The following is a 57671-nucleotide window of genomic DNA, read 5'->3' on the forward strand; positions in this document are numbered from 1 at the left end:
GGCCTTGTCTAATTCTTCCTTTGAGCACCCATCCATAAGCCCAAGCTTGTTATCCAAGGCAAATAATTTAAAAAAATAGCGATGTGTCCCTGACGGCGGGCATGGCCCGTGATATTCTTTTCTGCCAGCGCTATTTATCGCCTGTTTTCCGGGGACAGACGCCTCTCTAATATTGGCAATTACAGGCATGTCAAAAACCAGCCAATGCACCCAAGTCCCCATGGGCGCGTCCGGGTCATCCACGATTAAAACTAAACTTTTTGCTGCAGGCGGAACACCCGTTATAGCTAACGCGGGGCTTATGTTGTCCCCATCGCAGGTATATTTAACAGGAATAGAATCCTTATCCTTAAACGCTGGGCTTGATATTTCCATAGCGAAAATGTTGCTTAAAGAAAAACCTGAAACTAAAAATGCTAAAATAAATTTCTTAAGCATAATAGATATATTACCTCTATATGCGGGATCTGTCAACAAAGCCTAGCCCCCTTGATGCTTTACTACCTTTGCCTCTACCATGTAAATAACATCTTCAGCGATGTTTGTGGCATGGTCGCAAATGCGTTCCAAATGGCGGGCAATTAAAAGTAGCGGCACTGCCCTTGAAGCTGTGGAAGGATCGCGCGCCATATAATCATTAATAAGCTCATTTTCAACGCACTGCTTAAGCCGGTCTGCTTCCGGCTCCAATTCAACAGCTTTCTTAGCCTGCTGAACATCCCTGCTTACAAACGCATCAATGGAATATTTTACCATATTCTGGGCGATTACTGAAAGTTTCGGAATATCAATAAGCGGCTTTAATAAAGGCTTATCTACTAATTCCAAAACCCTTTCCGCGATATCTACAGCTAAATCTGCTATCCTTTCAAGTTCCGCGTTTATTTTCATACCCACAGTAATAAAGCGCAAATCCCCTGCCATGGGCTGATAACGCGCGATAAGGTCTATACAGCGCTCATCAATTAAAAGCTCCAACTGGTCAACTTTATTATCGCAAGAAATAACTTCCTGGGCCTCTTGCCTGCTTTTGTTCTTAAGCGCCTCTACAGACTTAAAGATCGCCTCTTGCGCGAATATGCCCATCTTAAGTATTTCCTGATGCAATTCTTTTAACTCATCATCAATATGCCTTTGCATAAAATACCTCCTTGCCCAGAAAGGGCACACCGGCGTAATTCAAGTAAACGCCGGGTGTTATCCATATCTACCGGTAATATATTCTTCAGTGCGCCTTTCTTTAGGTTTAGTAAAAATATTGTGCGTTGTATCAAACTCTACCAATTCCCCCAAAAGCATAAAACCTGTATCATCAGAAACACGCGCTGCCTGTTGCATGTTATGGGTAACAATTACTATTGTATACCTGGCTTTAAGCTCACGCATTAATTCTTCTATGCGGCTAGTTGCCTGAGGATCAAGGGTGGAACAGGGCTCATCCATCAACAATACATCTGGCTTTACCGCAATCAAACGCGCGATACACAAACGCTGTTTTTCCTCCAACGATAAAGATAAGGCGCTTTTCTTAAGCTTATCCTTTAGGTCATCCCACAATAAAACCGCTTCCAAGCTTTCCTGCACAATCTGGTCCAGTTTGTCCTTAGGCGCATCCATGTGCACTCTTTGGCCAAAAACAATATTTTCATATATGGAAAGTGGAAATGGATTTGGACGCTGAAAAACCATCCCTACTTTCTTGCGCAAAGAAACCAAGTCGGCTTTTGCGTCAAGAATGTTTTCTTGATCAACAACAATTCTTCCTTCTGTACGCACGCCTTCAATCAAATCATTCATACGGTTAAACACGCGCAGCATCGTAGATTTCCCGCATCCCGAAGGCCCGATAATCGCGGTAATCTTGCGCGCGCCAAAAGCGCAATTCACATTCTTTAGCGCCTGGAAATTTCCATACCACAAATTCAGATTATCTACTTCTATCTTCGGCGCATCTTTCTTATTCATAAATATCCCGTTCTCGAAGCTAAAAATTAAAAGCGAAAAAGGTAAAGCTATAATTCAAAATTTAAAATTTTTAATTTTACGCTATAGTTTTTCGCTTTACGCTTTACGCTCTCCTATCCAAACTTGCCGCTTATATAATCATTAGTCCTTTGATCATGCGGAGTAGTAAACATTTTCTCTGTTTTATCCAATTCAACCAATTCTCCATTTAAGAAAAACGCGGTCTTGTCTCCCACACGCGCGGCTTGTTTTACATTGTTAGTCACCAAAATTATGGTGTATTTTTCTTTTAGCTTTAACATCGCCTCTTCTACCTTAGCTGTAGAAATTGGGTCCAAGCCAGAACAAGGCTCATCAAAAAGAATGACTTCCGGAGAAACCGCCAATGTGCGCGCGATACATAAGCGCTGTTGTTGCCCGCCGGATAATTTAAATGCTGACTCATTCAAGCGATCCTTAACCTCATCCCAAATATAAGCTTTCTTCAAGGAATCCTGAACAATCCCCTCCAGGCTTTCATGTTTATTAATCCCGTTCATTCTTGCTCCATAGGCAACATTGTCAAAAATAGATAGCGGTAACGGCAAAGGCATGGCAAAAACCATCCCGATCTTTCTTCGTATTTCTTCCGCGGACAAGGAGGATAAATCCAAACTATTATATTGCACACTCCCAGTCATCTTAAAGCCCACCTGAAGATGATTAAGTTTATTTAGCATGCGCAAAAATGTAGTCTTCCCGCTATTAGCTGGCCCGATGATAGTTAATATCTCGCGCGCATTTACGTCAATAGTCAAATCACGTAAAACATGAGATTGGCCAAACCAAATATTAAGCTTCTTGACGGAAATACTTACCATTTCTTTCTCTTTCTGAATTTAGAGCGGATAATAATCGCAATCAAGTTCATAAAAAGCACCATTACCAAAAGTACCAACGCTGTTCCATAGCGGATCTTTTCATCAACATTGGGGACTTGAGTTGAAATAACATACAAATGATACGGCAAAGCCATGGCTTGGCTAAATAAAGAATCGGGTAATCTGGGAAGATAAAACGCAGCCACCGTAAAAAGAATGGGCGCTGTCTCACCAGCGGCTCTTCCTACACCCAAAATTGTCCCAGTAATAATTCCAGGGATGGCATTGGGTAAAACAATATTCCGGATCGTCTGCCACCTTGTTGCTCCTAATGACCAGCTTACCTCGCGAAAAGAATACGGAACACTCTCCAAGGCCTCGCGGCTGGTTGTAATAATAATCGGCAAAATCATAATTCCTAAGGTCAAAGACCCGGATAAAATAGAAACTCCGAATTTCAAGAAAACAACAAATAACGCCAATCCGAAAAGCCCATAAACTACCGACGGAACACCTGCTAGATTGACAATCGCAAGCCTTATAAAACGCGTTAACAAATTATCCTTTGAATACTCACTCAAATATATTGCCGCCAAAAGCCCGATAGGCAAAGCAAAAATAATCGCCCCTGATACTAAATACAATGTCCCGATTATCGCCGGGAATATTCCGCCAGCGCGCATACCCTGCCGAGGTATATCAGTTAAAAATTGCCAAGTAACCCCTGCGATACCCTTTTGGATAATAATAAACACGATCATCCCTACCGGCACAACAATTAATAACGTGGCCAAGAAAAGAAAAAAGAAGGCGATTTTTTGTGTTCTATGAACAGATTTTCTCATTTTTCTCTATGCAAAAATAGGTCAGCGGTTATATTAATAGCAAAACTTATAATAAATAAAACAATGCCGATGGCAAAAAGCGCAAAGTAATGGTCGCTTCCTACTACTGTCTCGCCCATTTCCGCGGCAACTGTAGCTGTAAGGGTGCGCACCGGCTGTAAAATCGTATGCGGAATAACCGCGGAATTTCCCGTAATCATCATTACCGCCATAGTTTCTCCGATTACTCTTCCTAACCCCAGCATCACCGCAGCTAAAATCCCGGGGCGCGCCGCAGGAAGGATCACCCTCCAAATCGTCTGCCAATGCGTAGCCCCTAAAGCAAAGGCGCCCTCTTTATAGCTCTTGGGCACAGAATAAAGCGCATCCTCAGCAATAGAAACTATTGTCGGGGTAGCCATAAAAGCTAACATGATTGACCCGGAAAGAGCAGTTAGGCCAGTAGGTATGTGAAAAATTTGTTTTACCCACGGCACTAAAGTTACCATCCCGATAAACCCTAAAACAACACTGGGTATTGCTGCCAAAAGTTCTATGCCGGATTTTAAAACTTCTTTAATCTTTGACGGCGCTACCTCTGCGATATACACTGCGCAGGCAACCCCAATGGGTATGGAAATAACCGCCGCGCCAAAAGTAACAAGAAGCGACCCCATGATAAGCGGCAATATCCCTAAACTGGGAGGCTCGGATATGGGATACCAGCTTTTTCCGAATAGAAAGGCAAACGGGGAGTAACCTTTAAAAAGAGCCAAGCCCTCTTTTAAAAGAAATAGAAAAATAAGTACTACAAAAACTATGGAAGCTAATCCGCAAATAAGGATTAGTTTCTCAATGACGAACTCTTTAATGGTACGGAACATAAAAAACCTTTCAGCTGTCAGCTATCAGCTATCAGCTTTCAGCTAAATACATAAAACTAGAAATCGCAACCCGACCCCCCTACCCTAAACCCGCAACTCACCCCCACCCCAGACCCATAACCCGCGCCCCACTACTCACCCTTTACTTTTTGATTGGCACAAAGTCTGTTTCTAAAACAATCTTCTGGCCTTCGGCAGACAAAATAAAATCAATAAACTTTTTTACCTCTTCTTTGGGCTGGCCATTGGTATATAAAAATAAGGGCCTAGAAATAGGATAGGCGCCTTTTACCACATTGTCTATTGTAGGCTCAACGTAAGCAGATTTCTCATCCTTTGCCACAGAAACAGCCTTTTGCTTGGAAGAAATATAGCCCATCCCATAATAACCGATACAGCCGGAGTTATTTGCTACCTCATCGGCAATAGCCTGCGAAGAAGAAAGCATCAGGGCTTCTGGAGCAAATTCTGATTTATCGTTAGGGTCATTGTTCCTTAAAACATGCTCCTTTAAATATACATGCGTGCCGGAATTTACCTCACGCGAAAGAATAACGATCTTGGAATCGCTTCCTCCTAATTCTTTCCAGTTCTTGACCCTGCCGGTGAAAATATCAGCCAGTTGTTTCATGGTTAACCGGCCTACCGGGTTAGAAGGATTTACCACTATTGCCAAGCCGTCAAGGGCGGCCTTTATCTGATTGGGCTCTACGCCTTTTTGCCGGGCAAGCTGAATTTCTTTTTGTTTGATTTCTCTGGAGCTGGCGGCAATATCACAGCTTGAATTAATTAAGCTTGCGATACCAGTCCCCGAACCGCCCCCCGTAACCGCGATAAATTCATTGGGATTAGTTTCCATGTATTTCTCCGCCCAACTTTGGGCAAGATTAACCATAGTGTCTGAACCTTTGATCTGGATAGATTGCTGTTTGCCAAAGACAAACGATAGAACAAAACAAGATAAAACTAAAAACACTCCCAAGCTCACCCTCACCCTATCCCCATAACTCATGCCTCACCTCTCATTCTTTAATTTATAATTCTACCTTTAACTAACGTGCCTTAATCGCTAATAATTTAATCAGATCTGCCGCATCTTCTATTTTATCAGTTACTCCTTCAAGGTATTCCGCCAACTGATAACAAAGCAATAAACTGACCGGATCCAAATCAACGCTTATGATGGATTCTATTAAAAGTTTCTTCTGGTCATCTGCTGCGTGTTCCAAGCGGTCCACTTCCTCACAATCCTGCAGGGCCTTCTTAAGGTCGTTCTTGGTCAGGCTGTCAATGCCGTCTTTAAACTTAGTAATAGAATCTAAAATAAGTTTTGTCCCGGCGGAAATATTGTCCAGGATATCTTTGGGAAGCTTTTTCTGGATAAAACCTAAAAGCCGCGCGGCGCCGTTTGTCCAGTCCGCGATTTTATCCAGCGTCTTGACAAAATGCATCAAGTCTTCTCTGTCTGGAGGCAATAAAAGCCCTTCGGAAAGCTCTTTGACCATCTTGGACCTTAGGATATCCGCCTGATGCTCGCTTTCCGCTACTTTTTCTATGGCCGACTTCTTCACTTCCGCGTCCTGGCGGATAAAGGCAGCAACGGCTTCGGAAAAATAGGTAACAGTTTTATAGGTTTCCTGGACGTGTTTCTGGGCGTCAATAAGGATAGACTGCTCTTCAGCCATGCCCAGCCACCCAAGGATATTTCTGGTTTCTTTCATTGTGAACCTCCTTCTAGATTTTGACAAAATTAATTATTATTTTCAAAATGATAAAACTCATTACCCCGGAAACAAAAGGTGTTGCCAGCCAGCAGAAAATTATATCTTTAATGATCCTAAAATTAAGCACCCTTATTCCTTTTACCAGGCCCACTCCAAAAATCGCCCCCACAATGGAGTGGCTGGTAGAAACAGGAATACCAAAAATTGTATAGATATGCACATTAATAGCGCTTGCTAACTGGGCGGAAAAAGCCATTAGCGGCAATAGCCGGGTAATTTCACTTCCAATAGTTTCAATGACCTTATAACCCCAGGTCACAATGCCTAAAATTATGGCGACACCCCCAATGACCACACTTACCCCGGGAGTTAAAATCCCGCTTCCGGCAATAACTCCGGTTGCGTTTGCCACATCATTAGCCCCCCAGGTAAAAGCCACATAACAGCCTCCCATAGTAACAAGGGCCGACATCACCGGCTTCACAAACCTTCTGGGGACTATCCGGTAGAAGATATTTTTAAACACGCTATAGAAAATATACCCCAATACTACAGCCCCCAAAGGGGTAAATACCCAACAAACAAAGATATCCTGCAATGCTTTCCATTTTATGGGAGCACCAACCGCTAATCCCGCCCCGGCAACCGCCCCGACGATAGAATGGCTTGTGGAAATAGGCATCTTCCAGTAAGTAGCAAGCGCCACCCAGCAACAGGCCGCAAAACAGGCCACAAGCGCTATGTATAAGGAAATATTCTTGGGCAATTGATCCAAAGGGACGATCCCTCGCCCAATGGTTTTCACAACCGCTGAACCCTGCAGAAGAGCGCCTAAAAAGCCGAATATACAAATTAAAATTATTGCCTGGCGAAGCGATAAAACACGAGAGCCGACTGCCACGCCTAAAGAATTGGCTGCGTCATTAGCCCCGATAGACCAGCCAACCGCTAGCCCCATAAGAATGGTAAAACCGATAAGAAGTATGTTCATGATTTATTTTGCTTCTTTTTCACCAGCGCATGACTTAACGCAGACTCCGCATATATATTGATCCACCAATCTTTGTTTCTGGAACTGTTTTAACTTCTCAAAACATTTCATATGGTCAAAATCTTCTTTTTTCTCTTTAATTGCCTGCGCGGGGCATATTTTCAGGCAAGAAAAGCATTTCCCGCAGGATTCACCAGAGGGCTTATCGGCCTTAAGCGGCATATCAGTAAGAATAGTAATAAGGCGCATTTGGCTGCCATATTTCTTATTCACCAAAAGATTATTTCTGCCTATCCAGCCTATCCCCGCAAGGGCCGCTATTTTCTTATGCGATAAATGCGCGGACTGCTTTTGCCAATCCACTATCTGGGAGGCGGGAATGCTTAAAGCGCGGAAACCTTTTTTCTGAATATGCCTGGCAACACGCAAAGATAGCTGATCCAAAAACATATTCACGCTTCGGTAATGATGAAAATAAAGCCGCGTGGGAGCATCCTCTATATCTTCAAGAACAGCGCTTGATAAACACACCCCCAAAGATATAGCAAACTTTAACTTTTCTTTGATTTTATTAGACAGAATTAACTCTTCTTTAAGATGGCCTATATCGCAAACCCCAAAAACATCCGCGCCTGAATCAAGAGAGAATTTCTTAAGCGAAAGGTAAGCTTTAGCCTTATCCATGATTTTTCTTCAGGTGAACCATTAAAATAGAGATTGCAACCGGAGTAACCCCGGAAATACGCGAGGCATGCCCTAAATTCAAAGGCTTCAAATTAATAAGCTTCTCTTTTATCTCACGCGAAAGCCCGTTAATTGCTTTATAATTTATTTCTTCCGGAATACGGATTTTTTCAAGGTGCTTGAAACGTTGCACCTGCGCAAGCTGCCGCTTAATAAAACCGCTATATTTTACCTCAATTTCCACTTCCCGCAAAGCAAAATCGGGAATTTCTGATATCTGCGGGGCAAAACTGCCCAAATCCTTAATCCCCACTTCCGGGCGCTTCAGGATATCTTCCAAAGACGTTGTTTTTTGCAAGCTTCTGGTGCCTAAACTTTCCAATATTTTGTTTATTTTATCTGCCGGCTTAACGCGATGACGATTCAATAAATTTATCCCGCTTATTACAGCCTTCTCTTTGGCTTGTGTTTTATTATACTCTTTTTTGCTAACCAAACCCAAATCAAACCCATGTTTCCTAAGGCGCAAGTCCGCGTTATCCTCGCGGATAATAAGGCGGTATTCCACGCGCGAGGTAAACATCCGGTATGGCTCCTGGGTGCCCTTGACCACCAAATCATCAATCAAAACCCCGATGTAACTGGTGCTTCTATCCAAAATAAACCTTTCTCTTTTTTGACAAGACAAACCGGCATTGATCCCGGCAATTAACCCAAGACTGGCAGCCTCTTCATAACCGGTAGTGCCGTTGATCTGCCCGGCTAAAAAAAGATTTTTAATGCGTTTGGTTTCAAGCGTAGGAAAAAGCTGTGTTGGAGAAACCACATCGTGCTCAATGCCATAGCCAAAACGCAATACCTTCGCCTCCTCTAAACCCTCTATCGCATGCAAAAACTTAAGCTGCACATCTTCAGGAAGGCTGGTAGATAAGCCATTAGGATAAATTTCATTGCCTGCTCTTGCTTGCGGCTCTAAAAATATCTGATGCCTGGCGCGCTCGGGAAAACGCACGATCTTATCCTCTATTGACGGGCAATAACGCACGCCGGTAGATTTAATAATGCCGGCGTAAAGAGGAGAACGGTTAAGATTATCGGCAATAATTTTATGCGCCTTTTGATTGGTATGGGTAATATGGCAGGCAAGCTGTTTTAGATTTATTTTAGAACTGGAAAATGAAAATGGGGCAGGCGGATTATCGCCTTCCTGGATGATGGTGCGGGAAAAATCTATTGTGTTTTTATCCAAACGCGGGCAAGTCCCGGTCTTAAAACGCAAAATATCAAATCCCAGGGCCTTAAGGTTGTTTGATAAATCTATTGCCGCCGGCTCATTGATCCTTCCGGCAGAATGATGCTCTAGGCCAATATGCACTATGCCATTTAAAAATGTGCCCGCAGCGATAACTACGCAGGATGAATATAATTCTTCCTTGTCAGTTGTTTTAACCCCGCAAACCTTATCCGCTTGAATAATAAGAGAGGAAACTTGCGCTTCTTTTATTGCCAGGTTCTTCTGCTCTGATAAAAGCTTGCGCATATATTCATTATACGCGTACATGTCTATCTGGGCGCGGGATGACTGCGCTGCCGGGCCCTTTGAAGAATTCAATATTCTAAATTGTATCGCGCAAAAATCAGCAGCCTTTCCCATCACCCCGCCAAGCGCGTCTATTTCTTTTACAAGCTGGCCCTTGCCTACTCCTCCGATAGCCGGGTTACAACTCATCAAGCCTATGTCCTTGGCGCTTAAAGTAATAATTAAAGTCTGGCATCCCATGCGCGCGCAGGCTATGCTCGCTTCAATGCCGGCGTGGCCGGCGCCGACGACAATCACATCAAAAAAACATGGGGACGGTTCTGTTTTCTTAAAAACAGAACCGTCCCCTTTATTTTTTTCCTTCATTTCAAAAACCTAACACTTAGAATAACCGCAATGGCACTTCACGCATCCTTCTTCATGCCGAAGCGTACCTCCGCAATCCGGACAAACCCCCACAATATCAGCGCCATTATCACTGACAGACGAAGGTTGATCATCATGCGAATGTTTCATGGCAATCTCAGCCATCTCTTGAACTAGTTTTTGAGTAGGGACATTTACCAGCCGCTTTTCAATAACCCGGGCAATAGCATCAGCGCAGGAAAAGATTCTTTGCCCCTTTTCCCACGAAGGGCTGGGGCAGCGGATATTGCGCAACTGCTCAATAATAGATTTTACCTCTACGCCGGCTCTGAAACTCAAAGAAACAAGCCTGCCAATGGCTTCTAATTGCGAACCTGCGCAGCCGCCGGCTTTGCCCATCTGGGTAAAAAGCTCAAAAGGCCTGGCCTCCTGATCCACGTTAATGGTCACATACAAATTGCCGCAGCCGGTAGCAACTTTAGTGGTAGTGCCACTTATAACTTCGGGGCGCGGACGAGGGCTTATTTTGCCTGACTCCACAATATTAACCACCATAGACTCTTGAACTTTTTCTTTATCTTTCCTGGCAATATTTAAAACCTGCTCCTGACGGCTGTTATCGCGGTAAATAGTCAACCCCTTGCAATTTAATTCATAGGCCATCAAATAGGCCTTTCTCACATCTTCAATAGTAGCATCATTTGGAAAGTTTATCGTCTTAGAAGTAGCATTATGAACGTATTTCTGAAAGGCAGCCTGCATACGCACGTGCCACTCAGGAGTTATGTCATGGGCAGTGACAAACACGCGCTTCACATCAGCAGGGACTTCTTCAATATCTTTTAAAGAAGCATGCTCCGCTATTTTCTCCATCAATTCCCGGCTGTAAAACCCTCTTTCCTTGGCAACTTCTTCAAATAAAGGCTCTACCTCCACAAGTTTATCATTATCCATAACATTTCTATAATAAGAAATCGCGAACAACGGTTCAATCCCAGAAGAACAGGGACCGGCAATAATGCTTATCGTCCCGGTGGGAGCGATAGTAGTCAAGGTGGCATTGCGCAAATAAGATCCGCCATCTTTTTTATCATAGATACTTCCCTTGAATGCCGGGAAAACGCCTCTGTCTTTGGCAAGCTCCTGGGATTTCTTGGTTGCTTCATCAAGAATAAACGCCATGAGTTTCTCAGCTAATTCCACCGCTTCTTCAGAATTATAAGGAATGCCTAAACGGATTAAAAGGCTGGCCCAGCCCATCACCCCTAAGCCGATTTTACGGGTGCGCTTAGTAGCTCTTTCTATATCGGGAAGCGGGAATTTATTTACATCTATAATATTATCCAAGAAATGCACTGCGGTTTGAGTAACCCTTCCTAATCTCTCCCAGTCTATTTCGATCTTCGCGCCATTTTTCTTATACATAAGGTCCAAATTAATGGAGCCCAAATCACAGCTTTCATAGGGCAAAAGAGGCTGTTCGCCGCAATCAAGTGAAATAAATCCATTTGAAATAAAGGTTAGGGTCTGCGGTTCTGTTAAATCGTATACTGTTTCTTCCCCGCATGAAGTTACGCTTTCAACCGTTTCCTCAAAACTATCTTTAAAATAATCCTTGCTATAAAACTTTGCTGTCTTTTGAGAATGCCTTTCGCACATAAAACCGACTATTTCTAAAAATTTCATAACGCTTTCTCTGGATATTTCTAATTCAAAACAAACACCGTCAGTCTTATAATTTTTTTCCTCGCCAGATTTTGTTAAGTAAGCGAAACAAGTTCTTTCCCCCCTATTTCTATCGTATATTCGTGATTTTATCCCCAAATTCAACAAGATAATTTGAACTCCTTTAAGAAGTTTATCGGATTTCGCAGTAAGCCGGACATATGAAGAATGCTCTTCTTTATAGTTAACCGTCCCGTCGGCAGTAAATAACCCCTGCAGAAAACCAATAATTGCTTCCTTAGGCGCCGTATAAATTGATTCCGGCACTTCTTTGCCTTGGGCCTTACAAACTTTTACTCCTAACTGCTTAAAGAAATCTACGAAATATTTACTATGATACGAAAGATGATACACATTATTTTCTCTTAATACCTCCTTGATATCCTGCCCATAGAAACCATTGAGAATAGGTTTCATATATTCGAGAACGGTTTTATCATCCTGGCTGAATGTGAAACCTGCGCGGCAATTTTTATCGCCATCCCTTAGCCAACCATCGCCGACAAGCAGCCCTAACACCTGCCCAAGCTGCTTGGACCATTTTTCGGGCAAATTTAATTTATAGCCTCTGCCATTTTCTCCTTTGAATTCATTACAAACTTCAAAAGGCAGGCTATTGTCGGAATTAAAAGGTATGCCCTGCGGCTGGATAATAACCTTATCTTTATGCAAAGTTAAATCTTGAACCTTTACCCAGCCATGCGTAGTCATAAGCTGATGATCCGCGGTGGCAACTAATTCAAACCCGGATTTTGTCGTAACTTTGAAAACTGGCTTAACGCCTGTTTTAAAAGCCGCGGAAATCACATTTTGCGAAAGAGCCAATTTTGCCTCTGTGGCTACAGCTGCGTGCTCTTTGCTTCCATAAAGAATTTCTCCTACCCTATCGTCGGTAAATATAGCTATGCCGCCGGAACTGTAATTCTTGGCCAAATCCCTCATCCTGACTAACCCTTTTTCAGTAGAAATAAAAGTATCCCCTGTGACGCATGGGTTGGTGCTTTGAATTTGGCCTAATTTCGGAGTGGGATTGCCTTCGTTCATGCGATCAATAAAAATTATGCCGGGTTCTCCATTTTTATGCGCCTGCTTAACAATCAGATCAAAGACCTCTCTTGCGGAAATCTTCTTTACCAGCTTATCATTATGCGGCTCGCGCACCTCATACTCCTGCCCGCTTTGAAGCTTATCCATAAACTCGTCGGTAATAGCCACCGAAATATTAAAATTGGTGATCTGGTGGTTATCTTCTTTGCAGGTAATAAATTCTAAGATATCCGGATGGTCAACCCTTAAAATACCCATGTTCGCGCCGCGGCGTGTGCCGCCCTGCTTGACTGCTTCGGTAGCTGAATCATAAACTTTCATAAAAGATACCGGACCCGATGCCACTCCTCCAGTAGTTTTAACCACAGCATTCTTAGCGCGCAATTTAGAGAAAGAAAATCCTGTGCCGCCGCCTGATTTATGGATCATCGCGGTTGCCTTAAGCGTTTCAAAAATAGATTCCATAGAATCTTCTATCGGCAAGGTAAAGCAGGCGCTTAATTGCCCCAGTTCCCTGCCAGCGTTCATAAGGCAGGGGGAATTGGGCATGAACTCCAATGAAGCCATCACCTGATAAAAGTTTTTTTGTGTTAAAGCGACGTCTTCATTGCTTGCGCCGTAAAACCTGTCCGCGGCGGCAATAGCAGAACAGACCCGCTCAAACATCTCTTGCGGGCTCTCAATAACTTTACCGTTTGCATCCTTCTTAAGGTACCTTCTTTCTAATACTTTCAGGGCATTATCGGAAAGCCGTGTGTTCATCTTGTACTCCGCGGTTAATGGGGTGGATAATATTTATTAAGAGGTTTTAATTATAGCACTTGCGCCAAAAGCTTGTCAAGCAAAATACTATATATGGGGTATTTTTTATTCTATTATACTATAAATTGTGTTTGTTCTCCGACGATAATTTACGAGCTGGACAAAGCCCTGCAGGATTCGCGAATAATTAATTCTGCCGGCAGGGCAATCCTTCTTACCTTGGAAGGTTTTTCCTGATTCATCACGCGGTGTAATTCTTCAACGCTCATCTGCGCCATTTTTACCAGTGGCTGCCTTACTGTAGTCAAAGAGACCGGCCCATATAACCCTGAAGGATTGTCATCAAAACCAACTATAGATATATCTCTGGGGATTTGTTTGCCCAGCTCCTTGGCGACTGCCATAACTTCCAAAGCCATGGAATCCGAAGCCACAAATATCGCTGTCGGAGGATCAGGCAGCTTCAACATTTTTTCCGCGGCCTGGCGCGCCTGGCCGCGGGAATAATCAGTTCTTATAATATAATCCGGCCGAAGCGCGATATTGTGTTTTTCCAATGCCTGCTTATAACCTTCTAAACGTTGCGCGGCAGCTTGCGTAATTAAGTCTCCTGTGATGTGGCCTATTTTCTTATGTTCCAAACTAATAAGATAATTTACCGCTTGTTCTGCCCCGCCCTGATTATCTATGACAATACAATTAACATCCAGGTCTGACACATAATTATTGATCACCACACATGGGATCTTATTGGCATAGGCATCTTCCAATTGATTACGGTTAGCAATGATATCCGCGAAGATAACTCCCCCTACCCCGTTTAATCCCAAAACAGAATTAGCGTCGGAAAGATGCAAAAGAAGGTCTAATTTTAAAACCTCGCAAAGCGTGCCAATGCCGCGGATAAGCTCTAAGGCGTAGAATGAATAAAACATGCCTTCATACCGGGGTATGACCAAGGCTACGGTATTACTTTTTCCAGTTGCTAAACGTTGGGCGATAATGGAGGGCTGATAATGCATTTGCTTTACCACCTCAAGCACCTTAAGACGGTTCTTGGCCTTTACTGATGGTAATTTATTGACAACGCGGGAAACTGTAGCCGGAGAAACGCCTGCGGCGCGCGCCACATCTTCAATGGAAACTGCCTTTAGGGCATTATCTTTTTTCTTACGGGTCATTTATCTTCTGATGATATCCCCGACTTGGGGCGTATAAGAGTCGTTTAACATGTCGCAAGCGGCTATCGTTTTACTTAAACGGATCACTTCCAAGACAGAAACTACCTGGTCGTTTTTATAAATATGCAGTTTATCCCCCACTGCCAAACCAGAATTATCTCCAACATCCACAAGGACAAAATTATTATCTTTGTTCACCGAGATTATTTTTCCTAAACCACCGGGGCTTATCAGGCCCTTGGAAAAAACGGGGTCTTGCTTGCCAACCGCTTCTGAAGGGCGCACAATAATGGGAGGCAGCTCTACATTCTCTTTATTCTCTTTTACTTTCTCCGTGCCGTCAACAGTAAAACCTGCGCCCGCAACATTAGTTGACTGAACTGACTTATCTTTTACTAAAATATCCATTTCTTTTACTTTCTTCTCAAGCTCTAAATTAATATCCTGAAGCTTCTTGATCTTCTTTTCAAGATCAATCTTGCGGGTGCTTAGCTGTTGAAGCTGACGGCGCAAGACTTCATTATCGGTCTTCAAAGACTTTGCCGAATCATTGATCTGCAGTTTATCATTCTTCTCGCCCACCAACTCCAGAGCGATATTATCAACCACCTTCTTATTATAGATAATCTGTTTTTGCGCGTATTCCAGCTGGCGCGCCAGATCCTGCTTTTCCTGGTTTAAACTGTTGATCTCCAGCTCGAGAGCGTTTTTCTCACGCTGTAATTGTTCATTGTTTATCTTTAAGTCACGGGAGTCGCTGCGTAAATTTTCCAGCTGCATGGAAATAGCATTCTTATCCCTTAAGACGCCTGCCCAATAATCATCATTTGGCGCCTGCGTCTGTTCTCGAGTAACAGGCGCGCTTGCGCTGCTTTCTTGCAATTCTTTGATCTTACTGGTAAGCTTCTCCCTGGCCTGCATTAAATCCTCATAGCGTTTTTTAAGCTCATCGCGCTCATCGGTTATCTTGCTTAATTTTGAATTAATGGAAGAATACTTTGATTCTAGAGTATCGTAATCCTTTTTAAGAGAATTCACCCTGTCGGTTAAGTCTTTATTTTTTACTGACAGGCCTTCTTTCTCTTGTTCCAGAAGCTGATTAGCGGTAAAGGTCTGGAAAAGCACAAAACCGCAAACAAGAAGAAGGGCCACCAAACTTAAGATTACTATCTTTACTTTTTGTTCCATTACGCCTCCTTATAATAATCTAGCAAAGACCCTGTGCATAACTAAGCTGGCCGCGCCTAAGGCGACAGCATTTTCTCTTAATTGCGAATATATTATTTCCAAATTCTCAGTCATTTCCCTGAATGCCCATTCACGAACGGTGCTGCTGACCTGATTCAAGAATTTATCCCCCGCCTCTTCTAAGCCGCCGCCTAAGATCACCGCCTGCGGATTAAGAAAATTAACCATGCAGGCTATTTTTACCCCCAGCCGATAAGCGGCTTTTTCTAAAGCCAGCGCTGCCATCGGATGGTTGGCGCGGTTTGCGATAAAAACACTCTTTAAGTCCACGTTATTGATGTTGCTGGAAGTAAGAGAGAAAAATTCATCTGCCTTTTTCTTGTCTTGCGCGAGCATTTCTCTTATGTCATCGATAATGCCCATATCTATTTCCCAGCGCTTGATAAAACAGCTTTTTCCCGCATCACAATTAAACTGGTCCTGCTTGGCGTAATTATAGATGGAAACTTCTCCGGCATACCCTTGGGAACCGGTGTATATTTCACCGTTGATCATGATCCCGCAGCCGACCCCGGAAAACATATAAATAATATTCTTAAAATCCCGGGTTAAATCCAGCCACTGCTCTCCAAAACAGGCGGCGGTAGCGTCATTTTCGATAAGCGTGGGAAAATTAAATTCCTTTTCAATTATATCGCGCAGCGGCAAATCCACAGAGGCATAGGTATAATAATGGTCCATCTTCTGCGGCCAATGGATAAGGCCGGTTTTCTTATTTACCAGCCCCGCAATGCCAATTCCTATACCTTTAATATTAGGGGTGTATTCTTTGGACCTTCTTAAGATCTCACGGATAAGCTGCACCACACATTCAGTTATTTCCTTGACCGATGGCTTAGGCCGAGCGATCTGGGTCTTGGTTACGATGTTGCCTTTTAAATCCAGCAACACCCCGACCATATTCATTAAATTCAAGCCGATACCTATTATATAACCGGCCTGTTGATTCAAATCAAGCAGGGTCGGCCTTCTGCCGCCTTCAGAAACATCAAGTTCCCGCTCGTAAACCAAGCGGCCCCTGATAAAATCATCAATATAATTGGAAATGGTCACCACATTAACGCCCATAAGCCTGGAGATATCAGGCCTGCTTATCGGGCCCTGGCGCCTTAAGATATCCAATATGGAAATATTACGCCTTTCCTTCTCGGAAAGTTCTTCTTTCTTAAAGTCTATTGGCAGCATAGTATTTGGGAGATATTTGGTTTGTTTATTTTATACTACTAAAGGAACCTTTAGTCAAGTATTTTAATTTCATAAAGTTACAGAAATTTTACTTGACAAGAAATTTAAATATAGTAATCTATACTTAAATATACCAAGCTATACCAAAGTATATAAAAATGAACACAAGATACTACACCACCAAAGACGTATTAAAGAAAGTCGGCATCTCGCGCACCACATTATTTTTGTGGCTGTGGAACAAAAAGGTCCCTGATGTCAAAAGAAACCGCAATGGCCACAGGGTGTTTACTGAAATCGATATCCAGCGTATTTTAAATTATAAAAATAAGCTTACTCTTCCAGAATAGGCCTATGCCCTTAATAAACCTTTTGCCCAGTGAATTAAGGAAAGCAAAAACAGCCGCCCAGAAAACAACGAAAGCTGCTTCCGGGATCCCCAAGCCGACTATACATATTAAAGTAGACATTTCTTTCTTAAAACCTGTCCTTTGGGTGATACCGGTATTGCTGGCAGTAACTGGCGCTGTCTATGCCCAAGCCTATTTTAAAGAGCAAAAACTTAAACACCTTGAAGAAAAACTGGGAAACTCCAAAGCGATCTCCAAGAAAATAGCGCAATTAAAACAGGATATAGAAAAGAACGCGCAGGCCTATTCTTTTCTGGGCCGGGCAGTAAACAACACAAAATGGTCAGAAAAACTTGAGCGCCTTACTCAAATAATCCCTCCTCAGATATGGTTATCCAAATTAACTGTTGATTCTTCGACAATTAAGAATTCTCCCGCGGCTAAAGAAAACAGGGATGCGCCTAAGAAATCTGAAAAGATCGTCCTTGAGGGAAGCGCGACCAGCGTAATAGAAGCAGAAATTATTTCCGCTATAACAAACTTCATAGAAAAAATTAAAGCAAGCCCTGATTTTAATCAAACATTCGCTGTCTTTAAGATGGGGCAGCTGCAATCAGTCAAAAAAGGCAATTTAACGGTAATGAATTTCACTATTACCTGCTCGTCAGAATAATATGCAAAGTATAAACGAAATCTTAAATAATCCCAAGGTCCAGAAAATAATAATCATTATTGTTGCTGCGATATTAGTGGCTGCATATTACCCATTCGCATTATCATTGTGGAATAAAAACAAGGCCATTGATGAAAAGATTTCTCTGTCCTTACAACAAATAAATTTAGGCAGCCACATCAACGTTAACCAGCAAGCCACAGAAGAAGAATTTAAAAAATCGCAAAAACAAATCTTGCAGTTGGCGGATAAATTCTTCATAAGCGCCGAAGAAATATTTGTTGTGTTAAATAAGATCGCCGCAGCAACAAAGATAAGCTTTAAAAACATCGAGCCTTTTGAAAGGCAAAAAATGGAAATCCCCAACAGGGATGATATGTATATTGATAATTTACCGGTTAAAGTGGATATTGTCTGCAATTATCATCAATTAATCACGCTGTTGGACAAAATAGAAAAAACCGATAAATTCATAAGCGTTGAAGACATAAGGATCCGGGGGGTGCCTTCTAATATATGGGAACATGAGGTGCAAATTAACCTAAAAGTCCCCCTATTGGTGGCTAATGCTAAATAAAATGCGCCATAAAATTCATAACATGAAAGCTTTCTTGGTTTTCTTATCCGCTATAAATATATTTATAATTGCATTTGCACAAACAAAAGAAATCAATTATAATAGCGCTGAAGAAAGCCGTGATCCTTTTATCCCTTTAGTGGATAATAACGGGAACTTGCGCAAAGAGTTTAAGCGGCCGGTTGATGAAGCAAGCATCCCAAAAGTAAACTTAATGGGGATAAGCGACCTCTCCGGAACATTTTACGCGATAATTGACGGAGAAATGGTCAAAGAAGCAGACACGATCAAAGAGTTAAAAATCGAGAAAATATATTTTGACCGGGTAATTGTAAGTTACGCCGATAAAATATTTGAATTAAAGTGGGAACAGGAGAAAAATGCAGGGAAAAAATAGTGTCAGCTATCAGCTTTCAGCTTTCAGCTTTCAGCTAAAAACTAAAAAAACAATCGCTATAATTACCCTGATCCTATTCTTTATGGGAATGTGCCCGTCTCTTTTACTTTCCCAAGACCAGCAAGAAACAAAAACCGCATCTAATCTTATAAGCCTGAATTTGCGCGATGTGAATATTGAAGACGCGCTTAAAGTGATCGCCCAGGCAAGCGGGATGAATGTCATCTTGGATAAAGACGTCAAAGCGACAGTAAATATCAACCTTAAAAACGTTACCTGGAATACCGCGCTTGACAATATCCTCAAAACCAACCAATTAACCTATAAAATACAGGAAAACATTATCCGGGTGATGACCTTAGATTCTTTGAAAAAAGAGGACGACACCCTTCCCCTGTCTTTAAAAATCATTTCGCTTAATTTTGCCAGGGCCGATGAAATACAAAAATCATTAACCAAAATGCTTTCTCCCCGCGGCAATATTGAAATAAACGCCTCCACAAATTCTCTGATCATAAGCGATTCGCAAGAAACATTCCCCAAGCTTGAAGAAGTAATCTCCAAGCTTGACACCCGCATCCCGCAGGTCATGGTAGAAACCCTGATCGTCAGTTTTAAAGGCAGCAACACCTACCGACAAGGCGTGGATATGACCCTTATGAGCAACAAACACGGCACAGACCGCCAATATTGGCAATATCCTGTGGGCGATCAAAACGGAATGGCCGGAGTTATGGATTTTTCCTATGCCAAGCCTATTCTATCAGGATTAGACCTAGCCAGCACCTTAAGGCTTTTTTCCGAAGATGCCCGGGTAAACATCCTGGCCAATCCTAAAGTAATGACCCTGGATAACAAAGAAGCCTCCATAGAAATTCTTGAACAAGTCCCTTATCAATCTCAATCTACCACAGAACAAGGAACCGTGGTCAGCACCTCATTTAAAGATGCTGGCTTAAAAATATTGGTTACCCCGCATATTACAAAAGATCAGTTTATCTCTTTAGCGGTAAAAGGCGAACACAGTTATATCGCAGCCTACGTTAATAACCAGCCGCAGATAGATGCCAGAAAAATAGAAACAAATTTCATGCTAAAAGACGGAGAAGTAGCGGTAATCGGTGGTTTACGTAAAAAAGACAAGACTTACACCGTAACTAAAGTCCCTGTCTTAGGGGATATCCCTTTTATCGGAAAGATTTTATTCAGTAAAATAGTCAAAACAGACGTAGATAATGAATTAATAATTTTTATCTCCCCGCACATCATGGAAACCAACCTAGCAAGCTCTTCCGAGCAGATAAATTACAAAGGCGCACATGAAGAATTAGTAGGCCTGACAAACAAGAAAAAAGAAGCATTAAGAAATCAGGCTATTGAAAATTATTTTCAAACGCAGCAACCGCCTTCCCCAAGAAAGAAGCAATGAAAATGAAATTCCCTTTCTTCTCCAAAAAGCCCAGTAAGTCAATCGGCCTGGATATCGGAAGCTCCCAGCTAAAACTTATTGAGCTTGACGCGACAAAAAACTCGGCACAGGTTACATCCATGGCCATGCAGGATATCCGCCAGTCTAAAAACATATCCGATGAAATAAAAAAGATCTTTAACGATAATAAGATCTCCTCAAGCAAGGTCAACGTGGCTGTTTCCGGAGATGGAGTGATCGCTCGGTATTTATCCATGCCCAAGATGAGTTATGATGAATTAAAAAAAGCCATAAGTTACGAGCTTGAGGAACATATACCCTTTAAGCCGGAAGAAGTATACACGGATTTCTTTATTACCGGAGAGGACACAACAGCTAAGAATAAAATGCATGTCTTTTTGGTAGCCACAAAAAAAGAGCTGTTGGACAAGTATATTTCAATGCTGGAAAAAGCGGAATTAACGCCCAAGATAATAACTATGGACGCGTTGTGTTTGATGAATATATTCTGCTTTAACTATCCTGATAAAATAAAATCTAACGTTACAGTGCTGAATATAGGCGAGAGAACCACTAATCTTATTATCACCAGGGACAAAACTCCCTATTTTGTGCGCGATACCCGCTTTGGGGGAGAGACTGTTACCTCCATTATCCAGAATAAACTCAATATCGCTAAGGATGCCGCCGAAGAAATAAAATTAAAATTAAGTTCGCAGGATATAGAATTGGCCAAAACCATAAAAACCACACTAGCCACGCTTCTAAATGAAATATTTGTCTCTATTGATTTTTACGAAAACTTAACCGAGAAAAAGATTGATGAGATTTATCTGTCCGGTGGGTCATGCTTACTCTATGGCCTTAAGGAATTCCTAAGCGGATATTTGGGCATCCAAATCAACCCTCTTGACCCCTTCAAAAATATCACCTTTGCGCCTTCCATAGCAAAAGAGAAGATCGCTGAACAAGCGCCTTTCATGGCAGTTGCCGCGGGTTTAGCCCTAGAAGAAGCATAATCCCAAACTTTATAAAACGCAGGTTGATTATTTATTTATAAGGGTGGTTAACTGGAATATCGGCATGAACATCGCCACCACAATAAAACCGATAGTTACCCCAAGAAAGGAAATTATCAAAGGTTCGATCATAGAGGTCATTTCAGACATAGAATCATTGACTTGCGTCTCGTAATAATCTGAAATCTTAGTAAGCATTCTTTCTAATTCGCCTGTCTGCTCTCCCACGGCTATCATCTTAACTACAAAAGGCGGGAATTTTCCGGTCTCTTCCATCGGCTCTGAAATATTCTCTCCCGCTCGCATGTTTGACCTTATCTGCTCGGTAGCCATTTCAATTATTTTGTTTCCTGAAACCTTACCCGCTATTTCAAATGCCTCTAAAATACTTACCCCGCTTTTTACCAATGTTGCTAATGTGCGGGTAAAGCGACTAATGCAGATTTTACTTATAATCACCCCGAATATAGGCATTTTAAGCTTAAAACTGTCAAAATTTATCCTGCCTGAAGCAGAGCTGATATACCTGTTCAAGGCCACAATCCCCACAATTACAAGAATAAATAAAACAGGAAAATACCTAACGGATAGGTCGCTGGCTGTAATTAAAAATTGGGTAGGAGCCGGAAGGTTTCCTCCCAGGCTAGTAAAGATATTCTTAAAAGTCGGTACCACCTTGATCATCAAGAAAGCTATAATAATGCCCGCCATGCCTACAACCAGGGTAGGATAAGTCATGCTGGATTTTACTTTACGTGAAAGGTTTTCCGAACGCTCCAGATAATCTGCGACCCTCTCCAATATTTCATTAAGGCTGCCGCTTGATTCGCCGGCCTTGATCATGTTTGTGAATATCCCCGGAAATGCCTTGGGATATTTGGCGAAAGAGGCGGAAAGGCTGTTTCCAGACTCAATATCATTCTTAATGTTCACAATTATCTCTTTTAACTTAGGATTCTCCACTTGATCATGGAGCACATTTAAAGCTGTGATCAGGGATACTCCGGAATCAATAAGAGTAGCCAGCTGTCGGGAAAAAACAACCAAATCCATGGATTTTATCTTTGCCCCACCAAATGATAGGGAGCTAAATTTCTTTTGCCCCTCGCCTTCAAAAAGATCAATAATGGTCAAGCCCCGTTTCTTAAGCTCTTTAACGGCAGAGGATTTTTCTTGAGCTTCAATAACCCCGGTTATGGATTGGGCCTTTTGGTCGCGCGCAGTATAAGTAAATTTTGCCATATGCGGTTAAAGCCTTATTTGTAATATTCTTTTATCACCTTTAGAATCTGTTCCTTGGTTGCGATCATTGAAACCACCTTGCATCTTGAGCTTTTCTCAACCTCAATTACGGCTTCTTTATCTAAAGGATTGCCCATAGCAACCACAAGGACATTGCCTATTTTCTCCAAAGGGACGCAAAAATGTTTAGAAGCTATTTCTTTAGGGATAAGCTTTACCAAGTCTTTGGTTATTTTATATTTTTCAATGGGCATATAGATGATCTCCGACTGATTAGCAAGCGCCATGCTTAAGGCCTCCTGTGAAATAAACCCCATCTCCACAAGCACCTCTCCCAACATGCCGCCTTTTTGCCTTTGCGCGATAAGCGCCTGATCAAGCTTTTCAGAAGATATGACCCCCTTATTAACTAAAAGCTGCCCTAAAAGGCTGGTCTTAGCGACAATGCGCTGGGAATGCTCTTGGCTCTTCCTTTTATACATTATTCATCCCTTAAGATTTTACCTCTATAATATTATCTTATTTTGCCAAATATTGCAACACTATTCAACCGTTTCACGGCTTCTGCTCTTTTAGCAGCTCTGAAAGTACCTGCTTAGCAAAACTATCAGGCCTTTCCTGAAGCACATGGATAGCCTGTGAGCGGATATGTCCGGATTCATCCGAAGAACAAGACGCGATAAGCTGGGCGCTTCTTAACCCCCGCATTTTGCTTAAAACAAAAATGGCTTTTCTTTTTATATTAATGTCGCTATGATTTAAAGCTGGGACCAAGGCATCTAAGGCCTCCTCTCTATCCATCGCCCCCACAAGCTCAATTAAATTTTTTACTACCGCGATATGCACATCATTAAAACGCTCTGCGGGGAGAAAACGGCACACCAGGTCCACCGGCATAGATGCCAATATCTTCCCAATGGTATGACGGCGTAAATAAGCCTCAAAATATTTGCCTTCCGGAACACCTTTTTCACATAATGCTTCGTTAACGAGAAAACCTGCGGTGTAATCCTTAAGAAGCATAACCGGCTCTTGTATATCTTGCCAGTCTTTATTAGCGTCTATTCTTTCCAAAAGCTGCTGAACAAATCTCTCAGCAATAGGCTGGATGCTTTTCTGGGCGTCTTTTGCCGTTTTTTTATCTTCAGATAATAAAGACAACACCTGCTCCAGCAGCATCGCGTCTTTTTTATCTATTGCTATCTTAAGCAGCTTATCAAGGATGGGTTTTATTATTTCAACTATGAATTTCTTATTATCCTTAAAGTTTACATTAACCGCGGCAAAACAATCTTTAAGCAATTCTATTTCTGACCTATCAATTAAAATATCAAGCAGGTCTTTGACAAAGCTTAGGAACAGGCTTTCCGAAAGCGTCTTTTCATTAAACAGGCTTATTATCTTATCAAGCAGAATCTTAACCTTATCTCCGGATTTACTATCTAACAATTGTTTGACCAACAACGCAATATCAAAAAGGCAAAGGATTTTTTTTAATTTACTGCCCGGCCAACTTAAGAAAGTATCCAATTTATCTCTTGGGTCTGTTTTTGCCCATAAAGACGGATCCAGAAACCAGTCGCATTCTTTTTGATTTGCCCCCAGATTTAAGAGTTTTCCCCTTATTACCGGAAGCAGATTTTCTTTTTGCTCCACAGAATTAATCAAACGCTTCACTGTTTCATGGAATTTTCTTATATCTGTTTGCGGATTGGCATACTGCTTAATAAGCGTGTCCGTAATAACATCATCGGGCATTTTAAAACTTAATTCCTTAACAATATCAACTCCTGCCGAGAAAGAAGCAGGCTTAGCCGAAGGGCCATTTGCTTCTTGCGTAACGTTTGGCCCGGATAAAATATTGGCCCTTAATGTCGGCTCCATGGAAAGAAGGGTCTTGGCCAGGCTTTCTTTATACTGCGGCCAATTCTTGTCCTGACCTAAGAATTTTTTGCCCATACGCTGAATGCTCTCGGACATGATCTGCGCTTTTACCTCTTCCTTGTCCCTGCCGGTCTTTGCGCTAACCTGATCCCCAATCTTATCTAACGCCTGCATGATATCTTGCGCGTGATTGGTAATCTTACCCTGGGGGTCAGTAGCCAAAGGCATTTTCCCCAAAAGATAGTCAATAAGCATAACTTCTTGCAGATTGTCCCTTTCGTGGATACGCTTGCTGGAAAGGTTATATATGGTTTCATGTATTTGTATATGGGTGAATTTACCCTCCCGCATAAGATGCGCTGCTGTTTCTTCGCCCTCGCGGGAGCCTTTACTTAATAATTCTATAAATAACGTAACTTCTTCAAGGGAAACTTCCTTAGCAAAAGAGGCATTCTCAATATTGACATCCTTAAAGAATTTCACCAGAGTATTAACAAAAAGGCCTGACAATTCTTTACCTATTCTGCGGTTATTAACGATAATACTCTGCCCTACGACAGCTATGCTTAAAACCCCCGCCTCATTAAAGATAACTGCCATCTTTTCAAAAAGGTTTTTTATGGAGCGCTGGACCATTTCATTTTGCGCGGGATACAAAATATAATTTTCAACCGCGATGCAAATATTGCGTATAAAAGCGGGGATTTCCTGCCATGCCTTTTTGCTTAAAACAACAAGCATCTTATCCTGCACGGCATCCTTTAACAATGAATGGGCGTAATCTATGGTGCGGTCATAAAAGATCCCCTTACCTTCGTCAATAATCTTCGCGTACTGTTTGGCGCGCAGGTCATCTTCAGCTTTCTTAAAGTGATAATACAATTCTCCGGCTATGCCGTTTATCTTATCGGGGTTTAGCTTTTCGGTAACCTTCCCCAAACGCGAATGCAAATCGCGCTCTTTAGCGCCTCCTAAAGCATCCAGAATAACATTTCTTATTTTATTGGTAAAAAAACTAAATTCGTCTTTTCCTTGGACGCCTTTTTCATAAACTAAGCCTATTTTCTTGGCAGCCTCCACAAGATCCAAAACATAACCCCTGTCTTCACTGTCGATCTTCTGCAGCAAATCTACCTGGAAATCTTCTCCGATGACAGCCGCCTTGGCAATCATATTGCGGGTGTCTTCATCCAAATCCTCAATACGGGAAATAATAGCTTTTTCTATAGAGCCTGGCAAATCGGCTTCATTGATATCCTTATAGGCCCAAGCGCCGGCGGAATAATATATAAACCCTTTTTCAACCATATACTTAATAGACTCTTCAATAAAAAGCGGATTTCCCGCTGTTTTATTGTATAAAAGATCATAAAAACTATCCGGCATGTTAAGGCCTTCAATAATGGACTCTACCATTTCTTGTGTTTTAGCTCTATCTAAACCGCTTAAAGACAATAGTTCAAACTGCCCGCCGGAGGCTTTAGTTTCCAGCAAGCCCTTAAGCGCGGAATCGCCAATTTGGGGAATAACCAGTTCTTCATTAGAAAACGCCCCGATAATAAGCGCCGGAAACCTTATTTTTTCCTGAATCATGGACGTAACAACTTGTAAACTATCCGGATCCATATACTGCATATCATCAAAAATAAAACACATCCTTCTGTCTTTGGAAATATTTATAATGAATTTAACTAACGCTTGCGACAATAATTCTTTCTGGCCGGCCTGTTCATCATGTCCGATGTCATTTACAGGATGCGCTTTAATCAGTTCGGATAATCCGGGTATAAAATTAAATAAATAATCTCTTTCCTGCTGGGTAAGCCCTGCTAATGCGTCCGGGGTGAGAACTTCTATATTTGTCAGAAAACTATCTACGGCCTGACCAATGGCGTGGAACGGCTGATGCAGCATCTTTTCTACGAGCCGCGCGCTTAAAATCCCTGGATTTACTGATATTGTTGAGGTGGCAGCTAATTTCTCAAAATTAGCCAAAAGCCTGCTTTTCCCGATACCAGAAGGGCCCTCTATTAAAAGCATGCGCTGCCCGCTTTGAGGCAGAGTATCCAAGGCGTAAATGAAACTATTGGTTTCTTTTTCCCGGTTGATAAAAACAGGCGCGGGAAACCTTTCCATAAGGTTCTTTTTCCAAAAGGCTTCGCCGTCAATATCAGAAACAACCGCCATGCAGTTCTTGCCTTTTTCCTTGGCCACATACAAGGCTTGATCCGCTAACTTTATAAGCCCAAGGTGTGTTTTGGCATGCGTTGGGAATCCGGCAATTCCAACGCTTACGGTAATATGGATATCTCTTCCGGAGGACGGCTCTTTAAACCTGTGTTCCGAGATCTTAGAGATAAGCCGTTGGGCGATGTTTTTAACAATCTGCTCTTCAACATTAGGAAGGATCACTGTAAATTCATCGCCAGCGTATCTTATCCTTTTATCTACGGCCTTAGTATTATCTTTGATAATTCGGGAAAGCTCTTTTAAAAGCTGATCTCCTGTTAAGTGGCCATAGGTATCATTGATCATCTTAAAGCCGTCAACATCCAGCATAAACAGCCATATCTTATATCCTGCGCCCTCGGCTTCCTGTAAAGCTACCGGAAGATATGAATACAGATAGCGGCGGTTAAAAAATCCGGTAAGATCGTCTATATACGCTAAATTTTCATTGCTTTGGGAGTGCATATTTTCTTAGTCCTTAGCTGTTACCCGATATACCTCTTCAAGGGTAGTAACCCCATTAAACACCTTTTCAAACCCGTCCTGACGCAAGGTAATAAGCTTTCCGTTTTTTATCGCCTCATCCCTTACTTGCTCTAAAGGCACCTCTCTTATGACTTGGCTTTTAATATAATCGTCAACATTAAACGCTTCTAAAAGCGCGATCCTGCCCTTATATCCGGTATTTAAACAAGAATTGCATCCGCGGCCATGATAAAACTTTCCAGAACCTGTAACCTTAAGGCCCAATTCTTTGATCATAAATTCAGGAGCGTCAGTAAATTCCTCCTTGCAATTATCGCAGATCTTACGGCAGAGCCTCTGGGCGCAAACAAGAATAAGTGAAGACGCCACCAAATACCTCTCTACCCCCATATCAATAAGCCGGGCAAAGGCGCTTACTGAATCATTGGTATGAAGGGTGCTTAATATAAGTTGACCTATAAGCGAAGCCTTAATAGCGATATCCGCTGTTTCAGTATCGCGGATTTCTCCGATCATGATAATATCCGGGCTTTGCCTTAATACCCCGCGCAGCGCGGTGGCAAAGGTAAAATCTATATCCGATCGTATATGCGTCTGGCCAATACCATCCAACTGATATTCAACCGGGTCCTCAATTGTAACCACATGGCGTTCCATAGTATTTAATTCTTTTAAAACCGAATAAAGCGTAGTAGATTTACCGCTTCCCGTGGGCCCGGTAATCAGGATCATCCCGTGGTCTTTAGACAAAGCTTCCTGCAAAAGCCTCAAAGACTGCTCTGAAAATCCCAGATCCGTTAAGCTGACCATTGCCTTAGCTTTATCCAGGATCCTTAAAACGAATTTTTCTCCGTAAATAGTGGGAAGCGAAGAAACACGGAAATCAATCTGTCTGCCATAGGCCACCAATGGGAACCTTCCGTCTTGAGGAAGATAAAATTTAGTAATATCAAGATTGGAAAGTATTTTTATGCGCGCGGCAATGCCGCGTTGCACCTTTTTGGGCAGGCCATAAGCTTTGTGCATTATCCCGTCTATGCGGTAGCGCACAGTCAAATCTTCTTCTGTTGGTTCAAGATGTATATCTGACGCCCTCTGCTGAATAGCTTCGCCTATAATCCGGTTGACCGCCTCTACTATCGGGCCTTTCTGGCTTTCCTGAATAAGATCCGCGGAATCGCTATCATCCAATTCTTCAGTCCTTATGATCTGCATAGACTTTTCTTTTTCATCGTAAGCTAAAATTTCCGGAAGGCTTTGCAGCTGAGTGTAGAAATTATTAATGCAGTCATTGACCGCCTTTTCCTTAGCCAAAACCTGTTTTATTTCACACTTCAAAGAAAGGCGCAGGTTATCCAAAGTAATAATATCCATGGGCTCCGCGATAGCCACAAGAAGGGTATCCCCTATCTTGTAAAGCGGCAGAAAAGAATATTTACGCACTATTTCTTCGGGAATAGAAGCTACAAGCCGCGGGTCAAGCTCATATTTGTAAGGATCAATAAAAGGCACATTCAAATGATACGCCACTAAAGAAAGAAGGTCTTCCTCATTAATAAAACCTTCAGAGATAAGCACTTCTTTTATTTCCTTGCCGGTCTTTCTTTGAATAGAAATTGCCTTCTCTATATCTTCGGTGGTTATCTTATTGGCATCGGTTAAGATCTTGATAAAATTTAATTTGGTTTTGCCCATATTTTCTAATCCGCAGGGGTTACCCGCAAGACCTCTTCTATAGTTATTATGCCGGCGCGGGCTAATTCCTGCGCCTCTTCCCTTAAAGTGCGCATGCCTTCCTTGCGGGCTATTTCTTTAATCACCTTCTCTTCAATATTCTTGCCCACGATAGCATCTTTAATCACGGCTGTTAGATGTAAAACCTCGGCCAATAAAATCCGCCCCTTATATCCTGTACCCATGCATTCTTTACAGCCTTTCCCGCGAAAATACGGCTGCGATGGAACAGGCTCTTTGCAATGTACGCAGATCCTGCGCGCTAATCTTTGTGAAACAATGGCGATCAATGAAGCGTTAATCAAGAATGACTCCACCCCCATATCCAACAGGCGCACTACCGACCCGGCAGCAGTAGTAGTATGAAGCGTGCTTAAAACCAAATGCCCGGTTAACGCCGCTTTAATAGCGATATCTACAGTCTCAAAATCTCGGATCTCGCCGATCATGATAATATCTGGGTCTTGCCTTAGAATAGAACGTAGGCAACGGCTAAAGTTCAGCCCAGTTTTGATATTAATAGACACCTGGTTAATCCCTTTTAGCTGATATTCAACAGGATCTTCAACGGTAATAATATTTTTTTCTGGGGTATGCACATATTTTAATAAAGAATACAAAGTAGAGGTTTTGCCTGAACCTGTGGGCCCACAAACCAAAAGCATGCCGTGGGGCAATTGGGCGGCTTTTTTAAGCCCGGATATAACCGCATCTGTTAAGCCTAACTTATTTAAATCCAATAACCCTAAAGATTTATCCAATATCCTGATCGCCACTTTCTCGCCCAATATCGTTGGGTATGATGAAACACGAAAATCAACTTCCTTGTCTTTTCTTCTAATCTTAAACTGGCCATCTTGAGGGAAACGGTGCTCCGCTATATCCAGATCCGATATGACCTTAATGCGCGACACAATAAAAGGATGAAAAGCCCGCGGCAGGCTTTCTATATGCCGGTATACCCCATCAATACGGAAACGTATCCTAGTTGCCCCTTCCAAAGGCTCAATCAACACATCGCTTGCCTTTGCGTCAATAGCTTTATCCATAATAAAATTTGTCGCTTTAACAATGGGCATCTCCTGGGTAATCTGCGCCAGGTCTTGCGCGTCAAACTCACCTCTTGTCTTAATGGAAATATCCGAAAGGCTATCTCCTAAGATATCTTCCATTTCCATATTTGCTTCTTCGGGCTTATCTCCCAGCTGAACGCCGTAATAATGATGCAATAATTTATCCATTTCAGCGCCAGCTATAACAACTGGATTGATTTTATGGCCTGATGCCTCTTGAATATCCTCTAAATCAACAACGGTGCTGAGATTTGCTATAGCTAAAAGAATCCCGTTTTCAGTCTTTATTAAGGGGAAAATACGGTATTTGCGCGCATTCTGCTCTGATACGAAACTTAATGTTTCGGCTCGGATAGTAAGCTGGGAAATGTCAAATTCGGGAACGGGGCAATTGGATTTGATAAAACCTTCAAGCTTCTGCTTATTGATCAGAATATCCTCTGTTAAAACCAGGCTTAAAGGCTTATTATTGGCAGCCTGCAGAGAAAAAACCTCGCCAACCTGGGAGGCCTTTAACAACCCATTCTGGGCGAGAAGCTGGATGATCTGACGCTTGGGATAAATCATTCAAGATTTATAGGTTAATAAAAAATTATAACCAATCACGAGGGGATAGTCAAGCGGTATTGCTTAGGGCGACTTACCTGCAAATCCGCTTGCGGAAGAAACCGCTAAATTGACAAGTTTTGTTCCCGGGCTGGTGTGGAAAATATCGCGCCTTAAGATGAAACACAAAGCGCGCCTTTTCATGCAATTACCTCTTTTTATTGGTCGAACTGGCTTCTTGAGGATTTTTCCAAAATTCCCTGATCACATAATAAGCCTGACGGGGAATCCTTTTATTTAAACCCTGCCCGCCGGCAGACTGTGCGCCTTCTGTTTCTTCGGACAATCCCACGATCCCAAACCATTCCTCATTCATATTCTTATTCCCGGGCGCCTGGTTATCAAAATAATAACTTCCGTTAGACCAGTTGGAACCGGTGTCATGAACTTTCCAGCTGCCGGGGTTAGATTCATTATTCTTCCACCATTCATCAGTCCATTCAAACATAAAACCGCCCAAACAATTTCCTTCTCCTTGGCTGCTGGAATAAAGATTGTTGTAGATCTGCCGCCACTGTGATTCCAAAAAGAATGCCTGCATCTGCTGGTCTTCTTTTTGGTTGTAGGCGTCATAACAATCTGCGCCAAACTCAGATAAGAATACCGGAAGGTCAAAAGTTGTCTTTAAAGAGCTAAAGAAATTACCGAAACTTTTCCCTCGGTAAATAATACAAGCAATAATATCAATGTCTTTACAAACCAAAGAAGCAGTATCAAGGCCAAACAATTCACCGTTTCCTAAGGCAACCGGATGGGCTGTGTCAATTTTCTTTATTTCCCGGGCTATATCATTAACATACGAATAATAAATCTTGGCGCGCATAGATTGCTGGGCACGGGGGTCTTTTTCATTGTCTATTTCTTCTGTGGACCACGGGTTAACCCTGCCCAAACAGGAATAATTATTTTCGTTACCCAAGATCCAGCACAACACCCCGGGTTCATCTTTGTAAAGGCGCACCATTTCCAAGACTTCATTCTTTATTTTTTTCTGGAATTCTTGATTTCCGTAGAATGGACAGGGATAATTCCAAAACCCCAGCCAGCTTCCTAACGCGGTGCGAATACCAAATTTCTCATAGAGATCTCTTATGACAAGCCTGACTTTCTCCGGGTCTTCGCCTGATTCATACAAGCGCACTGCGTTAATGCCCATATCCTGCATTAGTTTGCCGTCTACCAACCACGGCTTATGGGGGTCCTGATACCATTCATATTCATGGCCTTGCCCCACAGAAACAGGATTATAGCAAACCCCTTTGATAACAAATGGTTTTCCATCTACCATTAATTGATACCGGCTATTCGTTGATTTTTTTATATAAACAGAGGGCTTAGGCGCAGCAAAAGAAACACCAAAAGATACCGCCAAAAAGAACAGAAACAAGGGGACGGTTCTATTTTTCAGCATAAAAATAGAACCGTCCCCTTTATTCGAACCGTCCCCTTTATTCGAATTCCGAATCCTAAATTCTGTTTTATTCATACTTTATTTCATCAAGAGAGAATACTACGCCGTCAGGATTAACATCAAGATTAGTCGCCCAGCAAAAACCTCCAATAATATAAGAAAGATCCTTTCCTTTCAAATCAATTGTGTACTGGGTCCATTCTTTATTTAATATAACTGGACCTATTCCGGAGCTATCAGAATCAGAGAATTCACCCATAATGCCTCCTAGCTTGAATTCTTCAATTCTTTCTCCGCCTTTTTCACCGCGCGCCCAGAAAGTAACTTTGACAGCTTTAGAAAGATCATACCCGGCATCTACGCTTCCCCAGTTATTCGCTGGATTCTGCCAATAAGTCCCTGCCCAGCGCGAACCTTGAGTAGCTTTATTGTTATAGGTAATCTTAATACAGGTATCGCCTAAATAGGGATCTTCTTTGCTGTTAGTATCGATCTTGATATCGCTGTAATCGCCCATCCATCCCGCTGGAATAAAATGATTCTTGGCTGACGAACGGTCTGAAAACACGTAAAAAGGCATAGCTTCCTGTTTTCTTCCCTCTGGCTTCAAAGTCGGGTCCATTTCAAATCTAATATCATCAATATAAAATGTAGCGCCGTTAGGATTGACATCAGCGTTAGTCACCCAGCCAAAACCTGCGCTTATATAAGAAAGGTCTTTGCCGGCTAAATTAATGCTGTATTCTTTCCATGCGTCAGTTAATTCCACAGGGCCCATCTCAACAGTAGCAGAATCAGGATATGTTCCTTTAATGCCTCCTAAAATAAACTTCTGGATAACTTCTCCGCCTTTTTCACCGCGCGCCCAGAAAACAATCTTGTTCATGCCGGTTAAATCAAAGCCGCCTTTTTTAGAACCCCAGTTATTCGCTGGATTCTGCCAATAAACCCCTACCCAGCCCTGGCCTTGGGATCTTTTCGCAGAATAAATAAATTTCAGGCAGCTTGCGCCAGAATGGGCATTGTTCATTTCCTGATCATTCATGATCACATCACCCGTATCTCCCATCCAACCAGAAGGGATATAGTGGTTTTCTGGAGAACGCTTATCCGCATAAACACCAAACACCTTGTCCGTTGAGGCCAGCGCAGGCGCGGCAGCCGGCGCAGACTCTTCAGCAACAGCCACAGAGACTATCCCTACCAAGCCTAACACGGCAATTGCCATTAATGCCAATTTCTTCATTTTACTTCCTCCTTTTTATTTTTATCTATTTTAAGCACTCTTTTCTGTTTTTATTCTCTAATTTTGAATTTTTAGTTTTTAGTTTTGAACTTTTAATCCCCCTTTCTACCTCCAAAGCTTTTGATATAAATAATAAGATTTGCGTAAATGCCTCAAGAATGGGCTATCTTTGCCTTGGCCTTGCGAACAAAGGCCAAACCATTCTTCATAGTAATATCCGTCCGGAAACGGGCCTATAGCGATACCTTTAGTATCATGCAGGCTTGGCTCATAAGCCTTCCACCATTCATCCACCCACTCAAAAACTACTGCCCCGATAGAATTACCGGCGCCTTCTTGAAAAGCCATATTCATAGCGATATCTTCCCATGCTGCCTTATGGTAGTTAGCCTGAAGCTGTTCGCCTTCTTCTGGTAACCTGCCTTGAGAATAAGCAGGACAGCCGTATTCTGTGATAAATACCGGGACATCTGCTGCTTCTTTTACCTGCTTCCACAAAAATCCAAAGCCATAATCCCCCCTGTAGGCATTAATGCCGAAAATGTCCACAGCTGGGGCGTTCTTAGAGAAACTATTTAAGTATAGCACATCTCCGTTGCAAATAGCAACCGGATGGGCTGTGTCAATAGATTTGATCATTTCCGCCGCCTGGTTGACAAAAGAAAAATAAGCGTCCGGCTCTTTGTCCGCGTTGCAAGCATAACCATAGACATTTTCATTTCCCAAAAGCCAAAACAAAATATAAGGCTCATTTTTATATTCTTCCACCATTTTTCTCACAGATGCGAGCATATTCTTTTTATGCTCCGGGTTCTTGTAATCTGTCCCCGGATTCCAGGAGGCCCCTGAACCAATGGCATATTTACCCAAGAAATCCCCCATGATTACTCTTATGCCGTATTTCTCATACATCTGGCGCAATATTTGTTTATCCGGCTGAAATGGCTGATGATATATCCTCATGGTATTTACGCCCATCATCTTCATCAGCCTAAAATCCCCAACTGAAGGCTCATTGGAATCTTGTTTGCCGTTATTATTACGGTCCACATAGGCGTCATACGGCCCATCAATCTTACCGTTTTTATTAAAATCACTCTTCATCCAATCACTCAATGTTTTGTCATCCGGGGATTCGCCTATCTTTGTGGGGGCATAAGTGATGCCTTTTATAATATAAGGCCTGCCATCAACTATCATCTGCCAATCGCCGTTCTTATACTGGATAAGATGCACCTTGCCTTTACCGCGGCGCCTTTTAATGTTCAATAAATCATACGCCGGGCGAGGGGTAATCTTTTGCAGAAAGGTCACCTTTTCAAACTTGCCCGGGTTGGCAATCACAATGTCATTAGCAACACTATTATCATAACCATTTATTATCTTAATATCCAGGCCTGTAAGCCGATAGCCGATTTGAGGGTTGCTGCGCAAAAGAGAAATTACTTTACTTGCGGCGGCCTGCCCTATGTACCAAGGCGTATGCCAATAGGTCCAACCGTAACTGCCCGGAAAATGCACCACAATGGCGTAATAACATTTGATCGCCTGCTTGATTAACCCCGACTTTTCAAACATCAATCCTGTATAAAACAGTTTGGTGGCCGGCGATTCCGGAGCAGTAGCCCATTTTAAGAAAGCCGCCTCCAGGTCCGGAGAATGCACAAAATCCCAGTGGCTTCCCTCAAGCCGTTTCTCTTTAAGGGCCTTTTTATACTCCGGGTCCCAGCGCACAGAAGTAGTATTAGGATAAATGCCTTCGCCAACAGCCGCGCTTAATCCCTCTTGATCATTAATCACATATTTATAATCTTTTGTGCCCGCCCCAATAAATTGGCCATATTTAGCATAATCCACAAATTCTTCCCTGCCCGCGTCATAAAGGATTATTTTTGTGACCAACTGGCTGACTTGAGGTTTTTGCTCTTGCCCAATAACACCTGTATTGATTTTCTCAAGGCTCTTTTTACTGGCGTCAGCAATCTGCCAATACCATCCGCGCGGATCCCAGCTTTGCGCAAAAGAATATTTATCAATAATAAGCTGAAAGGTTTTCTTGGCATCCTCAATTTTATCCTGGCGCATATAACTTTCAGCCTGGATAAAATAGGCCACCGCCACATCATTTAGCGCCTGGACGGAAGCGATTTCTTTATCTTTAGGAAGGCTTGTTAATGACGCCTGCTCTTGGGCCGCTTCTTGCTTATATAACTGGATACACTGATTGGTATATTGGAAAGTCGCCTCTACATCATACTTACCATGCGCTTCCCAAGCTTTAGTAATTAATTCACTGGAAGATGGCTTATCTTCTGCAAGCGCAAAATGTAAAGCGAAAAACGCAAAACCAAAACTTAAAACTAAAAGTTTTAAATTTTGAATTATAATTTTACGCTTTGCGCTTTTCGTTTTTCGCTGAAATTTCATTTTACAATCACTCCTCTAGTCACGTCTTTCTTTTCTGCGCTTTTCTTCTTCAACTCGCTTTTCTTCGCTTCGTCTTTCTCCTCTTCGCCTTTCAACCTGCATGCGAACGTCATGGCACTTAGCCTCTGACATGTCAAAAGTCATAATAATAAAAATTGCCGCCAGGGAAGTAACAATCGGAATGCCGATATCGCACAGGCGCATATACAATAAAGCCTTGGGCGTCTGGTTGGCGGCTAACGCGATATTAAAGCCGGTTACATTTAAGAGAACCCCGGAGAGAACCGAGGCGCCTGCCTGCCCGAGTTTTTGTATCCACCAATAAATACCGCTAAACATACCTTCTCTGCGGGTGCCGGTTTGCAGTTCGTCCAGATCGCAGACATCAGCAACCATGGAAGGAACCATGGTAAAAAGCGCCCCCAGATGAAATGCCAGAAACGGGACAGCGATCATCAATAAATAGGGATGTTGAGGATTATACCCTATCCATTTCAAGGCATAACCAAAAATTGCCAGGCACATGGCAATTAAAAAGGTCTTTCTTTTCCCAAGCTTTGTGGAAATCCAGGTAGTCAAAGAAATTGCAATAAAAGTACAGATGGAACTAGCCGTTCCAAACCAACCCAATAATGTTCCGCCTTTACCCCAATCTCCAGCATAAACATAATATACAATAACATACAGCGTAAAGGCGCTGGCTAACATGAATCCGTTGAAGATCAAGAATGTTACCGCGATAAGCTTAACAAAGGGAATGCACTTTAAAGAAGTCGCGCAATTGCTCAACAGTCCCTTTATAACATTCCAATATCCCTTTTCTTTCTTAGGCCTGGGCAAATCAGCGAATTGCTCTTTATTAAAAATAGCCGGAAGAATGCCTCCAACTATGATAAAAACCCCAACCATAATAGATATAGACCGCGCTCCATGGACAATATCCGTAAACATCGCTTTGTTATTCATCAGCTTAAAAAACCAGGGCGCGACAAGCCAGGCAATTTGAGCGAAAAAATTGCTGAATCCCTGCAAGCGGGTACGCTCATGATAATCAGGCGTCATTTCATACCCTAGCGCGATCCAGGGGATAGAATAACAGGCAAAAGAAATAACAAAGAAACATTGGATTATTAAAAAGTACCAAAAATAGAAACTTTCAACATGCCCCTTATGCAGCTGGAACATGAGCGCGAATAAAACACCCGAAGTAACAGCCCCAAAAAATATCCAAGGCTTACGTCGCCCCCAGCGGGTCCGGGTATTGTCTGAACTATGGCCGATCAATGGATCTGAAAAGGCATCAATAAGCCGCGGGATGGCCCCAATCAAGCCCACTAAAGCCGGGTTCATGCCTAACCCTAAGTTTAAAACAATAACCAGCGATCCAATAGCCGCGGCCTGGAATTGATTAACCAGCGACCCTATGCTATATGCTAATTTCTGAAAAATAGAAATACGGTCTTTGCTAGCTGTAGTATGGTGTTTTAACTTACCGGCTGATTGTTCCATTAATTAACCTTTCTGTTTTTGATTAAAACCCCTTTTAACGACAAGTGTTGCATTATAACAAATATATCCGCCCTAAGCAATGTTATTGTCCGCCCTTAAAAGCTTATTCAAATACGCTGGCTTGGATCACTCCCCTGACAATATGCTTCTGCATTAATAAATACACTATAATTATAGGAAGCGCGGTTATAGTCAATCCCGCCATCAAAAGCGGGTAATTAGTCAAAAATTCCCCCTGAAACAAAACTAATGCCCGCTGAAGCGGCATCAGGCTTTTATTGTCAAATATCACAAGGGCCAAAACATATTCATTCCAAACATTAAGCGCGTTAAAAACCACCACCACCGCAATCATCGGCCTGGCAAAAGGCAATGCCACATGCCACCAGATGCCGATTTTGGAACAACCATCAATGCGCGCGGCGTCCTCAAGCTCTTTTGGCATCTTGTCAAAAAAGGTTTTAAGCAGGAATATGCTGCTTGATAAGCCAACATTGATCATGCATAAAATATAACCGATAGAGGTATCTCTTAATTGTAATTTATTTAAGAGCACGTATAGCGCCACAAAGCTTCCTGGAATAGGGATCATCATCGCCGCTATAAAAGTTAAAAACATCACATTCTTCCCGGGAAAACGAAAACGGGAAAAAGCATACCCCGCCAGAGAAGCAATAACCACGATCCCAAGCACAACCGAAACAGTATAGAAAATACTGTTTAAGAAATTCCCCCCGAATCCGCCTTGTTGCCAGGCATTAAAATAGTTTTCAAAATGAAATTTACGCGGGATCAGTGAACCGCTTGAAAAAATCGTATCTTGCGTCTTGAAACTTGCGCAAACCATCCACAATAACGGATAAAGGCAGGTAATAGCCACACTAATAAGAAATAAGTGGATGAAGGAATTTAAAATGGCTTTCTTTATCTTGTAATAAGCGCTGTTTTTCATTCTCGTGTTTTTACTTTGACAGAAAAACGATACTGGATAAATGAAATAGCCACCAGAACCAACCCAAAGGTAACCCCTTGCGCGCAGGCATAGCCAAAACGCGAGCTGCCGCGCATTGAAGCTAAAATCCTTAAGACCGGCACTGACGTATGCCCGGCGAATTCTCCTGCTACCAATCCAATGATCAAGGCAAACACCTGCATACTGCCTAAGACCGTGAGTATCCCCACTAAAACAATAACCGGCAGCATCAAGGGGACTGTAATCTTGCGAAAAGACTGCCAGGCATTTGCTCCGTCAACGCGCGCCGCTTCATAAAGTTCGCGCGGAATAGTTTGCAACCCCGCCAAGAATATAAGAAACCCCCAACCAAACCCCTTCCAGCAATGCACTATTGCTACGGTAGTAAGCACAGTCTTAGGATCAGACAACCAGTTGTGCGCTAAATTAGATAAACCAACCTGAATAAGCATGCGGTTAATAATATTTGCTCCGTCAATATCATTGATAATAAAACGCCCCACCATGCCCACTACTATTTCCGATAATATGGGAGGAATGAAAAATATCAAGCGATACCAATTTTTCATCCGGATTTCACGGTCACACGCCCAGGCCAGCATAAATGCCAATATGTTCTGAAAGGTAAGCGCGATCAAAGTAATATACCCGGCATTGCCCATCGCCTGCCACCAACTCGCATCCTGAAAGAATATTTCTTTAAAATTAGCCAGGCCCACAAAAACACGTGTGAGCGATATCCCATCCCATTCATAAAGCCCGAGTTGAAAAACCCAGATAAACGGAATTATATAAAATACAGAAAAAATCGCCACCGCCGGCAGCACAAAGGCATAATTTTCTAAAGTAGATTTTATCCGCATCAGCGTTTCTTTTTCAGTTCGCGTTGCTTAATCTTCTGCACTTGGCTTGCCACCTGTTCGGGGGTTTTTTCTCCCAGAACAATCGACTGCAATCCCCTGTCCAGATTCTCCAGCACCAAAGGAAATTCCGAAACATCCCAAACATTAGGATGCGTGGTTAATTCTATATTATTGGCAAACTGCGCTAAATTCGCAGAGATCTTGCCCATCGCCTCTTTATTCGCCGGAAGATTTAAAGTCATTTCTGCCAAATATGCCTGCTGATCAACATAAGTCAACCACTTTAAGAATTTTACCGCCTCTTCTTTATTTTTTGATTTAGCATTGACCATAAATGAGGAGCCCGCGCCTCCCCAGATGCTCATGGGAAATTTGTCTGAAAACTTGGGCGGAAGCATTGCGGCGTAATCTAAAGACGGATTCATTGATTTATATACATTCACGCACCACGAACCGTTAAAAGCAAAAACAGCCCTTTGATTAGAAAACAGCTGTTCCGCGGTTTTGTTCTCCATGGTCAAGATCCCGTCGGAAACAATGCCGGAATCCTTCATCTGTTTAAACAAAGTAAACACCTTTATCCAGTCAGGATCCGTGTAAGCAACCTCTCCCCGGATGGTAGCTAAGACTTTATCTTTACCCATGATATTAAAAGCATAATTATTAGCAAAACAATCTATCATCCAGGCATCGCCCCATCCGGAAACCAGGCCCTGTAATTTGGCTTCTTTGATCCTCTTGCCCATTTCAAGCCATTGCGTAAAGGTTTGAGGCGCCAGCTGCGGGTTAAACCCCAATTGCTTTAATAAAGTTTTATTATAGACCATCTGGATAGTCATAATATCCAGCGGCACGCCGTAAATCCCCGGCCTGACATCATAAATATTTCCTTCGATAAATTCATTTACTGCCAAGGCCTTGGCAAAAAATTTATTTCTCCACGCGCCAAAGCCATCATCCATATAAGCAGTTAGGTCTAAAATATGGCCGGCCTTGATAAAAGAAGCAAAATCCCTCTTCTGGCCCAAAACGCCAAAAATATCCGGCAGAGTCGCGCCCTGAGCGGCGCCGCGCACTTTCTGCGAATAGGCGTCCGATGGGGCATAAAGCTCAAAGTTAACTTTGATACCGGTTTTTTCCTGATAACGTTTAGCTAATTCCTGAAAGGCGGGGTCACGGTCAGTCATCCAATGCCAGACTGTGATAGTGTTGGTTTTATTTTGCGCAGGGCTGGTGCATCCGGCAAATAATAACAATGCCACTAGCAAAATAAATCTCATCCTAAAAAATAACTGCCTCATCTGTCCGTCATTCCTTTGGTTTAAGGTATTAGGATTTCGGAAACGAATACGGCTAAATAATGGTTTTTCGCAAGGTTTGTTACCCTACGGGGGGAATATATATATTTAACATATTATTATCAGCTTTTCAAGAAAAATCTATATATAATTATATCTTAAATGCCCTTTAAGTTACGGCCTTAAAAGCCGCGCCAAATTCATAAAATCCGCCTTCTCAAGATTTATGCCAGAGTGAAAATCATTGTTAATCATCTTTGACCAAGAAACCATGCCGCGGGCATATACCGGCTCTTGGCGCGCTGAGGCATGGATCCATAGCTCCAAAGCGCTGTTAATTGGGATAAGGGTATTGCTTAAAATCCTTAAGCCTTTAGCGCTTATATCTTGGGTCTTGGCTTCGCCCTCTTGATTAAAATCCGGGCTTAAGAATTTAACTGTAAAATCCGCCGGGAAACGCGCGAAGACCCTCTGATCCTGGGGAATTTTATCATGCGAGAACTGGTCATCAGCGTTATTAGAAACGTTGTCCTTCCACCATTTCCTATCCACTTGCTGCGGAAAATCCGCTCTTAAGAATTGGTAGATTTTTTCTTTATCTTGGTCGCTTATCTTAGTAAAATATACGCCATAGGTATTCTCACCGTCAATAAGCCTATGCCAAATGATCCAGGCATCAACATTTAGGATAATATCATCGGAAAGGCTAAGCTGCATTTTAAAAAGGCGCTGATAGGGAAGACGGGCGTCTAAAACAACCTGCATGCCCTTAAGATTCAAGTCTTTAAGCACCCCCTCATAAACACTGGGCGCGGTATTATCCAGCTTGATTTTAATATTACGCTTAATCTGCCATCGGGTTAACTGCCGGCCTTCTTGCATTTTATTTTTCCTCTTAATAAAGGACTCTAAACATATGTGTCTTAAACAAGTTAAATCTTTCGCGCCTATTTAAAGTATATGGTAAAAATAATCAAATTGCAACCGTTTTCTTTTCCCCATTAGTGGTAGACGCTTTAGCTAAAGTATTGCAATGCAATAACTTATGAAACAATTCCGGGTATGCATAAAAATATTTTTCCCTCATATTTAATTCATCGCACCCGGATTTTAATTGTAACATCATACACCGCAGGTATTTAGATAAAGCGTCTACCTTTTACAACCAAATCGCTGCCCTGCGCGGATAATTTCTATCTGCGTTGATTAACCAAAAATAATATTTATCAAAATCCATGTCGTGTTTATCTCTCGCAAAACGCACAAACCCGCCGCGGTTTAAGCCTCGCCTGGATATCAATTTCTGCCCGTCCCCGGGAGCGCCGTCGCGGTTGGAAAAAGCGTCTTTTTGGAAAACATCCTCATTGCGTGTACCTGTTCTCAACAAAATAAGATTCCTGTAGAATAATTCCTGCAGCAGGCTGACCGGATGGGAAAAATACTTTCTTTGCGTAGTATCCGGGAATCCTTTCATAAAATATTCAGTAAGATATTTTATGGCGCTGCGCACTAAATCTTTACTCTGACTACTTAGGTCAACCCGCCAAAAACAAACATCTAAAGATACGGTTTCTTCTTTTTCATTTTTCTTCTCAATAAATTCAATCCTGACTAAAAGTTCATTTTTAAGCCACGCCTCAAATATATTATTATGGAATTCTTTAATTTCTACTTTCGTTCCAGAAAATTCTATAACTTCAACGCGCTTAGGTAAAGTCATGCTATCTGAATCTGTGTCGGGAGGCATAGCTCTATTCTTAGAGAAAATTGCCATCAGGCCAAGCGCTACTATAATTGTTAATAATACGGGTAAAAGGTAAGGTGGGAATGAAACAAATTGAGTATGCTGCACCGGCGCTCCGGTAGGCTGGGCTTGCGCCAGATACGCTCCAGCGGCAAAAAGGTCTTTCGCGCCTAAGGCAATAAACGCTGCGGTAAAAGGAATAAGCATATTACGGATAACCGGGCTACTGTTTGTCCCAAGCGCGCCGCCGATTTTTTTGTCCTGCGCCGGACTGCCGGATACCTCCTTAGAATTAAGTATCGTATCCCCGAAATCGAATTTCTTGCCTGTTTTATTCGCCTCAACAACGCTGGTAAAATATGGCCTAAATTGTTCGCACGAAGAAAAACGATAGCCTATCCTGTCTAAACTGATTATATGAGCAATCCCGGATGAACCCAGCATACGCAACATCGCGTTGGACATACCCATAAACAATGACTGATTTGCTTTCTGATAAATGTAATATTGATTTTTTGGCCGCGCGTGAAAATAAAAATCCGCGATATGATTAACTGACGGAAAAAGAAGAAATCTTTTTATATCTTCAAATATAATTTTGAGGCGCTTATCTGTATTCCCAATACTATCCTCAAAGGACCCGGCAATACCTCTTACTTTAGCATCTTTATCTTCGGCATAAACGCATCCTTCAAAAAGAGAGTGGTCAAATGTCGGAGGGATATAAATACAATTACCGTCTTTGCCAGTAAGCATAATCCTATTAAGCTCTATAATTCTTTTTTTAAAGTCTAAAAAGTTAGTTAAGGCGCCGTTGTGTATTTCTTTTAATAACTGCACGAATTCTTCGCGCACCTGTTTTTGATTATGGAAATAATTTTTTTCGTTTTCTGATGCCGGGCCTGCGGCTTGCGCCTTACGATCGCACACTGCTTCATTCCAGGGAGCCTCTAAGGCGTTCTCCCAATCAAACTGCTTAATATTATGTTTTCCTTGAAATAACTTCTGAAGGTAACGGAAGGCTTTTATCGCTAGGACAAATAGAAAAGGCACGGTCATCACCGGATACAGCGAGGCGCGCCCTAAATGCGAATCCGGCGGGCCGGTAGACTGAGCTTGCGTCAGGTATGCGCCTGCGACAACCACCGCGCCAAGGCAAACTACACCAAGCATTGTGCAAACTTCTCCGAGGCCTTTTTTAGCGCCGCCGGGAGCGCCAACAAATTTGATATTCTGTTTTCCTTTTTCTGCCGCCTCATCCAATGCCCTCTTGGCAAAAAGCAAGGCGCTTTTATCAGTAGTGCCTTCTTTAAGCGCTTGCCGCAATAAATATAAAAGCCACGGCCAATCTTTAATCTTTACGACAAGCCCTATAATGCCAGATAAGGTTTTACCGTGTAGATCGCTGTGATAAATAATCATTTTCTTAACATATTCTTTACGGTCTAATTTGCCAAAAATCCTCTCCCATTCTTCAATCCTAAAATCATCACCGCGGTTGTCTACAGTAACAGGTACAGGTTTTAAGCGTTTGGCAACCTTGAATTCATCCGTCTTCTGAATGGCGATTTGTTTAACCTCAACAACTGCCTCATCTTGTTTTGCTTGAATCTTCAACCCAGACGGCGCGCCCACTGGCTCTTGCTGCGCTTTTTTTTCTTTTAATATAGCGTTAAACTCTTTTCTTAATATTATAAATTCGCCTCCGGTATTTTCTTTGCAGAGCTCAACGAGTAGGTCTCTTACTTTTTCTCTCCCCTGACTTAATTCTTTTCTTGAAGAGAAATTACCCGCCTTAAACTTAAGTAAGGCTTCTTTTATCCGGGCGGACAGGCTTTCTATTTCAGGTGAAGTTTTACGCACCCCTGTCTCCGGTAAGGTTGCGATTATGCCTTTTTTACGCAGTTCCTCCACAGGGTCAATACCGGCCTTACGCAAGCGCGCTAATATATTGGAAAAAGTAGAGGGGTGTTTTTTCATGTTCATTTTATCCCGAATTTCCATAAGCGGGAATTTCTTACTTCCTTTATCTTTTGCTACTTCTTCGGCGGCTTTAATAAACTTAGCCAAAGAAACTTTACTCCCCCTTTCTGCGCTGCTTACGCCTTCTAAAATAACCCCCTTTTCTTTCTTCCATCGCCACAAGGTGCAATACTTAAAGCCTGCTAACTTAGCTAATTGCGTAAGCAATATTTTTTCACCGGGATGATTTTTCAGGAAATCTGCCGTAATTTGTTCTAATCGAGCTTTTCTATCTTCCCTGCCTTCTGCCCCGCTTCCATCGGCAAATAGATAACGAAATTTTCCGCCATAAAAAGGATGCCCGATTAGATTTTTATCTTGCGCCCCCAGATAATTCGGCCCCAGCCTGCCGCCAATTCCTAAATCAGGGCCTGATTGAGAATAATGAGCTTTATCCCCGTTACATCCCTTCTCAATAGGATGGATAACCGCCTTGTAACACATCCTAAGCGGTAAATTTAATTCTAAATACCAAGATAGCGCCATAGAGTGGCCTTTGGACCTTCTCGGAAAGTATTTACCATAATAAAAAAATCCACTATTTGTTTTTAGCGATGGCATAAATCTAAAGGTATTAATTCTGGGAGACATGCCCCATAGGGCATTAACAAAAGAATCCATAAGCTTACTGCCAATGCCATTTCTCTGGAAAGCTGGTAAAATAGCCAATTCTTGTAAATTGGCTATAGTTTCTTTATAAATAGAAAAACGGATAAACCCTACAATATCACCTTTTTCAACCGCCAAATAAACATAGTTATCTAATAAGCGCTTTTTATACTCTTCTACTAAATGCTGCGCAGGATTAACTATTTTGGGTTTAGTCGCGGGATTAGAAAAAACTAATTTTTCTATACAGAGCATCGCTCTTGCGGTTTTATCTAAGCGTTCAGGGCCGAGCTTAACGATATCCGCCGCGTTATAAATCCCGTCATCTAAATTAGCCCTTAATATACCGGCTTTTCTGACGACAGATGATTTATTAAGCAGATACTCGCCATAAGACAATATTGCAATGAATATAAATACGATAAGAAATGGCAATTTGCTTAGCCATGTATCAAGATGGTTAGCCGCCAAAAGCGCCGCAAGGCCGATGAACACAGGAGATTGTAAAACAACGCCTTCGCCGGAAGAAGGTGTTTGTTTACTCCCGGGCGCACCGCTGGGAAAATACTGGCGCCGCAACCCTCCTACTTGTTCTTGCGCTAATGTTTTCATTTGGGAATTACTTAAATTTGAAAAAGCGCCTTGCCCGAGAAAACCCGCCTTACTATACTCATTAAGGAATCTGTATGTTATATATAATTTCCTTTCCGGGCTTGAGAATAACCAATAGAAAAATGTTAATAACGTACCCGGCCTGCCCTGATTAATCCTTTCAACAATCCCCTCGCAATACTCATCAGCAAATTTTAATATTCTCTGCGAGTCACTAATAAAACCCAAGAATAGAGGATCCTTTCTTAATCTGAAAATAATGCTCCCCCATTTTTCCTGAAGCGCGTTGCCGAAAACTAACGGGCTATGATCAACAAGATACATATCGGCAAAACTGACATCGCCGCGGTAATCAAAAGCTAATGTCGTACCCGGATAATAACGCTTCTTCGTTTCGCTAAGTTCGCATTGCTCAAAAACAGAATCAGGATACACATCTAAAGCTCTGCCAATCCTGCTTAACTGGCTTATCCTCAGCGCCCTTCTTATTACTTGTTCATTTTTTTCAACAAAACTGTGTTGCATTTGAAAACTAACTCCCAAACCACGGCTTGATAGTTCCTGAAAGAAATTCCAAGTCGTCTGGCCAGAGGTTATATTGATTAATGTATTAATGATAATATCCGCTTCGGGGTAATACCGGATAACTGCCTCCGCGAGGTTAGCTATCTTGATAAGCGAAATTGCCGGCCTCGCCAAATGGCTATCATCCAAAGAAATTCTAAAGGTAAACTTACTATCACTACCTCTTGATTTCTTAATCATGAGCACAAATTCTCGCGCTTTTTCTGGAGTAACCATCAAAGAAGCATTGGTAGTTAACGAACAAACATTACGCTCAGCGATTATTTCATGGAGGTCTTTGCGTAAAGAAAGCTCTCCTCCGGAAATATACAAAGAGGGGTCCCTTATGCCCATGCCGCTGAAATCTGTCGCGCGGTAGAAATCCACCAAAACCATTTCTCTTTTCCTCCCGCTGTCGCAGGAAAACATACAGATATCGCAACCACTGTTACAGGTAAGCGAAAGAACACAAAGAATCCTTTTAGGAACCCAATTTGAATACGGATTAATTCGAATATCAAGGTTGGCGAACTGTTCTCTTCTTAAAAACTCTACCCGCTGTTGAAAACTATAATCTAAATCAGAGATGTCTTCAATAACCTGCGACCCAAAAATCTCCCTGACTTTAGACGCCCCGCTCCCATCGGCAAACAGATAACGAAACTTTCCGCCATAAAAAGGATGCCCGATTAAATTTTTATCGCGCGCCCCCAGAAAATTCGGCCCCAGCCTGCCGCCAAAATCAATATCAATATCGGATAACGACGGCAGATGATGAAAAAGCGAACTCCCCGTCGCACCCAAACCCCGCCCGCCCGCGCCGCTGGCATTCGCCTTATTTACCGTTTCTAACCTCGTAGGTTGAATCGTTTGCTTCTTTATCTTTGGCCGCTCCGGGCTGCAGGCCGGCGAAGTGAGAGCGCCGCGATCAATATTACTATCTGCTAGGGACACTTCTGGCGAAAGTTGTTGCGGTGTTTTAGCTTTAGAGAAAACGGTCTGGTTAATTCGGTAAATTCTCCAGGGTTTAATATAAGATCTCCAATAGCTAAAGCAGGTATTCGGCATTATGTTGGCCGCCCATTCAATATCACGCGACAGATGAGGCTGTCTGGTCGTCTGTTCGCTGACAATAAGATATCCGCCGCGTAAAACCTGGATTTTGACCTTTTTCCAGAAATAACTTTTTTTGGAAATACGCCCGGCCATCCCCGGCCCCTGAACATAAACAATCCCGTATTTGTTTTGATTTTGCATAAAATCATTAATCTGATATAAAATCTTTATATTTTGTCTTCCCAAAAGTGCCCGCATCTTATCGTTTAATCCGATATTTATTTCCAATAAAGCAGGATCAATAACCTTAACGGCCATTTCCCCCAAGGCTTCCCCCACCCAGTTAAAATATTCGCTTAATTGTTTGATAATTCCCTGAATATCCTGCTTATCGGGAATACTCACAGACATTTCCTTCTGAACAAAATTATCGTTAAAAATAAAACAGCGCGCCGAAGGAAACAAGTTCACCAAGGCCATAAAACTTACCGCGTCATGACCGGCGCAGGGATAATAAACATCCCCTTTATATATCCTAAAGGCATCTCTTAAATCCGCTCCGCCGAGAATTTCAGCTTGTTTGTATTTAGGCGCGATGTATAGCTTGCAAAACCGCGGCATAATCTCTTGCTCGATAACCGCATTTTCAGATGAAAGCATTTCTGAAATCTGGCCCGCATGAACAAGGCTTATCCTTTTTTCTAAAAGCAACTGCGGCCTCTCCTGCAGGAATAAATCCTTTAACGCCTGCTCATAATCAGCGCGGATGATTATTTTGTTTTTATATTCTTGATCAAACTGGCCGTAGGCGCTATCAATAAAAAACTTTTCATTGCCATCATAGAGAACAATCCAATAGTGATGAGAACCATTTTTAAGCGCGGGGCCGCTGTAAAAACCCGGCATAATTTCCAGATGTGCGCCCCGATTCTTTCCGATCGGTAAATCAAACTTAGCAGAGAGCATCTTAGCCAAAAGCACATTGCTTGTAATGCATGAAGCGTATGTAAATTCAAGCAATTTTTTATCCGCAATTACCCCAAAAAACCAATCCTGGATAAGCGCGATAAAATCAGCATGTTGAAATCTCCGAAAGATTCCCTCAAAGCCCCCCATTTTAATCTCCGGGAGCGTTAGATTAAATCCGTCTGAATAAGCTTGTTGAAATAATTGCCTCTGGCAGCACATATTCGCATATATATTTTTCTGCCTCATATCTTCTGATAAATGAATGCCCGCTGGCAACATCCGCCAGCCAAGCATATTTGGCGAAGTGGGCGCGTTGCCGCGGTTCAAAAGGGTGTCCCCTTGGGGAACGTCCCCATTTCCATTTCCGGAATTCTCTGATCCCACATAAGCCACGCGAGGATTAGAGATAGCTCCTAAAAGTATCGCACCTTCTGTTTCCGGCTCAACAACATGATAAATGTCGCAAAAAGCTCCTTTAATCATTTTTACTTCCTGCCACTTAACGCAAATTTTATCCTGAATATCGCTGGAAACAATCAAGCCTAATTTATTGTAAACCGCATAAAGATTATAAGCGCTTCTGTCAAATATGATTTCCGCTCTAAGATTATTCTCTATTTTAGAAGCCTCTCGGGCATACCCTAAAGCTTTAAGCTTTTCAGTAAAACACCCTGCTGGCTGAACACCGAACCAATAATCGCAAATAAGTTTTCTTATTGCCGGCCTAAAGATGTGGAATTTAGCCGTTAATAAACACGCCAAGAAGATAAAATATAAGGTAAACCCAAATAGAGGAAATTTCGCGGCAAGTGCCAGCGGAACAAAAGTTACCAGCGCGCAGGATGCGAAAATATGCGGAATACTTATGCGCCTCATGCCTAAATAAGGAATAATATCTTTATTGATACCCTCGGAACGGATGATAAAATCTACATTAAGCTTACGGAAGATTTTTTCTTTTTCAGGATCAGTAACAATTACCGCGGTTAAAGCGCCTGCACTTTTAGCTTCTCTTGCGCCTTGCGCTTGGTCTTCAAACAAAATAATCTCATTAAGCGCAAGGCCGTATTTCTTCCTTAAAGCAATAATCTGTGTTTTTTTATCGTGCGGTATACCGCTTTTCAGGGGATATGCTCCGTAAATCTGGTCATAGAAATACTCCATGCCCAAAATCCTGATTGTTTCCTTTAAAGAAACACTTGGCTGGCCGCTTGTCTGAATAATCCTTACTCCCGGAAACTTGCGCCTGATTTCACACAAGGCTTTTACTGTTTCCGGAATAACAATATTGTCGCCTCTTCCTATTTTCTCTTTAACACTTTTTAAAATCAAATCGCAGAATTCATCAACATACTCCTGATTTGTCCTTAGGTTTCTAACTTTTTTTGTGCGCGCCCTTGCTATGACATCGCCAATTTGAGCATACAAAGAACCTCCGCCACATGCATTAACATAATCTATGCCATTCTTAAGGCCTTCTTTTGTGGGGATATAGCTTCGGCTTTCGCCTTTCATGATCCGGTCATACATTGCCCCCCAGACAAAGAAAACACAATCCAGGCTGTCCACCACTACCCCATCCCAAACCAAAACAATCACTTTTATTCTTGGCTTAACATCCGTAATTTTAATAACCTTTGCCGGATGTTTTGAACGCATCCGCGAGAAAATACTGGATAAATACGGACGCGCGCTAAATAATAGACAAAATAATATTGTCAATGCCCAGAATCCTTTTGGGAGCGAAACAAGCATCTCTTGCGGCCAGAAATCAGCCGGCATTAAACTTATTAAAAAGAATGCCGAAAGAATATGGCTGAATGTTTTTATGCCGCGGGGCGTTAATGCTGCCAGGCCCTTCTGGCTTTCTTTTATTAAAGAAGCGGCGGCGTCCAACTTTTTTTTGGTTGCCGGGTCATCGCCACCTTGCTTATTATTTTTTGCCGTCATCGCCTGGTCAGCAAATAACGCCAGCCCTTGCGATAGCATCGACAGACGAATCTCAAAAATTCTTTGGATATATTTCGCATGAATAGCTACCGCCAAATCTTCATGATTAACAAAACTATTCACAACAATTAACGCATAACCAATACTCTCAACATCACGGCATTTTTCGGCCAAGCCCGAAAGAAAACTAAACGTTTCATATCTAATAACATTCTGGCTACAAATCACTGAATCTTTTGTTGTTTTTTGTACAGCGGCATCTTTCTGCTGCGCAGGAATAATATCAAATTTCTTTGAACCGTTGTCCTGGAGCGCTTTAATATTATTTACCGTTTCTAACCTCGTAGGCTGAATCGGTAGCTGGGCTACCGATGCCGGGCTGTTGAATTGCCTTTCACGGTAGAAGACCGAATATTGTGTTGCCCCTGAGACAAATCCCTTAGATTCCAAAACTCTCTCTATCAAAAGATAAGGGAATTTGATATCTTCTTGCTTTTTAAACCTTAAATATGGGGCCATACGATATGTCTTTACAATGCTGCTAGTGAATTGTTTAACAAAATATTGGATTGCTGATAAATCATTTATTCTGATACTCAGCGGATAAAGAACGCAATAGACAAAACCGTCTATTCTACATACGCGCAGAGCTTCTTTTAAAGCTGAATACTTGTCTTTGATATACTCCATCACCGCACTGCCAAAAATGACAACATCAAAACTGTTATCGGCAAAAGGAATGCCCTTTTCCATATCGTAGATAATCTGGCGGGATTTTAGCCTATTGATATATTCTTGGGCTTCTGAGACAGTAATTGCCATTCCCGTTTCGGAAAAATTATGGAATCTATCTTGCAGGTCTTCAGGATTACTATAAATTAGGTCTTCCTTTGCCAGCGCCGTAATATCAACATTATTGCCGCAGGTTGCCATAAGCCCAAAAGCTTCAAATCCTCTCCCGGGACCGATCAATAACACTCTAACAACTCTCTGCCCTATAGAAATTTTAATTGTCTGTATGTCCATTGTTATGTCGCCATCAAAAAGCATATTGAGGCCCCAAAAATCCCTATTAATATTTTTCTCGCAATCATATGGGTTCTTCCTCACCGTATCAACCAATCCATTTTTTTCGCCTTCTATTAACTTTCCTTCTATGCTCCCATCGGCAAAAAACCAGCCGAATTTGTGGCTTTCGTAAAGCGGATCTCTTACTCCGTCAAACGCCCGTGCCCCCAGATAATTCGGCCCCAGCCTGCCGCCAAAACCAAAACTAAAATCAATATCCGCAGGCGACGGCTGATGATGAAAAAGCGGGCTTCCTGCCGCGCCTGTTACCTGCCCCCCGAGCGCGCCGCCGCGGTTCAAAAGGGTGCCTTTTTGGGGAACGTCCCCATTTCCATGCGCCGGGCTGTTTGCTTTCATTGCTTTAAAACGCCATGCAAACAGACTTAAGATATAATAAATTAAATTGCTGAAAACTGGGATGCGCTCGTTATAAGTAAAGGATATAAAAGCTATGCTGATAAAAAATATAACGGTATAAGCTAACATTCCAAATGCAGAAATATCCGATAAGCCGTCTGTATCAGCAAACGATCCGTAAACAATCGCCGCAAGTAAAGAGAAGATATTCAGTAGCGAAAAAATAATTTGTTCAAAATTGACAAAACGCGCTTGCGCTTTCACGGTAGATTTTACAGCCAATTGTGAAATAAAAGAAAACCGTACTTTTTCCGTATGTTTTCTCATTTGCCCAAAGATAAAATCATTAAGCGCGGGGCTTTCCTGAAAAAATATAAAACGCGCCAAAAGCTCCTCAAGCTTATCTATCTGCTGTATTTCTTTGCTGAAAACCTGATCCATATAATAACCGGCCTCAAGCGGCATGCCGCAAGAAGCAAAATAAACAGCTAATACAAGCCAAGCCAAAGTTCCCTCATCAAAATAATTGAAGCGACGAATAATATTTTCATATCTGCTTTTCAACAGTTTATCCAGAAAAAGTGAAGCCATAGATTCTTCTGAAACATTCCCGATAACAGAGTTAGAAATAAGATTCTTAAATTCCTTTCTTTCCTGCATAGCCATATAAGCAACATGGTCACAAATAACAAGATTGCCCTGCGGATCAACAAAAAACATCATTTTGTCAAGGTCGCGCGCATGCTCCTGTATATCGGCAAAACTAAGCCGTAGGCTATAGGATTCGTTCTTAACGGCATTACCTTGCCCGATGATACGATTAATAAATGTCTTTGTTTTTCCTAATCCATAAAAGTCTAAAGACCCCAAAGAAACAACAAATAATAACAATTTTAATACCAAAGATGGAAAGCTGGGCCTTATCCCTAAACGCCAGGTCATATCATCTACTTCACGGCCTGTTTTATTGGCATAGCGGACATTAAACATTAGTTTTATCTTTCCGCGGCGCGCCAGTTTATTCATTGTTTTTATAACCTCGGAAAGCTGCTTGCCTGTTTTTTCGCGCATCTCTTTTTCATGATATTCGTCCGCAGAAACAAGCCAAACCACATTCTTAGGGAATTGCGCGAAGAATTCTTTTGCTACTTTTATATCTTCGGGAACAAGATAAGCGTTTGTAACAATGCGCACAACCTCAATCCTTTGGGCGGCATAACGGACCACATCCAGAAAATCCCGGCTTACGCCGCCTTCAAAATATTTGTCCTTGCCATAACAAAGCGGCTCTCCGGTGCCAACAATATGCACAAGCTTACATCCTCTTAACTGCTCAAAAAGCGAGTAGAGCGCTTCTTTAGGGACATCCCAAAAACCACCTTCCTTACAGGCGCAAGCCGCCAAGCAATCCGCGCAATTAAAACAACATTTATAGGTAACCATAACATTAATATCTTCCGCCACGCGCCCATCCATAATTGCATTAAGGATACGCAAAGCTATAGTCGCGGTGCCGATGCCGTTTTTGGACTTAAAAGAAAACGGTATTTTCAATAAAGATTCGTCCGAAGTTCCTACAGGATCAAGATCAGGTTTATTTCTCAAGGAAGGCCCGTATAGAAAAATTACAGCGATAATTACTAATAAAACAGGAAATAACAAGCATAAATAAAATGGGAACGCCTGCCCCGGCGGAGCTGGAATATTCTGGGCAGTTAAAACCTGCCCCGCGCTAACTGCACCAACTAACGAAAGAAATAATGTAGCAATTACCGGCGGGATAAGATTTGTCATCGGCCTGCCGTGGGATTTCTTTTCATATCTTTGCTGAACCCTTAACAGCCTGCTTTGATACCCACGGACTTCCCCCATTGGTAATGATTTCTCAAGTGAGGCCAAGCGAAATAATGCGTCCTTGCATAAACTTATTGCGGTTGCCGGACTTAATTTTTCTGTTTCTAAAGTAAGGATTTGCTCTTCAAGAATAAGGATACCGCTCTTTTCAACCTCTGCCTTTTTAATCTCTACCTCCGGCTTAATTGGTTGTTGCGCGGTAGGCTTTGGTAAAGGGTTCCTAAAATGCTGCGCCTGATAAGGAAAATCTCGTTTTATCCTATCATCCGCGTCAGCCGGCCAATCATCCTGAAAGATCCATTCCGCGTTTTTTTCTAAATAGTTTTTTATTACCCGCAACACATTATTCTTTATATTTTCTCGCAACCCTGCTTCTTCGTGGATAGTTGGATTGAGCGCTTTGTAAATCTGGACTAAACTTTTAACAGGATTATTAGCTTGTGGGTTGTTTATCTGCGCGCACCATAATAAAAGTTTACCTCTACCGCTATAACCTGGATCTGAAATATTGAGCAAACTTGTGACTTTAAGCTTTAAAATAGCCGAAGCAGCCCTGGCCTTTTCTCTTTCCCGCGCCATTTCAATCGCGGCTTGAAGGCTTTGTTTTTTATCTTCCTGCCACTTTTGATATTGCGCGTATTCTCCCCAAGAACTATCCCGAGCATGAATAAACGCCAGCATTTCCACTGTTTGGGCTAAGGAATTTTTTGCTATTTCTAACTCTGGGATAAAAGCTTTTTCTAGATTAAGCGCGTCTATGTCCTTACGCGCCTGCGTTAATTCTTTTATCTTAATTTTAACTTCTTTATCAATAGTTGTATACCGCTGGTCAATAACCGCAATTACCCTATTAATGACACTAGACATTTCAACTTTAGACGCCGCAGACTGAAAAGAATATTCATTGCATAATTTACGGCACATCCCTGCGGCGCTTTGCATTGCTTTTATCACGCAAAGGTTTAATTCTACCAAAACCTTGCTCTCCATATTAAGCAAACTGCCGCGCAGGTATTTAGCTAACCAGCAGTCATAAGTAAGATAATTCAGAAGCCTCTCCTCGGGCGGGAGGCTTCTGAATAATCCCGGGATAAAATTGCGCGCTTTTTCTTTTATGTTTCCTTGCCCGTCTTCACATAAGCTGCCTGCGCCTGCTTGGTCAATTATATCTTTCGGGTTAACTGCCAAGGCATTCTCTACTTTAGAAATCAAAGGATCAAATTCCGGGAAAAATTCGCCTTCCTGCATTTTTGCTTTAATTTGCTCAAAAGGTAAACCTTCAATAAGCCAAGAGATAAACAAATCAAAGTCCTGCCGCAGTTTATATTCATAAATAAGCTTATCCCGCTCAACAATGATATTTTTCATAAGCCCAAGGCATACTGCGTATTTGTTTTCGCGCAGGCCATTTTCCTCAAGATGTTTTTTCAAGGTGCTCTCCACCAAATCAAACAAAAGCTTATTTTCTGCATATTTCGCGTTTTCCAAAAATTCCTGCACAATTTTCATTGGCACATGTTTACGCGGAATAACATTTAAAACCCGCTGACAAATTGCGGATACCCCTTGATTAAGCGCATCAAGAGAAATAAAACTATCCGCGCGCAAGGCGTCCAGCTCTGCGTATGCCTTTTTAACGGCATTGACAATTTTTCCATTAATATTCTCTGCGTTCTGTATTTTGGCCCTTGAAGTATCGCTGTCGATTTTCTTGCACGCAAGAAACTTGCCTGTATCTTCCCGGAACTTCTCGATCTGCGGAAGCCTTTGGAAATCTTTCGGAAACCTTTTAAGTATGTTCATTAATTGCGCCTCAAATTGCCCCAATGGTTCTAATCCCGAAAGCCCGGCCTTTAAATTTTCTAACTCTTGAGATAGAGCAGCTTTCTGCTCTTTCCGCAACTGCTGCGCGGGTTTTGATAAAGCCGCGTCTTGCCTTTGCTGTTCTGTCAACCGTATTGCGCGTAAAATACATTCATTGGTTTGATTTAATAAAGATTCTCTTAACTGCTTTATATCCGGATCGTCAGTTAAATGCTCCGGAATCTCTTTCTCTAAAACCTGCTGATAGAAAATTATGCTTTCCGGTTTATCAGAATTATGCCTGCGCATCCTTCGCATCGTATCCTGTTTTTCCTGAAACGCCTTTTTCTCTGCCATTTGTTTTTCATTTTGCGGCGCCTGAAGTATTCGAAGCAGACTTTTGCCGATACCCAACCGGGATAATCTGCCAATCGCGCAATTAATCAAGGCTGAAACATTAAATACCTTTGCGCCAAGGCTCAAAATACCCACAGATAAAACAAAAGCCAGTAATTTAGAAGGGATAAATATAAAAGCTGCTGTAGCCGCAGATAAGAAAAATATTATAAAACCGAAAGATATAGCCTGCTCTTTTCCTGCGGAACAGGTTTGCTTAAAATCTTCCCAAAAAGTTTTTAAATCACAGGCGCATACTTGCCAGATTAATAATAGGCTGGCTGCGGCGCCTGTACTGATTAAAATACTTGCGTTATCGCTATACTCAAAAACGTTTTTAAGGGCTGTTCCTAAAATCACAGTTATTGCTAAAACAAAAAGCACAAAAATTAATTGCCCTTGGGAAAAGGCTTTATCAGAAATATCCTGACCGGCTTTCCGGTTTAATTTACCATATGCTGCAGCAATATTTATGATTTCCTGCCTGCACGCTAAAGCATGTTTATTGTTCAGCCTTAACAACTCCCCTAATTTAGATTTTGACAAATCCCTATCTCTCGCATTTTCCCCTTTAGCTAATAATATTAAGATCCTTACTGCTTCATATGTTCCGATAAGAGTTAAACATCTTATAATTGCTGAACGTTCTTCCTCGTTTATCTTCGGCCATAATCCGGCGGTTTTATCCACCCTTAACCTCTGCGCTAAGGCATAAAGGGCAAGAATATAGCTTTTTGATGAAGGCTCAAACCTCTTATCTATTTTTAAAAGCATCGCGTCAACTGCTTTATCAGGTTCTCCCAGCTCAATTATCTTTATTACTCTGATGACTTCATCCGGCTTGGCTTTTTCCTCTTCCAATACGGAAATAAGCTGCAACTTTGCCAATTCCGCGATCCTGGGGCTATCAGGATAAGCCTTTAATGCTTCAAAGGCAGCTTGGCTTGATTCATCCTCTACTGATGCGGCCAATTCTATAACAGAAGCCAACGCCTCTTCTATCCCCATGGCAAGAAGGCCAGAAATTAAAAATGATTTTTCCTGCTCTGTATTACAAAGCTTGACGCGAGAAATGAATTTATCTACATAACACAATTTATCCTGCTGGGGCATATTCTTTAAAATATCCACAGCCCAAACGCGTTGCGCCTCCAAACTGGAAATTAATCGCTTCAAGATAACGCAGAAACGCAGATTCCTTAAAATAATATCAACCCCCTGCTCCATACGGGCCAATCCACACCTAGGCCCATACTTATGTTCCTGAAGGCCTTGTTTATAATCTTTATCTAAGCAGCCTAAAACTGCGGCTATGGTTTCCCGAACACCTATATCTGCCTCCATTAAAGCCTGCCTAATCATTGCTTCGCCTTGTTCGCCGGAAACTATTTGCTCTTCCATCTCGGCTATCCTTTTTTCAAGCGGTTCTCCACCCGGCAACTGCGCAAACCCGCGGTATTTCAATCTCTGCCTGAAAGTTAGAATAAAGGAGACGGTTCTATTTTCTAGAAAACGCCAGAGGTAAATATAAACGGGGACTGCGATAATAAATAACAGGGGAATAAATAACAGGTATGGCGAGATAGCAGCTGTCTGCATCGCATCTACCGGCGCTCCGGTAGGCTGGGCAGGAATAAGGTATCTACTTGCGGCAACCGCCGCGCCAAGACAAGCTACGCTCAGCATTATGTAAACTTCTCCGAGGCCTTTTTCTTTTCTGTCCCCGTCCGCGCCGGAGCTAATAGCATTAGTAGAAACTTCAAGAACAGCCATTTTAATTTTATTCGATATAAAGCTATACTGTTGGCGTATTTCGCTTTTTTCTTTTTCAATGAATATGACATTATTCAGCTTCGCAATAAGCTGCTTCACGCACCCGGGTATGGAATTTCCCCAAGGATTACGTAAGCTGAAAAAATATTTATTATAAATATCGTCCAACTGTTGTGCCGCAAGCTTAAATAAATTAAGCTTTAACAAATCTTCTAGGTTAAAATTTGCCCAAGACTGGGCAAGCGCATGTAGTATATCAAAAGGCATTTCGCCGAAATGGCCTTCTTCTAAGAATAATTTTGCCGCGCCTTCTAAGGCATCCTTTACGGATATCTGCCCTTTCTTCAGCCGACAGAGAATTTTGGAAAAATCAGCACAAAGGGCATCCACAATTTCCCTTCTTTCTTCTTTAGAAAGCTGGAATAAATAAGTACGATTAGCGCTAATCTTTTCTACTGCCGCATAAATAGCGCTTCCTTTAA

The 57671-nt window shown here is 42.1% G+C and carries 35 protein-coding genes (2 of these 35 cut by a window edge); 6 read left to right on the forward strand and 29 right to left on the reverse strand.

Translation table 11 applies throughout. The features are described 5' to 3' along the window. From MUF05_00885 to MUF05_00955, 15 genes are all read right to left on the reverse strand, one after another. Positions 1-375, reverse strand: the 5' portion of a protein-coding gene (locus MUF05_00885) for a YbhB/YbcL family Raf kinase inhibitor-like protein (protein MCU0665641.1). It extends 60 nt beyond the left edge of the window; 375 of the gene's 435 nt are visible here — the first part of the coding sequence; its start codon is at positions 373-375; its stop codon lies beyond the left edge, outside the window. A 105-nt stretch (positions 376-480) separates the two neighbouring features. Beyond that, positions 481-1140, reverse strand: a complete 660-nt coding sequence (gene phoU, locus MUF05_00890) for a phosphate signaling complex protein PhoU (protein ID MCU0665642.1) — start codon at positions 1138-1140, stop codon at positions 481-483. Between the two features lie 57 nt (positions 1141-1197). Beyond that, the gene (pstB, locus tag MUF05_00895) at positions 1198-1965 is read right to left on the reverse strand and encodes a phosphate ABC transporter ATP-binding protein PstB (protein MCU0665643.1); all 768 of its coding nucleotides are present in this window, start codon (positions 1963-1965) and stop codon (positions 1198-1200) included. Positions 1966-2078: 113 nt separating this feature from the next. After that, positions 2079-2825, reverse strand: coding sequence for a phosphate ABC transporter ATP-binding protein (locus tag MUF05_00900; GenBank protein ID MCU0665644.1), 747 nt, complete (start codon positions 2823-2825; stop codon positions 2079-2081). Next, a complete protein-coding gene (pstA, locus tag MUF05_00905; protein MCU0665645.1) occupies positions 2819-3670 on the reverse strand; it encodes a phosphate ABC transporter permease PstA in 852 nt (283 codons plus the stop codon). Before pstA ends, MUF05_00900 begins: the two co-directional genes overlap by 7 nt. Next, positions 3667-4533, reverse strand: a complete 867-nt coding sequence (pstC, locus tag MUF05_00910) for a phosphate ABC transporter permease subunit PstC (protein ID MCU0665646.1) — start codon at positions 4531-4533, stop codon at positions 3667-3669. The genes pstA and pstC overlap by 4 nt, the downstream gene beginning before the upstream one ends. Positions 4534-4675: 142 nt before the next feature. After that, complete coding sequence (locus MUF05_00915; GenBank protein ID MCU0665647.1) at positions 4676-5545, reverse strand: phosphate ABC transporter substrate-binding protein; 870 nt, start codon at positions 5543-5545, stop codon at positions 4676-4678. A 40-nt stretch (positions 5546-5585) separates the two neighbouring features. Next, positions 5586-6254 carry a TIGR00153 family protein gene (locus MUF05_00920; GenBank protein MCU0665648.1) on the reverse strand — a complete coding sequence of 223 codons (669 nt, stop codon included), beginning with the start codon at positions 6252-6254 and terminating at the stop codon, positions 5586-5588. 13 nt (positions 6255-6267) lie between these two features. After that, the gene (locus MUF05_00925; GenBank protein MCU0665649.1) at positions 6268-7248 is read right to left on the reverse strand and encodes an inorganic phosphate transporter family protein; all 981 of its coding nucleotides are present in this window, start codon (positions 7246-7248) and stop codon (positions 6268-6270) included. A gap of 3 nt (positions 7249-7251) precedes the next feature. After that, positions 7252-7932 carry a hypothetical protein gene (locus MUF05_00930; protein MCU0665650.1) on the reverse strand — a complete coding sequence of 227 codons (681 nt, stop codon included), beginning with the start codon at positions 7930-7932 and terminating at the stop codon, positions 7252-7254. Further along, positions 7925-9838 (reverse strand): tRNA uridine-5-carboxymethylaminomethyl(34) synthesis enzyme MnmG, encoded by a 1914-nt coding sequence (mnmG, locus tag MUF05_00935; protein MCU0665651.1) that lies wholly within the window; start codon positions 9836-9838, stop codon positions 7925-7927. Before mnmG ends, MUF05_00930 begins: the two co-directional genes overlap by 8 nt. A gap of 9 nt (positions 9839-9847) precedes the next feature. Further along, positions 9848-13372: a TSCPD domain-containing protein gene (locus MUF05_00940; GenBank protein ID MCU0665652.1), complete on the reverse strand. Its 3525-nt coding sequence runs from the start codon at positions 13370-13372 to the stop codon at positions 9848-9850. 149 nt (positions 13373-13521) lie between these two features. Then, a complete protein-coding gene (locus tag MUF05_00945) occupies positions 13522-14553 on the reverse strand; it encodes a LacI family transcriptional regulator (protein ID MCU0665653.1) in 1032 nt (343 codons plus the stop codon). Beyond that, the gene (locus tag MUF05_00950; GenBank protein MCU0665654.1) at positions 14554-15741 is read right to left on the reverse strand and encodes a hypothetical protein; all 1188 of its coding nucleotides are present in this window, start codon (positions 15739-15741) and stop codon (positions 14554-14556) included. Between the two features lie 9 nt (positions 15742-15750). After that, the gene (locus MUF05_00955; protein ID MCU0665655.1) at positions 15751-16986 is read right to left on the reverse strand and encodes an ROK family protein; all 1236 of its coding nucleotides are present in this window, start codon (positions 16984-16986) and stop codon (positions 15751-15753) included. 158 nt (positions 16987-17144) lie between these two features. Between MUF05_00955 and MUF05_00960 the strand changes: the two genes are divergently transcribed. From MUF05_00960 to MUF05_00985, 6 genes are read left to right on the forward strand one after another with little or no spacing between them, the layout of a single operon-like run. Next, the gene (locus MUF05_00960) at positions 17145-17336 is read left to right on the forward strand and encodes a MerR family transcriptional regulator (protein MCU0665656.1); all 192 of its coding nucleotides are present in this window, start codon (positions 17145-17147) and stop codon (positions 17334-17336) included. Positions 17337-17340: 4 nt separating this feature from the next. Beyond that, positions 17341-18009 (forward strand): PilN domain-containing protein, encoded by a 669-nt coding sequence (locus tag MUF05_00965; protein MCU0665657.1) that lies wholly within the window; start codon positions 17341-17343, stop codon positions 18007-18009. 1 nt (position 18010) lies between these two features. Beyond that, positions 18011-18586: a type 4a pilus biogenesis protein PilO gene (pilO, locus tag MUF05_00970; protein MCU0665658.1), complete on the forward strand. Its 576-nt coding sequence runs from the start codon at positions 18011-18013 to the stop codon at positions 18584-18586. A gap of 1 nt (position 18587) precedes the next feature. After that, entirely contained in the window at positions 18588-18983 is a 396-nt protein-coding gene (locus MUF05_00975; GenBank protein ID MCU0665659.1) for a hypothetical protein, read from the forward strand. Beyond that, entirely contained in the window at positions 18967-20412 is a 1446-nt protein-coding gene (locus tag MUF05_00980; protein ID MCU0665660.1) for a secretin and TonB N-terminal domain-containing protein, read from the forward strand. Before MUF05_00975 ends, MUF05_00980 begins: the two co-directional genes overlap by 17 nt. Beyond that, entirely contained in the window at positions 20409-21431 is a 1023-nt protein-coding gene (locus MUF05_00985) for a pilus assembly protein PilM (GenBank protein ID MCU0665661.1), read from the forward strand. The genes MUF05_00980 and MUF05_00985 overlap by 4 nt, the downstream gene beginning before the upstream one ends. A 27-nt stretch (positions 21432-21458) precedes the next feature. On the opposite strand, the gene MUF05_00990 is transcribed toward MUF05_00985, so the two are convergent. The 14 genes from MUF05_00990 to MUF05_01055 all read right to left on the reverse strand — a co-directional run. Further along, positions 21459-22673, reverse strand: a complete 1215-nt coding sequence (locus tag MUF05_00990) for a type II secretion system F family protein (protein MCU0665662.1) — start codon at positions 22671-22673, stop codon at positions 21459-21461. A 14-nt stretch (positions 22674-22687) separates the two neighbouring features. Beyond that, positions 22688-23155: a hypothetical protein gene (locus MUF05_00995; GenBank protein MCU0665663.1), complete on the reverse strand. Its 468-nt coding sequence runs from the start codon at positions 23153-23155 to the stop codon at positions 22688-22690. Positions 23156-23228: 73 nt separating this feature from the next. Beyond that, a complete protein-coding gene (locus tag MUF05_01000; protein MCU0665664.1) occupies positions 23229-27251 on the reverse strand; it encodes a diguanylate cyclase in 4023 nt (1340 codons plus the stop codon). Positions 27252-27257: 6 nt separating this feature from the next. Continuing rightward, positions 27258-28967 (reverse strand): GspE/PulE family protein, encoded by a 1710-nt coding sequence (locus MUF05_01005; protein ID MCU0665665.1) that lies wholly within the window; start codon positions 28965-28967, stop codon positions 27258-27260. A 5-nt stretch (positions 28968-28972) separates the two neighbouring features. Further along, entirely contained in the window at positions 28973-30646 is a 1674-nt protein-coding gene (locus MUF05_01010) for a GspE/PulE family protein (GenBank protein ID MCU0665666.1), read from the reverse strand. Between the two features lie 187 nt (positions 30647-30833). Then, complete coding sequence (locus tag MUF05_01015) at positions 30834-32096, reverse strand: hypothetical protein (GenBank protein MCU0665667.1); 1263 nt, start codon at positions 32094-32096, stop codon at positions 30834-30836. A 67-nt stretch (positions 32097-32163) separates the two neighbouring features. Next, complete coding sequence (locus tag MUF05_01020) at positions 32164-33342, reverse strand: hypothetical protein (GenBank protein MCU0665668.1); 1179 nt, start codon at positions 33340-33342, stop codon at positions 32164-32166. A 105-nt stretch (positions 33343-33447) separates the two neighbouring features. Continuing rightward, positions 33448-35769, reverse strand: coding sequence for a hypothetical protein (locus tag MUF05_01025; protein ID MCU0665669.1), 2322 nt, complete (start codon positions 35767-35769; stop codon positions 33448-33450). Between the two features lie 15 nt (positions 35770-35784). Next, positions 35785-37278 (reverse strand): MFS transporter, encoded by a 1494-nt coding sequence (locus MUF05_01030; protein ID MCU0665670.1) that lies wholly within the window; start codon positions 37276-37278, stop codon positions 35785-35787. Positions 37279-37381: 103 nt separating this feature from the next. Then, positions 37382-38230, reverse strand: a complete 849-nt coding sequence (locus MUF05_01035; protein ID MCU0665671.1) for a carbohydrate ABC transporter permease — start codon at positions 38228-38230, stop codon at positions 37382-37384. Then, entirely contained in the window at positions 38227-39114 is an 888-nt protein-coding gene (locus tag MUF05_01040; GenBank protein MCU0665672.1) for a sugar ABC transporter permease, read from the reverse strand. The genes MUF05_01035 and MUF05_01040 overlap by 4 nt, the downstream gene beginning before the upstream one ends. After that, a complete protein-coding gene (locus MUF05_01045) occupies positions 39114-40415 on the reverse strand; it encodes an extracellular solute-binding protein (protein MCU0665673.1) in 1302 nt (433 codons plus the stop codon). The genes MUF05_01040 and MUF05_01045 overlap by 1 nt, the downstream gene beginning before the upstream one ends. 171 nt (positions 40416-40586) lie before the next feature. Beyond that, a complete protein-coding gene (locus MUF05_01050; protein ID MCU0665674.1) occupies positions 40587-41294 on the reverse strand; it encodes a PilZ domain-containing protein in 708 nt (235 codons plus the stop codon). A gap of 277 nt (positions 41295-41571) precedes the next feature. Next, on the reverse strand, positions 41572-57671 hold the 3' end of the coding sequence (locus MUF05_01055; GenBank protein ID MCU0665675.1) for a GNAT family N-acetyltransferase. It continues 28519 nt past the right edge of the window; the window shows 16100 of its 44619 coding nt (coding positions 28520-44619); the start codon falls outside the window, past its right edge — the gene reads right to left on this strand; the stop codon is at positions 41572-41574.

The organism is Candidatus Omnitrophota bacterium, from assembly GCA_025453395.1.
In the GTDB taxonomy this organism is placed as follows: Bacteria; Omnitrophota; Gorgyraeia; order Gygaellales; family Profunditerraquicolaceae; genus JAlOQK01.

Coding starts and splice junctions, on each gene's coding strand:
- phoU (MCU0665642.1), bottom strand. CDS start 1,140: ATGCAAAGGCATATTGATGATGAGTTAAAAGAATTGCATCAGGAAATA.
- pstB (MCU0665643.1), bottom strand. CDS start 1,965: ATGAATAAGAAAGATGCGCCGAAGATAGAAGTAGATAATCTGAATTTG.
- MUF05_00900 (MCU0665644.1), bottom strand. CDS start 2,825: ATGGTAAGTATTTCCGTCAAGAAGCTTAATATTTGGTTTGGCCAATCT.
- pstA (MCU0665645.1), bottom strand. CDS start 3,670: ATGAGAAAATCTGTTCATAGAACACAAAAAATCGCCTTCTTTTTTCTT.
- pstC (MCU0665646.1), bottom strand. CDS start 4,533: ATGTTCCGTACCATTAAAGAGTTCGTCATTGAGAAACTAATCCTTATT.
- MUF05_00915 (MCU0665647.1), bottom strand. CDS start 5,545: ATGAGTTATGGGGATAGGGTGAGGGTGAGCTTGGGAGTGTTTTTAGTT.
- MUF05_00920 (MCU0665648.1), bottom strand. CDS start 6,254: ATGAAAGAAACCAGAAATATCCTTGGGTGGCTGGGCATGGCTGAAGAG.
- MUF05_00925 (MCU0665649.1), bottom strand. CDS start 7,248: ATGAACATACTTCTTATCGGTTTTACCATTCTTATGGGGCTAGCGGTT.
- MUF05_00930 (MCU0665650.1), bottom strand. CDS start 7,932: ATGGATAAGGCTAAAGCTTACCTTTCGCTTAAGAAATTCTCTCTTGAT.
- mnmG (MCU0665651.1), bottom strand. CDS start 9,838: ATGAAGGAAAAAAATAAAGGGGACGGTTCTGTTTTTAAGAAAACAGAA.
- MUF05_00940 (MCU0665652.1), bottom strand. CDS start 13,372: ATGAACACACGGCTTTCCGATAATGCCCTGAAAGTATTAGAAAGAAGG.
- MUF05_00945 (MCU0665653.1), bottom strand. CDS start 14,553: ATGACCCGTAAGAAAAAAGATAATGCCCTAAAGGCAGTTTCCATTGAA.
- MUF05_00950 (MCU0665654.1), bottom strand. CDS start 15,741: ATGGAACAAAAAGTAAAGATAGTAATCTTAAGTTTGGTGGCCCTTCTT.
- MUF05_00955 (MCU0665655.1), bottom strand. CDS start 16,986: ATGCTGCCAATAGACTTTAAGAAAGAAGAACTTTCCGAGAAGGAAAGG.
- MUF05_00960 (MCU0665656.1), top strand. CDS start 17,145: ATGAACACAAGATACTACACCACCAAAGACGTATTAAAGAAAGTCGGC.
- MUF05_00965 (MCU0665657.1), top strand. CDS start 17,341: ATGCCCTTAATAAACCTTTTGCCCAGTGAATTAAGGAAAGCAAAAACA.
- pilO (MCU0665658.1), top strand. CDS start 18,011: ATGCAAAGTATAAACGAAATCTTAAATAATCCCAAGGTCCAGAAAATA.
- MUF05_00975 (MCU0665659.1), top strand. CDS start 18,588: ATGCGCCATAAAATTCATAACATGAAAGCTTTCTTGGTTTTCTTATCC.
- MUF05_00980 (MCU0665660.1), top strand. CDS start 18,967: ATGCAGGGAAAAAATAGTGTCAGCTATCAGCTTTCAGCTTTCAGCTTT.
- MUF05_00985 (MCU0665661.1), top strand. CDS start 20,409: ATGAAAATGAAATTCCCTTTCTTCTCCAAAAAGCCCAGTAAGTCAATC.
- MUF05_00990 (MCU0665662.1), bottom strand. CDS start 22,673: ATGGCAAAATTTACTTATACTGCGCGCGACCAAAAGGCCCAATCCATA.
- MUF05_00995 (MCU0665663.1), bottom strand. CDS start 23,155: ATGTATAAAAGGAAGAGCCAAGAGCATTCCCAGCGCATTGTCGCTAAG.
- MUF05_01000 (MCU0665664.1), bottom strand. CDS start 27,251: ATGCACTCCCAAAGCAATGAAAATTTAGCGTATATAGACGATCTTACC.
- MUF05_01005 (MCU0665665.1), bottom strand. CDS start 28,967: ATGGGCAAAACCAAATTAAATTTTATCAAGATCTTAACCGATGCCAAT.
- MUF05_01010 (MCU0665666.1), bottom strand. CDS start 30,646: ATGATTTATCCCAAGCGTCAGATCATCCAGCTTCTCGCCCAGAATGGG.
- MUF05_01015 (MCU0665667.1), bottom strand. CDS start 32,096: ATGCTGAAAAATAGAACCGTCCCCTTGTTTCTGTTCTTTTTGGCGGTA.
- MUF05_01020 (MCU0665668.1), bottom strand. CDS start 33,342: ATGAAGAAATTGGCATTAATGGCAATTGCCGTGTTAGGCTTGGTAGGG.
- MUF05_01025 (MCU0665669.1), bottom strand. CDS start 35,769: ATGAAATTTCAGCGAAAAACGAAAAGCGCAAAGCGTAAAATTATAATT.
- MUF05_01030 (MCU0665670.1), bottom strand. CDS start 37,278: ATGGAACAATCAGCCGGTAAGTTAAAACACCATACTACAGCTAGCAAA.
- MUF05_01035 (MCU0665671.1), bottom strand. CDS start 38,230: ATGAAAAACAGCGCTTATTACAAGATAAAGAAAGCCATTTTAAATTCC.
- MUF05_01040 (MCU0665672.1), bottom strand. CDS start 39,114: ATGCGGATAAAATCTACTTTAGAAAATTATGCCTTTGTGCTGCCGGCG.
- MUF05_01045 (MCU0665673.1), bottom strand. CDS start 40,415: ATGAGGCAGTTATTTTTTAGGATGAGATTTATTTTGCTAGTGGCATTG.
- MUF05_01050 (MCU0665674.1), bottom strand. CDS start 41,294: ATGCAAGAAGGCCGGCAGTTAACCCGATGGCAGATTAAGCGTAATATT.